Source organism: Mucilaginibacter lappiensis (genome assembly GCF_900155965.1).
GTDB classification, from domain to species: domain Bacteria; phylum Bacteroidota; class Bacteroidia; order Sphingobacteriales; family Sphingobacteriaceae; genus Mucilaginibacter; species Mucilaginibacter lappiensis.
Genome location: NZ_FTMG01000005.1, coordinates 225,849 through 283,519, shown reverse-complemented (window position 1 = coordinate 283,519; position 57,671 = coordinate 225,849). Strand labels below are relative to the sequence as shown.

The 57,671-nt window shown below is 43.6% G+C and carries 44 protein-coding genes (1 of these 44 only partly in view); 33 read left to right on the top strand and 11 right to left on the bottom strand.

Annotation, left to right across the window (positions count from 1 at the left end; all coding sequences use genetic code 11):
- On the top strand, positions 1-598 hold the 3' portion of the coding sequence (locus BW976_RS12600; protein ID WP_076373637.1) for a sugar phosphate isomerase/epimerase family protein. Its footprint begins 395 nt before the window's first position; 598 of the gene's 993 nt are visible here — the last part of the coding sequence; its start codon lies off the left edge, out of view; its stop codon occupies positions 596-598.
- Between the two features lie 182 nt (positions 599-780).
- Entirely contained in the window at positions 781-1,218 is a 438-nt protein-coding gene (locus BW976_RS12595; protein WP_076373636.1) for a DoxX family protein, read from the top strand.
- Positions 1,219-1,276: 58 nt separating this feature from the next.
- On the opposite strand, the gene BW976_RS12590 is transcribed toward BW976_RS12595, so the two are convergent.
- The 3 genes from BW976_RS12590 to BW976_RS12580 are packed head-to-tail and all read right to left on the bottom strand — an operon-like array spanning position 1,277 to position 4,672.
- On the bottom strand, positions 1,277-1,549 hold the full coding sequence (locus BW976_RS12590; protein WP_076373635.1) for a UBP-type zinc finger domain-containing protein: 273 nt from the start codon (positions 1,547-1,549) through the stop codon (positions 1,277-1,279).
- 10 nt (positions 1,550-1,559) lie between these two features.
- Positions 1,560-3,221 carry a response regulator gene (locus tag BW976_RS12585; RefSeq protein ID WP_076373634.1) on the bottom strand — a complete coding sequence of 554 codons (1,662 nt, stop codon included), beginning with the start codon at positions 3,219-3,221 and terminating at the stop codon, positions 1,560-1,562.
- Between the two features lie 50 nt (positions 3,222-3,271).
- The gene (locus tag BW976_RS12580; protein ID WP_076373633.1) at positions 3,272-4,672 is read right to left on the bottom strand and encodes an ATP-binding protein; all 1,401 of its coding nucleotides are present in this window, start codon (positions 4,670-4,672) and stop codon (positions 3,272-3,274) included.
- A 652-nt stretch (positions 4,673-5,324) separates the two neighbouring features.
- On the opposite strand from BW976_RS12580, the gene BW976_RS12570 reads away from it, so the two are divergent.
- The 10 genes from BW976_RS12570 (at position 5,325) to BW976_RS12520 (ending at position 16,332) form a co-directional block, all read left to right on the top strand.
- Positions 5,325-6,197, top strand: coding sequence for an AraC family transcriptional regulator (locus tag BW976_RS12570; RefSeq protein WP_076373631.1), 873 nt, complete (start codon positions 5,325-5,327; stop codon positions 6,195-6,197).
- A gap of 223 nt (positions 6,198-6,420) precedes the next feature.
- Positions 6,421-8,841: an ABC transporter permease gene (locus tag BW976_RS12560; protein WP_076373629.1), complete on the top strand. Its 2,421-nt coding sequence runs from the start codon at positions 6,421-6,423 to the stop codon at positions 8,839-8,841.
- Positions 8,842-8,898: 57 nt separating this feature from the next.
- Positions 8,899-9,423: a GNAT family N-acetyltransferase gene (locus BW976_RS12555; RefSeq protein WP_076373628.1), complete on the top strand. Its 525-nt coding sequence runs from the start codon at positions 8,899-8,901 to the stop codon at positions 9,421-9,423.
- A 258-nt stretch (positions 9,424-9,681) separates the two neighbouring features.
- Positions 9,682-10,014, top strand: coding sequence for an L-rhamnose mutarotase (locus BW976_RS12550; protein ID WP_076373627.1), 333 nt, complete (start codon positions 9,682-9,684; stop codon positions 10,012-10,014).
- Between the two features lie 21 nt (positions 10,015-10,035).
- Positions 10,036-11,385, top strand: coding sequence for an alpha-L-fucosidase (locus tag BW976_RS12545; protein WP_076373626.1), 1,350 nt, complete (start codon positions 10,036-10,038; stop codon positions 11,383-11,385).
- 41 nt (positions 11,386-11,426) lie between these two features.
- On the top strand, positions 11,427-13,088 hold the full coding sequence (locus BW976_RS12540) for a UxaA family hydrolase (protein WP_076373625.1): 1,662 nt from the start codon (positions 11,427-11,429) through the stop codon (positions 13,086-13,088).
- 120 nt (positions 13,089-13,208) lie between these two features.
- Positions 13,209-13,973, top strand: a complete 765-nt coding sequence (locus tag BW976_RS12535; protein WP_076373624.1) for an SDR family NAD(P)-dependent oxidoreductase — start codon at positions 13,209-13,211, stop codon at positions 13,971-13,973.
- 100 nt (positions 13,974-14,073) lie between these two features.
- Positions 14,074-14,919, top strand: a complete 846-nt coding sequence (locus BW976_RS12530; RefSeq protein WP_076373729.1) for a fumarylacetoacetate hydrolase family protein — start codon at positions 14,074-14,076, stop codon at positions 14,917-14,919.
- A complete protein-coding gene (locus tag BW976_RS12525) occupies positions 14,912-15,742 on the top strand; it encodes an amidohydrolase family protein (RefSeq protein WP_076373623.1) in 831 nt (276 codons plus the stop codon). Before BW976_RS12530 ends, BW976_RS12525 begins: the two co-directional genes overlap by 8 nt.
- A 389-nt stretch (positions 15,743-16,131) precedes the next feature.
- Complete coding sequence (locus BW976_RS12520; RefSeq protein ID WP_076373622.1) at positions 16,132-16,332, top strand: hypothetical protein; 201 nt, start codon at positions 16,132-16,134, stop codon at positions 16,330-16,332.
- 75 nt (positions 16,333-16,407) lie between these two features.
- Here the strand turns inward: BW976_RS12520 and BW976_RS12515 are convergent, their stop codons facing one another.
- The gene (locus BW976_RS12515) at positions 16,408-16,893 is read right to left on the bottom strand and encodes a DinB family protein (protein ID WP_076373621.1); all 486 of its coding nucleotides are present in this window, start codon (positions 16,891-16,893) and stop codon (positions 16,408-16,410) included.
- Between the two features lie 277 nt (positions 16,894-17,170).
- On the opposite strand from BW976_RS12515, the gene BW976_RS12510 reads away from it, so the two are divergent.
- Both BW976_RS12510 and BW976_RS12500 read left to right on the top strand, forming a co-directional pair.
- Positions 17,171-19,918, top strand: coding sequence for an alpha-L-rhamnosidase (locus BW976_RS12510; protein WP_076373620.1), 2,748 nt, complete (start codon positions 17,171-17,173; stop codon positions 19,916-19,918).
- Between the two features lie 493 nt (positions 19,919-20,411).
- Entirely contained in the window at positions 20,412-20,633 is a 222-nt protein-coding gene (locus BW976_RS12500) for a YdeI/OmpD-associated family protein (RefSeq protein WP_076373618.1), read from the top strand.
- A gap of 267 nt (positions 20,634-20,900) precedes the next feature.
- Here BW976_RS12500 and BW976_RS12495 read toward each other — a convergent pair whose 3' ends face one another.
- The 3 genes from BW976_RS12495 to BW976_RS12485 form a co-directional block, all read right to left on the bottom strand.
- Positions 20,901-21,524 (bottom strand): class I SAM-dependent methyltransferase, encoded by a 624-nt coding sequence (locus tag BW976_RS12495; RefSeq protein ID WP_076373617.1) that lies wholly within the window; start codon positions 21,522-21,524, stop codon positions 20,901-20,903.
- Positions 21,525-21,714: 190 nt separating this feature from the next.
- The gene (locus BW976_RS12490) at positions 21,715-22,098 is read right to left on the bottom strand and encodes a DUF3037 domain-containing protein (RefSeq protein ID WP_076373616.1); all 384 of its coding nucleotides are present in this window, start codon (positions 22,096-22,098) and stop codon (positions 21,715-21,717) included.
- Entirely contained in the window at positions 22,076-22,873 is a 798-nt protein-coding gene (locus BW976_RS12485) for a HipA family kinase (RefSeq protein WP_076373615.1), read from the bottom strand. Before BW976_RS12485 ends, BW976_RS12490 begins: the two co-directional genes overlap by 23 nt.
- Positions 22,874-23,228: 355 nt before the next feature.
- Here BW976_RS12485 and BW976_RS12480 point away from each other — a divergent pair, with 355 nt between their 5' ends.
- The 15 genes from BW976_RS12480 to BW976_RS12410 all read left to right on the top strand — a co-directional run bounded on the left by BW976_RS12480 (position 23,229) and on the right by BW976_RS12410 (position 48,450).
- Entirely contained in the window at positions 23,229-24,299 is a 1,071-nt protein-coding gene (locus BW976_RS12480) for an AI-2E family transporter (RefSeq protein ID WP_076373614.1), read from the top strand.
- A 372-nt stretch (positions 24,300-24,671) separates the two neighbouring features.
- Positions 24,672-25,457, top strand: a complete 786-nt coding sequence (gene cysQ / locus BW976_RS12475; RefSeq protein ID WP_076373728.1) for a 3'(2'),5'-bisphosphate nucleotidase CysQ — start codon at positions 24,672-24,674, stop codon at positions 25,455-25,457.
- Between the two features lie 160 nt (positions 25,458-25,617).
- Positions 25,618-26,850, top strand: coding sequence for a chromate efflux transporter (gene chrA / locus BW976_RS12470; RefSeq protein ID WP_076373613.1), 1,233 nt, complete (start codon positions 25,618-25,620; stop codon positions 26,848-26,850).
- Positions 26,847-27,863, top strand: coding sequence for a sulfotransferase family protein (locus tag BW976_RS12465; RefSeq protein WP_084192176.1), 1,017 nt, complete (start codon positions 26,847-26,849; stop codon positions 27,861-27,863). The genes chrA and BW976_RS12465 overlap by 4 nt, the downstream gene beginning before the upstream one ends.
- Positions 27,864-27,971: 108 nt before the next feature.
- Entirely contained in the window at positions 27,972-29,921 is a 1,950-nt protein-coding gene (locus tag BW976_RS12460; RefSeq protein ID WP_076373612.1) for a M1 family metallopeptidase, read from the top strand.
- Positions 29,922-29,952: 31 nt separating this feature from the next.
- Positions 29,953-30,498 (top strand): adenylyl-sulfate kinase, encoded by a 546-nt coding sequence (cysC, locus tag BW976_RS12455; RefSeq protein ID WP_076373611.1) that lies wholly within the window; start codon positions 29,953-29,955, stop codon positions 30,496-30,498.
- Positions 30,499-31,092: 594 nt separating this feature from the next.
- On the top strand, positions 31,093-34,173 hold the full coding sequence (locus tag BW976_RS12450; RefSeq protein ID WP_076373610.1) for a SusC/RagA family TonB-linked outer membrane protein: 3,081 nt from the start codon (positions 31,093-31,095) through the stop codon (positions 34,171-34,173).
- Between the two features lie 45 nt (positions 34,174-34,218).
- Positions 34,219-35,748 carry a RagB/SusD family nutrient uptake outer membrane protein gene (locus BW976_RS12445; RefSeq protein ID WP_076373609.1) on the top strand — a complete coding sequence of 510 codons (1,530 nt, stop codon included), beginning with the start codon at positions 34,219-34,221 and terminating at the stop codon, positions 35,746-35,748.
- 68 nt (positions 35,749-35,816) lie between these two features.
- Positions 35,817-37,256, top strand: coding sequence for an aryl-sulfate sulfotransferase (locus BW976_RS12440; RefSeq protein WP_217696247.1), 1,440 nt, complete (start codon positions 35,817-35,819; stop codon positions 37,254-37,256).
- Positions 37,256-38,266 carry a c-type cytochrome gene (locus BW976_RS12435; protein ID WP_084192174.1) on the top strand — a complete coding sequence of 337 codons (1,011 nt, stop codon included), beginning with the start codon at positions 37,256-37,258 and terminating at the stop codon, positions 38,264-38,266. Before BW976_RS12440 ends, BW976_RS12435 begins: the two co-directional genes overlap by 1 nt.
- Before the next feature lie 32 nt (positions 38,267-38,298).
- Positions 38,299-41,280: a glycoside hydrolase domain-containing protein gene (locus tag BW976_RS12430; protein ID WP_076373724.1), complete on the top strand. Its 2,982-nt coding sequence runs from the start codon at positions 38,299-38,301 to the stop codon at positions 41,278-41,280.
- Positions 41,281-41,291: 11 nt separating this feature from the next.
- Positions 41,292-44,405: a DUF5107 domain-containing protein gene (locus tag BW976_RS12425; protein WP_076373723.1), complete on the top strand. Its 3,114-nt coding sequence runs from the start codon at positions 41,292-41,294 to the stop codon at positions 44,403-44,405.
- Between the two features lie 9 nt (positions 44,406-44,414).
- Positions 44,415-45,740: a DUF3472 domain-containing protein gene (locus BW976_RS12420; RefSeq protein ID WP_076373608.1), complete on the top strand. Its 1,326-nt coding sequence runs from the start codon at positions 44,415-44,417 to the stop codon at positions 45,738-45,740.
- Between the two features lie 121 nt (positions 45,741-45,861).
- Positions 45,862-47,661: a glycoside hydrolase family 35 protein gene (locus BW976_RS12415; protein ID WP_076373607.1), complete on the top strand. Its 1,800-nt coding sequence runs from the start codon at positions 45,862-45,864 to the stop codon at positions 47,659-47,661.
- 153 nt (positions 47,662-47,814) lie between these two features.
- A complete protein-coding gene (locus BW976_RS12410) occupies positions 47,815-48,450 on the top strand; it encodes an ankyrin repeat domain-containing protein (RefSeq protein ID WP_076373606.1) in 636 nt (211 codons plus the stop codon).
- A 147-nt stretch (positions 48,451-48,597) separates the two neighbouring features.
- On the opposite strand, the gene BW976_RS12405 is transcribed toward BW976_RS12410, so the two are convergent.
- Entirely contained in the window at positions 48,598-50,001 is a 1,404-nt protein-coding gene (locus BW976_RS12405; RefSeq protein ID WP_076373605.1) for an endonuclease/exonuclease/phosphatase family protein, read from the bottom strand.
- Positions 50,002-50,306: 305 nt separating this feature from the next.
- On the opposite strand from BW976_RS12405, the gene BW976_RS12400 reads away from it, so the two are divergent.
- Positions 50,307-51,248: an NAD-dependent epimerase/dehydratase family protein gene (locus BW976_RS12400; protein ID WP_076373604.1), complete on the top strand. Its 942-nt coding sequence runs from the start codon at positions 50,307-50,309 to the stop codon at positions 51,246-51,248.
- Between the two features lie 317 nt (positions 51,249-51,565).
- On the opposite strand, the gene BW976_RS12395 is transcribed toward BW976_RS12400, so the two are convergent.
- Both BW976_RS12395 and BW976_RS12390 read right to left on the bottom strand, forming a co-directional pair.
- A complete protein-coding gene (locus BW976_RS12395) occupies positions 51,566-52,639 on the bottom strand; it encodes a phosphotransferase enzyme family protein (RefSeq protein WP_076373603.1) in 1,074 nt (357 codons plus the stop codon).
- 157 nt (positions 52,640-52,796) lie between these two features.
- On the bottom strand, positions 52,797-53,834 hold the full coding sequence (locus tag BW976_RS12390; protein ID WP_076373602.1) for a LacI family DNA-binding transcriptional regulator: 1,038 nt from the start codon (positions 53,832-53,834) through the stop codon (positions 52,797-52,799).
- A 216-nt stretch (positions 53,835-54,050) separates the two neighbouring features.
- On the opposite strand from BW976_RS12390, the gene BW976_RS12385 reads away from it, so the two are divergent.
- A complete protein-coding gene (locus BW976_RS12385; protein WP_076373722.1) occupies positions 54,051-54,461 on the top strand; it encodes a DUF4267 domain-containing protein in 411 nt (136 codons plus the stop codon).
- 238 nt (positions 54,462-54,699) lie between these two features.
- Positions 54,700-55,248 (top strand): inclusion body family protein, encoded by a 549-nt coding sequence (locus tag BW976_RS12380; protein ID WP_217696246.1) that lies wholly within the window; start codon positions 54,700-54,702, stop codon positions 55,246-55,248.
- Positions 55,249-55,335: 87 nt separating this feature from the next.
- Here BW976_RS12380 and BW976_RS12375 read toward each other — a convergent pair whose 3' ends face one another.
- A complete protein-coding gene (locus BW976_RS12375) occupies positions 55,336-56,403 on the bottom strand; it encodes a cobalamin-independent methionine synthase II family protein (RefSeq protein WP_217696245.1) in 1,068 nt (355 codons plus the stop codon).
- Between the two features lie 503 nt (positions 56,404-56,906).
- Here BW976_RS12375 and BW976_RS12370 point away from each other — a divergent pair.
- Positions 56,907-57,476, top strand: coding sequence for a dihydrofolate reductase family protein (locus tag BW976_RS12370; protein ID WP_076373600.1), 570 nt, complete (start codon positions 56,907-56,909; stop codon positions 57,474-57,476).
- The last annotated feature ends 195 nt before the right edge of the window (positions 57,477-57,671 follow it).

Below are 57,671 nucleotides of genomic sequence, written 5' to 3'. Positions count from 1 at the left end.
AAAAGCGGCTTCGGCACTGGGTATTAAATATTACCGTACGGCCTGGTTTAATTATGATAAAGCTCTCAGCGTCCCAGTAAACCTGCAGGTAATCAGTAAACAGCTTGCTGGCCTGGCTGCTTTAAATAAACAATACCATATGCACGGCGCTTATCAGAACCATTCGGGCGATCTGTTTGGCGCCTCTGTCTGGGATCTTTGGCTGGCGCTTAAAGATCTTGATCCGGCATCCATTGGTTGCCAGTATGATATCAGGCATGCTACCACCGAAGGTGCCGATACCTGGGCTACTTCGATACAGCCCCTTGTCCCTTTTATTAAAACCACCAACATCAAGGATTTTTACTGGGAGAAAAAGGATGGCAAATGGCAGGTGAAAAGCGTTCCGCTGGGCGAAGGCATGGTTGATTTTAAGAATTACTTTGAAGTTGTTAAACAACAAGGCATAGGCGGGCCCATGAGTTTGCATTGTGAATATGAATTGGGTGGTGCGCAGGATGGTGCCAAACAATTAACTATCAGCAAACAACAGTTTACCACTGCTGTACAAAAAGACTTATCCACATTGCGGGGATGGCTAAAAGATCACGCTTTGTGATCAATTGCCAGATAATTGTTGGGTTGCCCTTACTTTCAACTACTTACATATCCTCCTGTCGAAAAAACAATTTGCATATATAGCACGTTTGTTATTATATTTATTAAAATAAGGTATGCACCTTTAACTCAATAAAGCCGCTGCCTTGTGTACCAATTAACCTTTAAAAAAAGGAGGCTGTCATGAACCTGGTTCATAAAATTGAAAATTGGGGAGATACTCATCACCCTAAGGCCCTTGATCTGATACGTATTGCGCTGGGCGTATTTTTATTATTGAAAGGTATAGCCTTTATGGAAAATACGGCTTACCTTAAAAGTCTTATTGATAGTCAGAATGTGGTTGATCTGACACCTGGTGTATTGATGGCGCTGGTTTATTATGTAACGTTTGCCCACATGGTTGGCGGTGTACTGATAGCGGTAGGCATACTCACCCGTTTGGGTTGTATTATACAAATACCTATTGTTTTGGGCGCGGTATTTTTAACAAGCATATTTCAGGAACCTATCAATGCTCTGGCATGGCCATCTATTGTGGCACTGGTATTACTGGTGCTTTTCATGATCCTGGGGTCTGGGCCTATATCATTAGATAAGTATCTTTCAGAGAAACAGTAAATTCTTCCTGGGAGGAATCGTGGTAACCCTTCAATCGCCCAAATCAAGGTTCAGATGGCTAATATCCTGTAGCTAATTCATCTACATAACACCAAAGCCAGCGTTCGCCGGGCTCGGCTGAGATAACTACCGGGTGCCCGGTTTGTTCAAAATGCCTGGTCATATGCGTGTTGGGCGAACTATCACAGCAAAGCGTAACACCGCAAGTTTGACAGGTACGCAGATGCATCCACGAGGAATGTGTTTTTACACACTCCTCGCAAATGTAATCCTGTGGTTGTTTGATATCTTTAACAGCAGCCAAATGCTGGCATGTTTCCTCTTCTATCATTTTTATTTTATTAAACTTCTGCCAGATATTTATGTACAAAGCTGATAGCCATAGATCCTTCACCCACGGCTGATGCCACGCGGTTCATCGCCCCGGCACGTACATCGCCGGCAGCAAATATGCCCGAGCAACTGGTTTCCAGTAAAAAAGGGTCGCGTTTAAGCTTCCATATCTTGCCAAAACCTTCATAGCTGCGTAACTCACGCCCGGTTTCAATAAAATCTTTATTGTTTTTGATAATATCGAGCTTGATCCAATCTGTATAAGGTTTCGCGCCGATAAAAATATACAGGGCATTAGCTACCTTTTTTTCTGTTTCCTGGGTTTTACAGTTTAACAGGGTTAGCTCTTCCAAACAATTGGTACCATAGGCTTCAGCTATCTCCGTATTAGGCACCACTTGGATGTTGGGTGTATCTGCTATTTGATGGATGAGATATGCCGACATGGTTGCTACCAGATCATCGCGACGGATAATAATATACACGTTTTTAGCAAATTTGGACAAGTGCATAGCTGCCTGGCCTGCGGAATTACCGCCACCAATTACATATACTTCTTTACCTGTACATGCCGTAGCCTCGGTAGTAGCCGCGCCATAATAAATGCCTGCTCCTGTATAGTTTTCAACTCCTTTAACCTCCAGCTTGCGATAATCAACACCTGTGGTAATTACCACGGTACGGCTGATAATTTCCGGGCCATCATCCAAAATAATGGTTTTGTAACCATCTTTTTGTTTGATGTCACTTACAGACTGGGGCGATAAAAACTCGGCTCCTAAACGCATGGCCTGGCTTATGGCACGCCTGGTCAAGTCGGCGCCGCTTAAACCTGCTGGGAAACCGAGGTAGTTTTCAATACGTGAGCTGGTACCAGCCTGACCGCCTGGTGCCTTACGTTCAATCAATAAGGTTTTTAAGCCTTCCGATGCACCATAAACCGCTGCTGCAAGGCCTGCAGGGCCGGCACCTATGATCACAACATCATAAACATCAGTCAATTGCTGCGGACTTTTATCTAATTTTTCGGCAATAGCTCTTATACTTGGTTTGGCTATATGACTACCATCCTCAAAAATTACCAAAGGCAAATCGTCGGTGGTTAAATTATTTAAGGTTAACAAACCAGCTGCATCAATATTTTTTTCGATATCAAACCAGCGGTACGGTATCAGGTTACCTGCCAAAAAATCTTTGATCTGGTGCGATTGCGGTGAAAACTGAAATCCAACCAGTTTAATACCTACAAACTCGGGCACGTAATTATTTTGCCAATCATCAAGCAGATCATTGATTACCGGGTACAGCTTTTCCTCGGGTGGATCCCAGGGTTTCATCAGGTAATAATCAAGCTGTACATCGTTGATGGCTTTTATCGCGGCCTCAGTATCTGAATAGGCGGTAAGCAAAACACGTTTAGCATCAGGGTATATTTTTTTTGCCTTCTCTAAAAATTTTACTCCTTCCATCTCGGGCATGCGCTGGTCGCACAGGAACAAAGCAACCACGTCCGAACTGTTTTTGAGTTCGGTAAGGCTTTCCAGGGCCTCATTTGCTGATGTGGTACTCAAAATTTTGTACTCTTTGCCATACTGCGACCTGATGTCGCGGCTTATGGACCGCAGTACCTGCGGGTCATCATCGATGGAGAATATTATAGGGCGGCTCATAGGGGTGTTTTTCTAAGGGTAAAATTATTAATATTTTGATACTAAAGAGCTCATCCGTCAATCAGGAAACAAACGCTGAATACAGTTTTGCCTGGTTCTGATTTTACTTTGATGGAGCCGCGGTGTTGCTTTACAATTCGTTGCACTACTTCCAGACCCATGCCTGTGCCTTTGCCCATTTCCTTGGTAGTAAAAAAGGGGTCAAATATCAGGCTTTGTATCTCCTGTGGTATACCTGGGCCGTCATCAACAATAAAAACTTCTACAAACTCGCGGTCGCGCCGGGTTTTTACAGTTAATGTGCCCGTACCATTAACGGCCATGGCATCAATGGCATTATCAATCAGGTTGGTCCATACCTGGTTAAGTTCACCTATCAGCGCCCTTACTTCGGGCAGGCTTTCGTCAAAATCTTCAATAACGTTGATATTGCCTTTCCTGATCTTATAACCTAGCATGGTAAGCGTGTTGCGTATGCCAATGTGTATATCGGCATATTGTTTATCCTGGCCACGATCCATGTGGGTAAAGGTTTTAACGGAGCTTACCAGCTCGGCAATGCGCCTGGCAGATTCCTGTATATCACTGATCATTTTCTCGGAGATCAGCACATCACTTATCCAGTTTAATATATCCGACAGGTTTTCGGGTGCAACAAGAGCATTAAATTTTTCAAGGGTATCCGTGCTGAAATTAAAATCAACAAAGCTTTCAACAATATCGTAACCATTTTCAATCTCATGCTCATCAAACCACTCTATTATTTCATCTTCGCGATGGGTACGCTGCTTAAGGCTTAAGCGGGTTGCATTTTGCTGTGAAATTTGTTGGAATAAGAGGTCGGTGACTCCGGTAACCTGTTGAGGTTCAAGTCTCATGGTGAAAATGGCCTTAACGCTTTCTGGTTCCTGTTCCAGGTGTTTTTTTAGTGTAAGCGAGTCGCGCACGATGGCCGATGCCGGGTTGTTAAGCTCATGCGCCAATCCCGCGGATAACTTACCCAGAGCCATCATCTTTTCGTTTTGCTGCTGCATGGCCGTAAAATCACGTACACGGGTGGTCATGATATTAACCAGCGATTGCGTTAGCTCATAATGATTCCTGATCATATCTGGTATCAGGTCGGTATCAAAGCTGCGTATATGTAGCTTTCCAACGGCCTGTGCATACCCTTTAGATATCTTTCCTCTTGAAAAGGGAAGATAGCCGGTGATATTGCCACTATCTACAACTGTAAATTCGCGTCTGGAACCACCTTGCATCATAAAAAAACGCATGCCGCCCTCAACCATAATATGAGGGCCGCTCATGGGTTCGCCGGGTTGCATCAGGAACTCACCATCCTCAAAAAAGTTATCTATACTATTATCCAGCAGCCATTGCAGTTGGTCTTCGGGTACGTTATTAAATGCTTCGAGCGATTTTAGCCAGGATACAGTTACCGTTTGCATGTATTAAAATTAGCTATTATTATTCAACAGTTTAATGAGCACAATATTGCGCTGCACTAAACCCAGCAAAATTGCTTTTGCTAAAATACGCATGATTTTTAAATTGGGTAACTTATGCCCAATGATTTACATTAAGAGGAGAAATCTAATTATAAGATGGTAATATCAGGAGGACTAGGAGGAAATTTTTGTGTTTATAAATGTATATTATTGATAATAAGATTATTGTAATTTTATTTCTAAATAAACTACATTCGTATTTGTTGCCTCTGAATAAAGTTTAAAAAATACAAACAACTTCCCGGTGACGGCCAGAAGCCGCCACCTTGTTGGAGAGATAAAGCATTGAAGGCCTTACCATCCCTGAGAAAGCTGGTAAGAAAGATCAAACATGAGATTGATCTGGATTTAGTTGATGTTATTGATTTAATCAGTAAAGCGCGTTCCGGGGGTGAGATACCGGAACGCTTTTTTTTGTTATTATACGTAAAATCAATGGCATTAGTTTGCGTCTTTTTTAACCTGGTTAAAACTTCATTAATGACGATCTTTATTGAGCAATAAAATTATTTTATATGGCTGACTGTTATAAAATTAAGCTATTTGTACATTTTTTATATACATTTACCCTATCAATTGTAAAATAGCTTGAATGAAACCGCTTTTACTGAAAGTTTCTTCGGGACCCGCACATTCGTTTAGTGTAAGACGCGATGTGTTGCCCGATATCAATAACCGTTGGCACTGTCATCCTGAACTTGAATTGATCTACTTTAAAAAAGGTGGCGGTACCCAATTTGTCGGCGACAGCATTAAGCAATTTAAAGCCGGCGATATGACTTTGGTTGGCTCAAACTTGCCGCATTACTGGCGCTTTGATGATGTGTATTTTGATCATAACGGGCACGAAAAAGTAGAGATAATTGTAGTGCATTTTTGCGAAAATTTTTGGGGCGACCATTTTTTGCAGCTACCCGAAAACAAGCTCATCAAAGTTTTGCTGGAACGATCAAAAAGGGGCTTGCAGATAAGCGGAAGCACCAAAGAAAAACTCAGCAAATTGTTGGAGGATATGCTGGATACCGATGGTGCCGAAAGGATCATCACGTTGCTTAAAGCACTCAATGCTGTGGCTATCAGCAACCCGGGTAACTACCTTACTTCTATTGGTTTCAAGTATGATCATAACGAATCGGAAAACGACAGGCTCAATAATATATATGAATACTCGGTGCGTAATTTCAGAAAAAAGATATACCTTGACGAGATAGCCGAAATAGCGGGAGTAAGCTCCAACTCCTTTTGCCGGTATTTTAAATCAAAAACCCGTAAAACCTATTCGCAATTTATTATTGAAATAAAGGTTGGTTATGCCTGTAAATTATTGATTGAGAATAAGATGAATATCAAGCAACTCTGTTACGATAGCGGATTTAATAATTTTTCGACTTTTCATAAGCACTTTAAACAGGTAACCGGGAAAAGCCCGCTCATGTATCAAAAAGAATTTACTAAAAATCCGTAGGAGGATAGGAACTCATCATAAAGTGGGTTTACATGTAAATTCACTTTATGATGAGTTTTATTACTTAACTTATTGATTATTAATAACATAAATAAATGTAAACCATAAAAAGTGTAAACCATGTAAACCCACTTTAACAAAGGTAATTTCTCCTGAATTGGTGTAGCGGCGGCTTGATAAATAGGCAATTATCCTTATATTTAGCCTCCAACCTTTTCAAATTATGATTCGTAATATTCTATTGGTTACCTACCGCAATCTGGTAAAAAACAAAATATATACTTTTATTAATGTAACCGGTTTGGCGTTGGGTATGGCGGCGTTCATACTCATCACGGCTTTTGTGAATTTTGAAAAAAGCTTTGATCGCCTACATCCCGATGCGCCTCATATCTATCGTGTTGAAAGTCAGTTTTACCGGGGGCATGAGCTTACCGATAGCTGGCCAACCAGTACCAATGGATATGCCCCGGCTATGAAAGCCAATTTCCCCGAGATTGCTTCCTATGCCCGCATTAGCTGGGCCAATTCTGAGCGGGTTGTAAAATATAATAACACCAAATATCGGGAAGAACATGTTTGCTTTGCTGATAGTAACTTCTTTAGTTTTTTTGCCTATCCATTGGTAAAAGGCGACCCATTAACGGCACTTAAAGAAGTAAACACTATAGTTATATCACAATCGGCAGCAAAAAAATATTTTGGCAATGCCGATGCGATGGGTAAATTTCTGGATGTAAGCACGCTTGGCGATAAGTATCATTGCATGGTTACCGGCGTGTTTAAAGATATTCCGGCTAATTCAACTATGCAGTTTAGCTTCCTCATGTCCTGGGCAACTTCATCTAAGTTTGTCCAAAATTTTTGGTACCAGCATGAAAGCTACACTTTTGTAAAATTAAACCCGGGCGCTACCATTCAATCGGTCGAAGCTAAATTTCCTGCCCTGGCTGAGCGATATAAAACAGGTCCATCATTAAAAGAATTGAAGTGGGCCGTAAAACTGATACCACTTACCGATATTCATTTAAACCCGGCCAAGCCTTATGAAATAGAGGTAAAAGGTAACCGTTTCGCGGTTAATTTTTTAAATATAATAGCCTTCATCATCCTGGTGATAGCCTGCATCAACTATATTAACCTGGCAACCACCAAATCGGTTGATCGTGCCCGGGAAGTAGGTATCCGTAAAGTAAGCGGGGCGCATGTTTCACAACTTATCCTACAGTTTTTGATGGAATCATTCATCATTAACATAACAGCCTTGTTGTTGAGCTTTGTAATGGTATTAGGTGCTCGTTACGGATTGTCGCATTACTTGTATGACAGCAACACTTATGGGTTGCTGTTTAACAGCGCCCTGTTAATAAAAGTAAGCGCGGTGTTTTTAGGTAGTATTTTAATATCAGGTATTTACCCGGCTATGGTATTGGCGCGGTTAAAACCTATCGTGGTATTGAAGGGGAGGTTCGCGTTTTCAAAAAGCGGGATATTGCTGCGCCGGGGAATGGTGGCCTTTCAGTTTATGGCATCGGTACTGCTTATTGCCGGTACTTTTGCGGTTTACAGGCAGATTGTTTACATGAGCGGCCAAAATACGGGTGTAAATATTAACCAAACCATCGTAATTAAAACGCCGGTAAATACCAGTAACTACGCTCAAAAGATCAATAGTTTTAAAAATACATTACTGAGTTTCTCTGGTGTAAAGGCGGTTACGCTTTCGGGCGCTGTACCAGGTAGGGAAGTGCGTGAGTTTTTGGCCAACAGGCGTTTCGGTGCGCCAAAATCTGAGGAACGCACCTATGAAATGCTCAAGGTTGATCATGATTTTATGCAGGCGTACGGTATGCAGCTGATTGCAGGCAGGGCATTTGACCGTTCGCGTCCGGCGGATTCCATCGGAGTAGTCCTCAATGAATCGGCAGTAAAACAGTTTGGTTTTAGTTCGCCGGAAGATGCTGTTGGAAAAAAAGTATGGCTTGAAACAGTCGACAAACATCCCAACGAAGTGATCGGTGTCATTAAAGATTATCATCAGCAATCGCTGCAACAAAAGTATACCCCGGTGATATTGTTTATGGACCCAGCCCTGTCATGGATACCTGCCGATTATTTTTCAGTTAAAGTGAGTCAGAACAACATGCTACAAATGGTGAATAACATCAGGAGCACCTGGAATGATAATTTCCCGGAATCGTCATTTGATTTCTTTTTCCTGGATGATTTTTACAATCGTCAGTATAATCAGGAAACCCAGTTTGGTCATGTGTTTACGCTGTTTTCATCATTGGCTATATTTATTGCCTGTATTGGTCTATTTGGCTTAACCGCATACTCGGCTGCGCGTCGTACCAAAGAGATAGGCGTTCGTAAAGTTTTAGGTGCATCGGTACAAAGCATTATTTCGCTGCTTACATGGGATGTGGTGAAATTGATACTGGTATCAAGCCTTTTTGCTTTGCCGGTGGCCTATATTTTTATCAACCAGTGGCTTAATCACTATGCATTTAAAGTGGCACTTACCTGGTGGCAGTTTGCATTGCCCATATTGGCGCTGGTGGTTATAGCCATAGGCACCACTTTTTATCTCACGTTCAGGGCGGCGCTTACTAATCCTACGTCCTCATTGAGGAATGAATAGCCTCACCTAATCCTCTCCAAAGGAGAGAACTTTACCTGGCACGTTAAGCAGAAAGCTATGTCCGAAATAAAAATTAAACCATTAAACAATACGCCTGAAACGCTTACCGCGCTGAGCACCATACTGGTTGAAGTTGTAGCAAATGGCGGTTCAGTTGGTTTTATGCACCCTTTAACTTTAGCCGAAGCCAATAACTTTTGGACAAGCTCTTTAGCCGCCGCTGATCGTGGAGAGCGTATTGTGTTGGGAGCTTTTGATGACGATGAACTGGTAGCCACTGTGACATTATTACTCAGCCTGCCGCCCAACCAACCACACCGTGCCGAAATAGCCAAAATGATGACCCGCATCAGTTACCGGAGTAGGGGAATAGCCAAAGCCCTATTACAAGCCGCCGAACAACTGGCCATAGAACATAATCGCAGCCTGCTAGTGCTTGACACCGCGCAGGAGGAAGGTGCCTCCGGGCTATATGAAAAGCAAAGTTTCAATTTAACCGGCATCATTCCGGATTATGCCTTGAAACCCCATGGAGGGTTAACCGCTACTATGATTTATTGGAAGCGGATAAGAGAGAAGTAGTTTAACGCGCGATTGATTTTCAAAAGCAATGGCCAGTGCGATTCCCTACCTGCTTTTGTGCACATGCCAACCGCACCCCTCCCGTGGGGAGGGAACTAATCAGTCTTACTATCCTTTGTCCTTAATCCTTGCTCCCAAAATCCTTACTCCTATAACCCATGCCAAAAAAGCTTAACACTTTGATGATTTCGGGATAACTATTTAAAGCCAAACCTTATTTCTTTGTATTACCAATGTAACCAGCTTTATAAAATAGCTATGGCCCACAGATATTGCTTAACACTTGATTTGGTTGATGACGATGCCCTGATTGCCGGGTACGAAAAATACCACGAGGCCATCTGGCCCGAGATCCGTAAAAGTATCATTGATTCTGGTATTACCAATATGGAGATCTATCGTTTTGATGTGCGTTTATTTATGATCATGGAAACCGATGATAGCTTCAGTTTTGAAAAGAAAGCAGCCGCAGATGCTGCGAATGTAAAAGTACAGAAATGGGAAACCCTTATGTGGAAATATCAGCAACCGGTAAAGGGAGCAGTGAAGGGCGAAAAGTGGGTTTTGATGGATAAAATATTTGCCTTGTAAACCAATTCAACTCAATAAATTATGTTTAAAAGAACTCAATTGCTATTTGCGCTGGTGCTCCTGACCCTCTCACCGGTATTTGCACAAAAAATGATCGGCACGGAGACCGATGCCCAGAAACAAAAACGTATGGAATGGTGGACGGATGACCGTTTCGGGATGTTTATTCACTGGGGACTGTATTCGGGCGCGGCCAGGCACGAATGGGTAAAGCATAATGAAAAGATTGATAACGCGGGCTACCAAAAATATTTCGATCAGTTTAATCCCGACCTGTTCGATCCTCAAAAATGGGCTAAACAAGCCAAAGCGGCAGGAATGAAATACGCGGTGTTGACTACTAAACATCATGAAGGTTTTTGCTTGTTCGACTCTAAATTTACCGATTACAAAGCGCCCAACACCCAAGCCAAACGCGACCTCGTGCGTGAGTATGTAGATGCCTTCCGCGCGCAAGGCCTTAAAGTAGGTTTTTATTATTCCCTGCTTGATTGGCACCATCCGGATTATACTATTGATGAGATTCACCCACAATCGCCAAAAGATAAAAGCGACGCCTCTTATGCCGCTTTAAACAAGAACCGCGACATGGCCAAATATCGCCAGTACATGCGTAACCAGATCACCGAACTATTAACCAAATATGGTAAAATTGATATCCTTTGGCTTGATTTTTCGTTCCCGCGTAAGGATGGTCACGGAAAAGGTAAAGATGAATGGGGTTCTGTGGAACTGTTAAAACTGATCCGCAAATTACAGCCAGGTATCATTGTAGATAACCGCCTGAACCTGGAAGAATATAAAGACGGCGCCGATTTTGAAACTCCTGAGCAGGTGAGTACTGCCGAACTGGCGAAATACCGTGGTAAAACCTGGGAAACCTGCCAAACTTTTTCAGGCTCATGGGGTTATTACCGCGACGAAAATACCTGGAAAACACACCGCCAGCTGCTTGACCTGTTAATTACTTCAACCAGCAACGGTGGTAACCTGATATTAAATGTAGGCCCAACCGCCCGTGGTGAGTTTGATTACCGCGCAACCAACGCGCTGGATAGCCTGAGCCACTGGATGCACGCCAACAATCAGTCTATTTATAACTGTACTTTTGCACCCGATAGCTATAAGATACCAGAAGGTACCAAACTAACGTATAATAAAGTAAACGGACGTTTATATGTGCATTTGTTTGATTATCCTAAAGATGGTAAATTAACCTTACCAGGCTATAACGGCAAAATTAAATACGCGCAGTTTTTAAATGACCATTCAGAGCTTTTAAGCAAAACCGCAGGTCAGGATGTAGAATTAACCCTGCCTGTTAAAAAACCAAATTACGAAATACCTGTAATTGAATTGACCTTGAATTAGGATCAAAGAATATAGATAAAAGGATTAAGGACTTTTAAATAATGTCAATACAAAAAGAAACATTTTTAAGGATACACCCGCATGATAATGTGCTGGTAGCCCTGCAAAACCTGGAGCAGGGAACAGAGATTAATTTTGAGGGTAATACCTTTACTTTAGCCGATCGTATTGCCGCGAAACATAAATTCGCGATCAATGAATTAAAAACCGGTCAGGAAATTTATATGTATGGCGTACTGGTGGGTAAAACCACCAGCACCATACCCCAAGGTGGCTTGCTGAGCACACAAAATGTGCATCATGCATCAGATGGCTTTCGTCTGGGCGAGCGTAAATTAAACTGGCACCAACCCGATACCCGTAGTTTTGACAGTAAAACTTTTAATGGTTACCACCGGGCCGATGGCTCTGTAGGTACCGCCAACTACTGGATAGTGGTGCCGTTGGTATTTTGCGAAAACCGCAACATCAATGTATTAAAAGAGGCCCTGGTTGATAAACTGGGCTACAAAAAAGCTAAAAGTTATGAGGGTGATGTAGAGCAGCTGATGGAGCTTTACCAGGCGGGTAAATCTGTTGAGGAAATATTGAATGCTGATATCCAGGCATCGGCAGAAAAAGCGGATTCCAAACGACTGTTCAAAAATATCGACGGGATTAAATTTCTGAATCATAGCATGGGCTGCGGAGGTACCAAGGACGATTCGGATGCGCTATGCGGGCTGATAGCCGGATATATTACCCATCCCAATGTGGCCGGCGCAACGGTTTTAAGTCTGGGTTGCCAGCATGCGCAGGTAAGTATTTTGCAGGCCGAGATTGCCAAACGCGATCCCAACTTCAACAAACCTATGGTGGTGCTGGAGCAGCAAAAAGTAGGCACCGAAAGCGAGCTGCTGAAACAAGCGCTCAAGCAAACTTTTGCCGGTTTGGTACAGGCTAATCAAAATCAACGCCAGCCCGCGCCATTATCCAAATTGTGTATTGGTATGGAATGTGGTGGTTCTGATGGGTTTTCGGGTATTTCGGCAAACCCCGCATTGGGTTATGTGTCCGATCTGCTGGTAACCATGGGCGGTTCGGTGATATTAGCCGAGTTCCCGGAACTTTGCGGCGTGGAGCAGGAACTGAGCGACCGTTGTGTGGATGAAGAAACGGCCAACCGTTTTATGCAGCTGATGACCACTTACAACGCCCGTGCCGAGGCAGATGGTTCTGGTTTTTACGCCAACCCATCACCCGGAAACATTCGCGATGGTTTGATCACCGATGCCATTAAATCGGCAGGAGCGGCAAAAAAAGGCGGTACATCACCGGTAGCGGCCGTATTGGATTACCCGGAAAAAGTAACCAAACCCGGTTTAAACCTGTTATGTACTCCGGGCAGCGATGTGGAAAGCACTACTGCCGAGGTAGGTTCGGGCGCCAATATCGTATTGTTTACTACTGGTTTGGGTACGCCTACAGGAAATCCTATTACCCCGGTAGTTAAATTATCAACTAATACGGCTATGTTTGAACGTATGCCGGATATTATCGATATTAACTGCGGAACGATCATCGAGGGTGATGAAACCATTCAGCAGGCAGGTGAACGCATATTAAATTATGTGATCCAATTGGCCAGCGGCGAGGTTGAACCCAAATCGGTAAAACTGGGCCAGGATGATTTTATACCCTGGAAAAGAGGGGTGTCGTTGTAACCCCACCCCAGCCAAACCCTCCCCGGGAGGGAGGGCTTTTAAAAGTATGGAAACTAAACTATTTAAATAACCAATAAAATTAAAAAGTCTCCCCTACCGGGGGAGATTTAGAGGGGGCTTATGTTTAAACTAACCAATAAATCGGTAGTCATTACAGGCGGGGGCAGCGGTATAGGCAAGGCCATGTCGGTATTGTTTGCGCAGCAAGGTGCTAACGTTCATATCATCGAACTAAATGACAAGGCCGCGGCCGAAACCGTAAGCGAAATTGAAGCAGCTAACGGAAAAGCTACCGGCTATGCCTGCGATGTAAGCAGTCAGCAGCAGGTGGTGGATACTTTTAATAAAATAGGCAAAATTGATATTTTAATAAACAACGCAGGTATTGCCCACATCGGCAAGGCCGATAACACCAGTACCGAAGATTTTGAACGTGTATTTAATGTGAATGTAAAAGGCGCTTACAATTGCCTTTTCGCGGTGATCCCGGTGTTAAAAGCCAATGGAGGTGGTGTGATATTAAATACCGCATCTATAGCAGCCAGCGTGGGTATTACCGATCGGTTTGCCTACTCCATGAGTAAAGGCGCCATACACGCCATGACACTTTCGGTAGCGCGCGATTATCTGCATGACAATATCAGGTGCAACTGTATTTCGCCGGCACGCATCCATACACCGTTTGTAGATGGCTTTATCGCCAAAAATTACGCCGGTAAAGAGGATGAGATATTTGAAAAATTATCCAAAAGTCAGCCTATTGGCAGGATGGGCCGGTCGGAAGAAGTAGCAGCGCTAGCTTTATACCTTTGCTCGGACGAAGCAGGTTTTATAACCGGTACCGATTATCCTATTGATGGCGGATTTATCACCCTGAATAACTAAGGAGGTTGTACGTTTTACGTTGGACGTTATAAGTCAACTGCGTAAAATAAGAAACGTAAAACGTACGACGTATAACGTAAAACATAAAAAAACAATCAATATGAAGTTGATACGATTTGGAGCAATTGGGCAAGAAAAGCCAGGAGTGATCCTTAACGATAAAAAATATGATGTATCTGCCTTTGGCGAAGATTACACCGAACAGTTTTTTGAAACCGACGGTGTGGCCCGTCTGGCTGCATTTATAAAAGATAAACAACTGCCCGAAGTTGCGGATAGTGTACGTTTGGGTAGCCCGATAGTGCGCCCGTCAAAAATTGTATGTATCGGTTTAAATTATGCCGATCATGCTAAGGAAACCAACGCGCCGCTACCACCAGAGCCGGTGATATTTATGAAAGCCACCACCGCTATTGTGGGCCCGAATGATAATATCGTGATCCCGAAAAATTCGGTAAAAACCGATTGGGAAGTAGAGCTGGCGGTAGTGATTGGTAAAAAAGCATCCTATGTTGATGAAGCTGATGCCATGAATTATGTAGCCGGTTATGTGTTGCACAACGACGTATCTGAACGCGAGTTCCAGTTAGAACGCAACGGTACCTGGGACAAAGGGAAAGGTTGCGATACCTTTGCGCCGCTTGGTCCGTTTTTGGCTACGCCCGATGAAATTGCCGATCCGCATAACCTGCGTTTATGGCTTAAAGTGAATGGTAAAATACTACAGGATGGTACGACCTCTAACTTTATTTTTAATCTGCCCCATTTAATTTCCTATACCAGCCAGTTCATGACACTGTTGCCCGGCGATATTATTTCGACAGGTACACCTGCCGGTGTTGGCCTGGGGATGAAACCTCCGTTTTATTTAAAACCAGGCGACGTCGTTGAATTGGGCATCGATGGCCTAGGCGAATCAAAACAAAACGTGGTAGCTTATGCCTAAAATTGATGCGCACCAGCATTTCTGGATATTTGACCCGGTTCGTGATAGCTGGATCAACGATGAAATGCTGGTGATCAAACGTGACTTTTTACCAGCCGACCTGCTGTCAGTGCTACAACAAAACGGCATCGACGGTTGTGTCGCCGTTCAGGCCGATCAATCCGAAAAGGAAACCCAATTTCTGCTGGAGATGGCCGCCGCTAACCCTTTTGTAAAAGGCGTAGTAGGTTGGGTTGATCTGAAAGCAGATAATCTGGAGGAACGGCTGGAATATTTTAAACAGTTTGATCAGCTAAAAGGCTTTCGTCATATTTTACAATCGGAGCCCGACAAGCAGTATATGCTGCAACCCCGTTTCCAAAAGGGGATTGCCAGTCTGCAGAAGTACGGCTATACTTATGACATACTGATATACCCCGAACATCTGCCTTATGCCGAATTACTGGCCGGAGGTTTCCCTGACCAAAAATTTGTACTTGATCATTTGGCCAAACCGCCTATTAAAGATCAAAATATGCATAGCTGGCAAAAAGATATCCTCGCTTTAGCCAAACACCCTAATGTACATTGCAAAGTATCGGGCATGCTGACCGAAGCCGACTGGAAATCATGGAAACCCGAAGATTTTACACCTTACCTGGATGTCGTGTTCAACGCTTTTGGCATCAACCGGGTCATGTTTGGCTCCGACTGGCCCGTTTGCCTGCTGGCTGGCGGTTATGAAGGTACCATGCAGGTGATAAATAATTATTGCTCAGGGCTCTCTGCAACGGAGCAGGAATTATTCTGGGGCAAAAATGCCACACTGTTTTACAATTTATAAACTTGAATTTCAAAATGATACACCTTTATCATTTTGAAATTTTTGTTGCTAAATAAAATAAAAGTAAGTATCTATGTACCGTGGTAGCAGCACGGTAATCTTCTGTTGAGAATGGCTGATTGATACAGATATACATCTATTTTACTGTTAACGCACCTTAATAGTTAATGCGTTATTAACCAATGCCCCTGTGGTTAACAACAAGCTTTTACCAAGTATTTATAACCCAGATCATAATAAAAGTGCAATATTTTATTTTAGTGAAAATTATGGCACATAATTAGCTGTATGATTATCAGACGGAGGCCAAACCAGGAAACAGGATAAAACTATTGCTTTGTTTGTTGTTGATAACCAATGTCTTCAAGCAAATTTTTTAAGAAAAAGTCATGTATATTATTTTATTAGAAGTTACCGCCCTGCTTGCCGTAATCATTCTTCCGTTATTGGTTGTGCGGAAAAAGTTCAGGAAAAGATCAAAGCCCGTGTATAAGATTGATACCAATACCGAGTATGCCCGCTATGCCATCAACGAAGATGGTTTCCTGGAAGAAATTAACGTAAGCAATTTATCAAAACACAGGCATTAGTATTAATTATACCTCATGCAAAAAGCCATTGTTATTAAACAATGGCTTTTTTGTTTTTCATAGGTTCGTTTTTAGTTAAAAAGCATCTTCGTCGTAGCTGTCTGGTAAAGGTATATCTAGCATGCGCAGGTAGGCACCCAATTGAGACCGGTGATGAACGATCTCCGAATAGGCCATCCTGATCACATCACCCTTGGTCGATTCGTTCAGAATTTGGTCACCATTGCGCAAAGTCCACTTTTTATTTAGGTCGGCTTCTTTTGCATGAACCAGGTGAGTTTTACCGCTTTTTAATGATTCCTCAAAATAATCTAGCAGGTCATGAGTGTTATTATTCGGTATGGGTTTGTAAGGTTTGGCGGCAAAGTCTAACCCGTCGGAGGTTAAAGTCATGGTTACCCATGCAGGTAGTTCGGCAATGTGATTAGCCAATTGCTGTATGTTCAAACTTTTTTCGTGCGGCTGCCATTTAAATTTATCATTTGGGATACGTTCCAGCATTTTACGGGTCGTTTGCGCTTCCTGGTCCATTTCTTTTAATAATAGGGTGATGGCTGACATGGCTTTATTGTTTTATCGTTATTGTTTGATGATTCAAAGTAACAACCCAATGGTGACAACCCTATGTCAGCAGGTTTTTATAAATGAAAAAATAAAACAACATGAAGAAATGTGTTAAAAGAGAGGTGCCCTGCTGAGCTCAGTTGAAGGGCTGAGCGCAGAGGCTTGCCTACCATGCTTCGACGGAGCTCAGCAGGGCATCCTTTTTCACAGATAAGACAGAAGGGGTTGCCATCATAAAATGCAATTGATATAATTGATTTACCAATTATCATCAATGAAACCTATATTCTTTTATCTCTTATTGCTTTTACCGGTAATGTGCGTGGCACAAACCCCGGTAGCCGATGGTTTAACCTGCGAATACCTTAGCAATCCTGTAGGTATCGATATTGTAACCCCCCGCCTTAGCTGGAAGATCAATACTCCCCAGCGAAATACGATGCAGCAGGCCTACAATATCAGGGTGGCAACCGATGTCTCTTTTTCCTCATCTAAAATTGTTTGGAACACGGGCAAGGTAAATGTCGATTCTTCTATCCTGATCACTTACGGGGGAACTTCCTTAAAACCGGCCACCCGCTATTACTGGCAGGTGAGGATCTGGGATAACCACAACCACGCATCTGCCTGGAGCAAACCGGCTTATTTTGAAACAGGTATGTTTTCGCCTGCCGACTGGACGGCCAGCTGGATACAGCCTAAACAGGATTCGACAGCGCGCAAAATACCGGCAGTCATGCTGCGCAAACAGTTCGGCGTATCCAAAAAGATAGTATCTGCCCGTGCATATGCTACGGCGCATGGTTTATATGAACTGTATCTGAATGGCAAAAAAGTAGGAGACCAGGTGCTCACTCCCGGCTGGACCTCCTATAAAAAACGCCTGCAATACCAGGTTTATGATATTACCGCCATGCTGCAACAAGGCGATAATGTAATAGGAGCCATGGTAGGCGATGGCTGGTTCCGCGGAACAACAGGTTATACTAACCAATGGGGATTTTGGGGTAAAAAACTGGCCCTGTTATGTCAGCTACAGATTACTTACGCCGATGGTACGGTCCAAAATATCAATACCGATAGTTCATGGAAGGGTACAAATGAAGGCCCCATACGGCTAGATGGTATTTATGATGGTGAAAACTATGATGCCCGCAAAGAGATATCCGGCTGGGCCAGTAAAGGTTTTGACGATGCCGGCTGGGAACTCGTAGATGTGGCCTCTTTTAATAATAAAATACTGGTAGGGGTACAAAGTGTACCCGTGCACAAAATACAAGAGATTAAACCCATTGCTATATTTAAAAGCCCCAAAGGCACGCAGATTGTTGATTTTGGGCAAAACCTTACTGGTTGGGTACGCTTAAAAGTAAGCGGCAGCGCCGGCCAAACCATAAAGATCCGCCATGCCGAAGTGCTGGATAAATTTGGTGAATTTTATACCGCCAACCTGCGCTCGGCAACGGCAACTATTAATTATACGCTTAAAGGTAACGGGACTGAGGTATTTGAGCCACACTTTACATTTATGGGTTTCCGCTATATAGCGGTAGAAGGTTTTCCGGGTGAACTGAAACCGGAGAGTTTTACGGCCGTAGTAGTACACTCCGATATGCCGGTTACCGGACAGTTTACCTGTTCCGATACCATGATCAACAAGTTGCAGCATAATATCCAATGGGGACAAAAAGGTAATTTCCTGGATATCCCCACCGATTGTCCGCAGCGTGATGAGCGCCTGGGTTGGACAGGCGACGCCCAGGTGTTTTCGCGCACTGCGGCCTTCAATATGCAGGTGGCTACCTTTTTTGCCAAATGGACAAAAGATGTGGCTGCCGATCAGTCGGCGGATGGGAGGGTGCCCTTTGTGGTACCCAATGTTTTTGATACCAATCATGCTACCTCAGCCGGCTGGGGCGATGTGTCAGTTATTGTGCCCTGGACTATGTACCAGGTTTATGCCGATAAACGCATCCTTCAAAATCAATATGCCAGTATGAAGGGCTATGTTGATTATATCATTAAGCAATCCGGTGATAAATATATATGGCATAACGGCAGCGTTTTTGGCGATTGGCTGTTTTATCGACCAGGAATTTATGATTTTTCGGAGCCCAATGGCTATACCAACCCCGACCTGATCGCTACCGCTTTTTATGCTTATTCCTCCAAACTGTTGAGCCAGGCGGCCGGAGTGTTAGGTAATACCGCTGATGAAACATACTACAACGGAATATATGAGCAGGTTAAAAAAGCCTTTGTGCGCAACTATATGACCGCAACGGGACGCATTTTTGCCGACTCGCAAACAGGTTATGTGTTGGGACTGAAATTTGGTTTGATACCAGACAGTCTGAAAGCCAAAGCCGCTGCTTACCTGGTTGAAGATGTGCGTAGCCGTAATAATCACCTGTCTACCGGCTTTTTAGGTACACCTTATTTATGCCAGGTACTGTCGCAAAATGGTTATAGTAATGTGGCTTATGATCTGCTGTTGCAAAAAACATATCCTTCCTGGCTGTACCCGGTAAAAATGGGTGCTACCACTATTTGGGAACGTTGGGACGGCATCAAAACCGACAGTACTTTTCAAGACAAAAGCATGAACTCCTTTAACCATTACTCGTACGGTGCTGTTGGCGATTGGATGTACCAGCAAATGGCCGGGTTACAATTGGGTAAGGCCGGTTATAAGCATATCATTATTAAACCCGAACCTCATCAGAAATTCAGTTTTGTTAAAGCTACCTTCCAGAGTATGTATGGCCAGGTATTGTCGGGATGGGAGGTAAATAATGGTACCATGCAGATCCATGTGAACATACCAGCTAACACCACGGCCGATATAACCTTACCGAAGGCCCACGCCGAGGAGGTAAAATTGGACGGGAAACCCCTAGCCCCGGATACGGCACATATGGATGATAACGGCGCTACCATCAGCGTTGGTTCCGGCGATTATACCTTCAGTTACCCATGGATAGAGGTAAAGGAGAAAAAGGCGGTCACGGCAAAGATGTAGTTATGGTGAACTTCGTCGAATAATGGTGGGTAGGCCTATGCGCCCGAGTATTCGACGAGTTCAGACTGACATGCCGTTTTTGCCTATATTAAAAATGATTTTCAAAAGCAATGGGCAAGTGCGATTCCTTCCCTCGGGAAGGGTCAATGTCATTAAGTTAAGCACATGGAGCCCCACCTAAATCCTCCCCGGTAGGGAGGACTTTAAAAAATTGAAGCTAAGTCTCCCCTTCCGGGGGAGATTATTACATGAGGGCTTCGCCGTTTAGAGGGGGCTTTTGCGGAATTGCTTTTGCGTTTCCCCTTAACTTAATGACATTGCGGGAAGGGGAGGAAGGGGTTTCTGAAATTTGCAATTTATGCAGGGCGTATGAACCCCTCCCTGCCAAGCACCGTCAACCAAACCCCTCCCATGGGGTGAGAACTTGGAACAATGCTCTAAAGCTGCATCTGGAGCTGCAAAATTTATTTATATTAGCTCGAAACAGATAAACATGCTCAAAAAAGGCGAACATATTGAAGGCACCCCTGCCGAGCTGCAGGCCCTGCTTGACCAGAACGCAGAAGCCAATGAATTTTTTGAAAGCCTTTCCAAATCTTACAAACAAGGGTATTGTGATTGGGTAGGATCGGCCAAACAGGAAGATACCCGTAAGGTTCGGGCCGATAAAGCACTCATCATGCTGCTTAATAAGCAAAAGACCCTGAAAACCTGAGATGCTATCCACTCAATGAAATTTTTAAAAAACGGAGGCCCGTGCGATTCCTTCCCTCGGGAAGGGGAGGAAGGGGTTTCTGATGTTTGCAAATTTATACCAGGTGCGTAAACCCCTCCCTGCCTTTGCGCTCATGCCAGCCACACCCCTCCCGTGGGGATGGAACTAAAACAGATTTTTTTAATATCTAACACTGAACACCCAATACCGAATGATGAAATTCGATATTGGAAATTCAAAATTCATTATTCGATATTACCTGCTCGTTTATCTTCTCCTGAAACTACAGAAAGTAAAATTTTGCGTGGTATTAAAAGGCGTTTGATGATCCTCGGTGATGCATCTTAATTTTTCAAAGGAATCGGCAAACCTGGTAGCCATCGAGGCTTCAGAATATTGCTTGATCTCCAGGCCGCTGCATTTGGTAGGCCCATTTTCTGAAAACGTACCCAATACCAGATATCCCCCTGAATGAATGGCTTTTTCCGCTATAGACACATAACCGGCTATTTTATCTTCGGTGGTTAAAAAATGAAAAGCAGCCCGGTCATGCCAAACGTGATACTTTACAGGCGGTACAAATTCGGTAACGTCTGATACTATCCAATGCACGTTGGCTACTTTAGCACCTAGTCTTTTTTGCGTCTTTTCGATAGATGCTGCGGAAATATCCAGTACCCATATATTTTGATAACCTTTATCCAGTAAAGCATCCACCAAACGACTATCACCGCCACCGATATCAATGATATTGGCCGACAGGTCCACCTGCAGCGATTCCACAAAATCCATCGAAGTTTTAGGATAGCTTTGAAACCAGCTTACATCATCTTCGGCTTTGGTGCCGTATACATTTTCCCAATGTTGTTTTTCAGGGGTGCTCATGGTCATGGGGGGGGTAATTAGGTATAAAAACTAAACTTGTTATGCTGAACGGAGTGAAGCATCTATTGTTGAACTTTTCAATTGTAAAATAGATACTTCGCTTTGCTCAGGATGACAAAAATAAGAGAAATCCCCTCTTTTCGGCAAGGCCAAAGTGAGGGTGGACAAGCGCAGCGACGACCAAAGGTGAGTCAATCTACGATACTAATTGCTCAAATAATTTATTCAATGTAGCCTCAGCATCCAGCAATAAACCCGGATGCACTTTTGATGATTGTACCACCGTGCTGCGGGTAGCCGTAAGCCAGCGAAAACGGGAGGCGAGATCCAGTTTGGCAATAGGGCCGGCGTGTTTATCGCCATGGCATATCCTTTCAAAGGAGTTGATATTATCTTTCAGGCAATCCATATCCAGTCCCGGGGCCAGCGCACTTACGCGGGCCTCGTTCCACACAAAGCGAACCTTTAGGAACTGCTGTTTTGGGCAGTAAATGATCACACCCACGTTGATGAATTCCTCGCGCTCTACCCTCGGCACAACGCGTACTACGGCGTACTCAAATAAGTATGGCTCTTGCATATTGTGCTTCTTTTAAAAAATTTTCAGACGCCTCTACGCGTGTGGTTAAAAAACGATAATAAACATCGCGGCGTTCGGCAGGTGTGCCGTTTTCCGAATCGTCGGTGAGCCATTCATCCGGTATCAGGTTAACAATGGCCAGAATGCGCTCATCAGTCAGGATCGAACAAAATTCGGTGTCAACCTCATCAAGCATCGAAGCCTGGGGCAGCAGCACATGGTCCTTTACGGGCATAAAAGGGCGTATAGCCTGCTCGTCCCAGTTATACCAGGAGTGGTGAAAATACAGCGAAGCACCATGGTCGATCAGCCAAAGCTCCTTATGCCACACCAGCATATTGGTATTGCGCGGGGTACGGTCAACATTGGTGAGCAGGCAATCCAGCCATACGATCTGCGAGGCCGTTTTGGCATCAAGCGTGGTCACCACCGGATCATACGTAATAGCGCCCTGCAGGTAATGCAGCGCCAGGTTAAGGCCCACACTAAATTTAAGCAGGTCCTGTATCTCCTCATCAGCTTCGGAGCGACCAAAGGCCGGGTCGAGGGTAGCGAATACCAGCTCGGGCACACGCAAACCCAGCAAACGGGCAATTTCGCCGCCTATAAGCTCAGCGATCAGCGCTTTTACACCCTGGCCTGCACCCCGGAATTTAAGTACATATAAAAACTCGTCGTCACCTTCGGCAATGGCTGGCAGAGAGCCGCCCTCGCGCAGCGGGGTAACATAGCGTATCACATTAATGGTTCTGAGTTGTGGTTCAGTGTAATTCATTGCAGCTATTCAAATGAAGCAAGCAAATATAACTAAAAACATAGCCGTGGCTCATGCACTATTGCGTTATCATATATTAATCTTATAATAACAACAATGTCATTTCGAACGAGCCAGGGGGATTTGTGTATTGGGGGCGAGGAGAAACCTTTTACGCCCTGCTTTAACTAGAGTAAGCATGAAGCAGAAGATTTCTCTGCCTTGCCCTGCTATTCCCTGTCTTCCAAGGCCTCGAAATGACATTTATTTTATTTGAAAGGGGGTATACCGTATACCCTTATAGCCATGATGCCGATCAACAAAACTTTTATGTTTAATTATTGTAATGTAAGTGTGAATTAACCTTTAAGAAACTATGACCCAACAGCACAAACAACCTGCAAAAGAAACTGTAGAAAAGGAACTGACTTATATACAGAAAGTATGGCACACGGTGGCTATTGTGGCCCTGCTGGTAGTGGTGATACTGATAGCGCGTGTTGCTTTTAACGTACTGTTGATGGTGCTGGCGGGGGTGCTGGTATCGGTTTATTTTCATGGCCTGGGCGATATGATACAGCGCAAAACCAAATGGAGCAGGCGGCTCTCTATGAGCATTTCTGTAGCAGGCACTTTTATCATCCTCACGGTTTTGTTTTGGTTTATGGGTGCCAAGATCTCTAAGCAGATCACCGTGCTGAGCGATTCGCTGCCCCAAACAGTAAATACCGTTAAGGCAAAACTGTCTGAATATCCTTTGGGCGATAAGGTATTATCTTACCTGTCTGATGATAATTCCGACAAATTGTTTGCCACCGCCAAACAATTCTTCAATACCAGTTTTGGCGTTTTGGGCAATATCTATATCATTATGTTCCTGGCTATATTTTTTACTGCCAACCCCAATTTATATAAAGATGGCATCATTAAACTGATACCGGCAGACCGCAAGGAGATGGGACGATGCGTGATCGACCGGATCAGTACGGCGCTGAAAGGCTGGCTAAAGGGGATGATGCTATCCATGGTTCTAGTGTTTATTTTGATAGGTGTAGGTTTAAGCATCATGAGCATCCCGGTGGCGCTGGTGCTGGCCTTGCTCACGGGCCTGCTGAAACTGATCCCCAACTTTGGCTCGCTGGCAGCCATGATCCCCGGTGTACTGCTGGCGCTCACCATTGGTACCAATACAGCCATTATTGTAGCGTTGATTTATATTGTTTCGCAAACCATTGTGAGTAATATAGTAACCCCGCTTATCCAGAAAAAGATGATCGATCTGCCGCCTGCCCTCACCATATTGTCGCAGGTATTGATGGGGACGCTATCAGGTGTGCTGGGTATTATACTGGCGGTTCCGCTGCTGGCTATTGTGATGATACTGGTGGATGAGCTGTACGTGAAAAAGATTGAGACGGAGTCGGAAGCTTTGGATGTAGAGTCTTGAGAGCCTCGCCGTTTTAGGTGAGGCTTGTTTATCCACCCGATTTTCCGTATATTTGAATAAATACCAGCCCGGTTCTCCTTTACCAGAGAAACCGGGCTGTTTTGTTAAAGGGAAAAGGAGAACAAAAATCGACCGTTTGATATGTAATTATTTGATAATCAAAATATTAATACTTTTTAAAGTTTTAAAAACCACTCAAAATTGTGTTGAAATTTGTTAAAAAGTGTTAAAATCGATGGTTTTGAATCAATTTTCAAGTGTTTTTAGCCCGTTTTTGCTCAGAAAAATGTTAAAATTTAAGGTTTAAAAAGTTTTTAGAGCCGTAATTTGTTAAAATATTTACCCGATCATAAAAACAACATATCCATCAAAATGATTTTTACTTACCAGGATCTGGAGCCCATCGATCTAACCCAAATTAACCAGATAGCCAAAAAGGCTGGGGCTGCCATACTCAGCATTTATAACTTGTCGCCAGAAAATATTGGACTGACCCTAAAAGACGATCAATCGCCGCTTACTGCTGCTGATAAGCTATCCCACGAGGTGATATTCAAGGCCCTGACCGCATTAACGCCGCATATTCCTATTATCTCCGAGGAGGGAAAAAATATTCCATACGAAATCCGCAAAAACTGGCCATATTTCTGGTGTGTGGATCCATTGGATGGTACCAAGGAGTTCATTAAGCATAATGGTGAGTTTACCGTGAACATCGCACTCATCCATCAAAATACCCCGGTTTTGGGCATTATCTACATTCCCGTTACCGGCGAGCTATATTACGGCGGCCAAAACATCGGCAGTTGGAAAGAAACCCAGGGTGGAGCAACCACCCGTCTGCATGCCGATGTGAATAGCAGCAGCTGGATAGCGGCCGGCAGCCGCTCACATGCCTCACCCGAAGAAACTGCCGTACTGAGCCAATACCCTATAAAAGAGACTATCTCGGCAGGTAGTTCGCTTAAGTTTTGCCTGATAGCCGAAGGGAAGGCCCATATTTATTACCGTCATGGCCCTACCATGGAATGGGATACCGCCGCGGGCCAAGCCATAGCTACTTTTAGCGGCGCAAAAATGACTATGCCTAATGGCGGACCTTTTCTGTATAACAAGGTTTCGCTGCTTAATTCGGGCTTTTTGTGTAAGGTAAAATAGAGGTTTAAATACCGCCTTCAGGCCGCAAAATATCGGTATTGAAAATTAACTGATCTTAAAGTAATTAGGATTATAACAAACGTTTGTGTGGAGTTAGTTATTAAGGCAGCGTGAGTTAATCATTAACTTCATAGGTGTAATTCAAATCGGCGGCATATTAATGGATGGGGCAGTTATCAATATAACACAAGAGCAAAAGGTTAAGGCCAACTTAAAATACCTGTTTTTTACTTTCCTGAAAATAGGTTGTGTAAGTTTTGGCGGCTATATGGCCCTGGTTGCCCTGGTTCAAAAAGTAATGGTCGATCAGGATAAAGTGTTGGATAATGATACCATCCTGGATAGTGTTACCGTAGCCAGCCTGCTGCCCGGCCCTTTGGCAGTAAATATTGTGGCCTATATAGGTTATCACTTAAAGGGCAAAGCCGGCGCTGCTATCAGCATGCTGGCTATTTTACTACCTGCCTGCACTTTGATACTGTTATTATCATGGCTATACTTTACCTATTCATACAAAATTGAATGGGCGCAGATCATGCAATACGTAGCCGCCGCGGTAAGCGCCATTATTCTGTCGGCAGGAATGCAATTGTTTAAAAAAGAGATCGCTAAAAACTACGCGAAAGCGCTGTTGTGCCTGTTTACTATAGTAATTATTTCCTGGTTCAATAGCTATCTGGTTACCATCGCGCTTATTTTAACCGGGGCAGTAGCCGGGCTTTTTATGAGTGGGAATAAGTATAAGAATATAGCTGTACTTACCGCTTTCAAAAGCAGGTTTAAGATCAATCTTGCTTCGGGGGTGATTGGTTTGCTGCTAGTTAACGAAGGTGTATTTATCAGCGGTATCTATAAAAATATCAACAGTATACTGCTAAAAATAGGCGTGGTGTTTTCGGGCATAAGCCTCTCCCTTTTTGGTGGCGGTTATGTGATGATCCCCATTATGCAATCCTTATTTGTAAAAGATCTGCATTGGGTTACTGCCCAGCAATTTGTGGATACCATAGCCTTTAGCCAGGCAACACCAGGGCCAATCCTGGTAAGCGCCACTTTTATCGGATACAAGCTAACAGGTATTGCCGGGGCTATATTGGCAACAGTGGCTATGTTTGGCCCCTCGGCAGTATTAATGATTGTGGTGAGCAAGTTGTTCAAAAAAAATAAAGATCACAGCCTGGTGAAAGATATGGTATCTGGCATTAAGGTAGTGGTTATCGGTTTGATCATTTCATCGGCATTTAAAATATTCTTTCAGCAGCACTTATCTGTACTTTTTGTAGCCGTGGGATTGGTGTCCCTGTTGCTGAGTTTCAAGTATAAAATGAACCCGGTTTATTTAATTATAGGCTCCATAGCACTTGGAGTAGTAGCAAAGTTTTATAGCATATGAGTAAATTTTACCAACCTCAAGGCATCCAGATGATAGGCACGCAACGGTCTGGCTCCAATTTACTAAGGGTGATATTAGATCAGTCGGAAGCTATCGCATCCCCGCATCCGCCACATATACTGGTTACGTTTGTGCCTTTATTACAGTTTTACGGTCCGCTGGATGAAAACGCCTATAAGATACTCATTAACGATGTGGTTGATTATGTAGAGGCCAATCCTGTCCCTTGGGAAGGTATCAGCCTCAGCAGGGATTGGATCTTTGAAAACTCAACCGTATACAGCCTGTTTGAAATCAACAGATTGATTTATGAGCAGGCAACTATGGCCAAAAACGCCAGGTATTGGTGCTGCAAAAGCATGGCCAATGTGCATTATGCCGATGAGCTGGAAAAACATAACCCGGGCCTGAAATACATTTACCTTTATCGCGATGGCCGGGATGTAGCTGTATCGTTTAAGAAAGCAATTGTCGGCGAAAAACATATTTATCACCTGGCCCAGCAGTGGGTGTACGACCAGCAAGCTTGTATCGATCTGGCTGAACGTATTGGCGACGATCGCTTCTTCGCCCTAAATTACGAAACGCTCATCACCCAACCCGAAATGCTTATCCGGAAATTATGTGGTTTCCTGGAGATAGATTACAGCGATAACATGCTGAGTTTTTACAATTCCAACGAGTCAAAAGCCACTGCAGCCGCTGGTGAAATGTGGCAGAATCTCGAGAAGCCCATCATGACTAATAATAAGGGCAAGTTTCATAAGGAATTGACACCGCAGGAAATCGAAATATTTGAATTGCTGAGCCACCAGGTTTTAACCCGATTGGATTACCCTTTATTTACAGTATTAAACAATACAGAACTCCTAACGCCGGAGGCTATCGAAGCTTATAATGCCGAAAATGGGCTACTAAAAAAAGAGATACTGAGCAACGCCCGGCAATCAGATTTGGACCGTCGCGAATTGCAGTTACAGATCTTGGCGGATATTAAAAATAAGGTTGCTTAAATGGCTGAACCATCAAACGTTTGCGTTAAACAATATCATGTAAAGGTTGTTTTGGCGCCCTATCTTTCATTTTCGCTAGAGCAAACCAACTAATACATCCAATACAATATGAAGTTTAAACAGATCAACTTATGGCTTTTTTGTGTGGCCATGATGCCATTCTGGGCCATGGCCCAAACCAAATCGGCTTATAACGAACTCCAGGTTTTCGACCATTCGTTTTTTACTTATAATGGAAACGAATTCCGCAGTGCTAATGGCGCCTCAGGACCCAAATACTGGCAAAATAAAGCCGACTACGTAATCAATGCCGAATTGGTAGAAAAAGACACCCTAATCAAAGGCAACGTAAGTATCAACTATACCAATAACAGTCAGGATACGCTCAATTACCTATGGCTGCAGCTCGATCAGAACCTGTTTAAACCCGATTCGCGCGGCGCTGCCTCAACCCCGGTTAGCGGCGACCGTTTCGATGCCAAAGGCTATACCAAGGGTGGTTATGATATTGGCGTAGTTTCAGTTACCTATATGGGTAAAAACTATGTAATCAAACCTACGATTACCGATACCCGTATGCAATTGCGCCTGCCCTTTGTGGTAAAGCCACACGGCGACCTGATCAACATAAAAGTTAACTATTCCTTTTATGTACCCCACTATGGTGCCGATCGTATGGGTAGGTTAGGGGTTAAACAAGGTGTGATCTACCAGTTGGCCCAATGGTACCCGCGCATGTGTGTGTACGATGACGTGAATGGCTGGGATACCTTACCTTATATAGGCACAGGCGAGTTTTACTGCGAATATGGCAATTATGATTACTTTATCACTGCACCCGCAGATATGATCGTAGCCGGTTCCGGCGATCTGCAAAACCCGCAACAGGTATTAACCGCTGAGCAAAACAGGCGTTTAGCAACAGCCGCAAAAAGCGACAGTTCGATACATATTATTACCGAGGCTGAGGTAGGAACAGCTGCAATCAGGCCAAAACATGAGGGTACGCTTACCTGGCATTATAAAATGCACAATACGCGCGATGTTTCCTGGTCGGCATCAAAGGCCTTTATCTGGGATGCGGCAAAGGTTAATCTGCCTGGCGGTAAAAAAGGGTTGGCCAATGCAGTTTACCCGGTTGAGAGCCGTGGCTATGATCGCTATGGTCGTGCCGCGCAATACTTAAAAAACAGTATCGAATTTTATTCCAAAAACTATTTCGAGTATCCATGGCATTCGGCATTTGTGGTGGCTGGTGTGGCGCTCGGCATGGAATATCCGGGCATTGTGTTTTGCAGTTACCAAATTAAACAGGACGATCTGTGGCATGATATCACGCACGAGATGGGCCACAACTGGTTCCCGATGATCGTGGGCAGCAACGAGCGCCGCTTTATGTGGATGGACGAGGGGATGAACACCTTTATTAATGGTTACGCCTCTAACTGGTTCAACCACGGTGAATACGGCGACACCAGCAGCATGGCTGTACGCATGACCCGCAGCCTGATGCACGAGAAAGACCCGCTGATGACCGCGCCCGAAGTAATGCACGATGGTGGTCAGTATTACTACAAAACAGCCTTGGCCCTGAATATTTTACGTAATGTGGTTTTAGGAGCCGATAGGTTTGATTATGCCTTCAACATGTACATCAAACGCTGGGCTTATAAACACCCGCTACCGCAGGATTTCTTCCGTACCATGAATGATGCGGCTGGCGAAGACCTGAACTGGTTTTGGAAAGAATGGTTTTATACCACCTGGAAACTTGATCAGGCGGTTACCGATGTAAAATATAACAAAAACGATCCGGCCTCCGGCGCCATTATCACCATTGAAAATTTAGGGGAAATGGCCCTGCCCATAACCTTAAAGGTAACAGAGCAAAACAGTAAAACGCAATTGATCAATCTCCCGGTTGAAGTTTGGCAAAAAGGAGCTAAGTGGAAATTAAAATGTAACACCACATCAAAAATAACTTCGGTTATAGCCGATCCCGACAGGCAATTGCCCGATATTGACCGTAGCAATAATAGTTTTAAATTGCCTGAGTAAAATTCATATAGAATGAACTAAAAGGCAAAAAATGAGCAGGATATCTGATCAAAAGGGAATGGTTGTTTGGTTGTACGGATTATCCGGCGCTGGTAAAACAACCATTTCCTTGTTATTAAAGCAGAGACTGGAGAAAGAGGGCTTTTTTGCGGTTTGTTTGGATGGCGATGAATTGCGATCGGGTATCAATAAAGACCTGAGTTTTACTGAGAACGACCGGGAAGAGAATATCCGCAGGGCTGCCGAAATTGCCCGGTTGATGCTGAAAAATAATATTATTACCATCTGCTCTTTTATTACACCACTTCAAAAACACCGGAACCTGGCAGCCGGTATTATAGGTGAACTCTTTACTGAGGTGTTTATAGAATGTTCATTGGATGTTTGCCAGGCTCGCGATGTTAAAGGCCTATATAAAAAAGCCCGGGCAAACCAAATAACACATTTTACCGGGATTAGTTCAGGGTTTGAAACCCCAACCAACCCCAAATTGATTATTCACACTGCCGCAGAGAGCCCAGCGGAAAGCATGGAGAAGGTATATCGTTATATAGTGCCCTTATTAAAAGGTATCTAAAACTTCCGTGTTAGTCAGTCACAGCTACTCCGTAAGAATAAAAGCTTTGCAGCAAACATACATTAAGAATTCAGCATATTGTAGGTATGCAACCTGAGCACAGTAGCTACGGCACTGATGCTGAAACTGATTTTTTCTACAAAGCTTCAATCCCGAAGGGGTTTGTAAAATCTCTTAATAATCCCTTTTTTTCTTTGTATAAATATGTTATAACAATTAGAGCTATCGCCTTAAAAATGTGTTTATTACATCGCCAAAAATCAAATATTTTCCTGTTTTGCCCAAAACAGGAAGCTTTTGAACTATAAGCCCCAAATTATCAATCTGTAAAACCGTAAAGCCCAGTGTTTAATAAGGCTTTTCTTTCGAATATCTATGAATTTTCGTCGTTTATCAAACGTTTGCGTTGTTTAAGTTTTTGTAAAACAAACGTTTGCGTTGTGTTTAAGGGGCTTCAATTTTGCTTTGTTAGGGCCTTATATCTAATTTCCAATATCCAAAAAACATAAAAAAAGAACTAAAAACTTATTGATTAATTAATACTAACACCAACAATGTATGATTAAAATTTACTCACAACTTAGCTCGGATTTCATGCAAGGTATTTTTTCAAAGGGACGCTCCTATGTCAGTCCTTTTTTAAAACTGGTTTGCTGTTATCTGTTTGTATTGTTACCAACCTGGGCCAATGCCCAAACGGTAATTAATGGTACCGTAAAAGATACCAAGGGTTTAGCCGCAATTGGCGCTACAGTATCCGAAAAAGGAGCCAAAAATTCTACAGTAACCGATATCAATGGCAAATTCAAATTAACCCTTAAAGGAAAATCCAGCGTTTTAACGGTAACTTATATAGGTTATAAAGCGCAGGAAGTAACGGTAGGCTCATCTAACGAGGTATCCGTTGTTCTGGAAGAAGACCTGAATAAGCTGAATGAAGTAGTGGTAGTAGGTTACGGTTCCGTAAAAAAGAGCGACCTCACCGGTTCGGTAAGTTCGGTAAAGAGCGATGACCTGATTTTAGGCGGTACAACCTCAAATTTGGGGCAGGCTATACAAGGCAAAGCCGCTGGTGTACAAGTACAGCAATCAAGCTTTGCTCCGGGAGGCGCCATTTCTATCACGGTGCGTGGTGGTAACTCAATCAGTACAAGTAATGCACCATTATATGTAGTTGATGGGTTTATTACCGATAACGGTAACTTGATAAACCCAAATGATATTGATGACATCCAGATATTAAAAGATGCTTCGGCAACAGCTATTTATGGCTCACGTGGTGGTAATGGTGTAATTTTGATCACTACCAAGAAAGGTAAAAATGGTAAAGTATCTATTGATGCAGATGTGTCTAACGGCACACAATACCTAACGTATAAACCGGCTTTATTAACAGGACAGCAATATACAGATATCCAGAATGCTACCGCTATTGAGGACGGAAATCCTCCGCTTTTTCCAGCTGGGTTTCCTGTAGCTAATACTAATTGGCTAAAGGCTGCCACCCGTAACGCTACCGTTCAAAACAGGACTGTAAGCATAAGCAGTGGCGATAAAAATTCAAAAATTTATGTATCAGGTAACTATATTAAACAGGTTGGTGTATTGAAAAATACCGATCTGGAAAGATACAGCGCCAGAATAGGTTCTGAAAAAACACTTAATGAGAACATTAAATTAAGTGCTAACTTTTATGGCGCAAGCACCAACCAGGATCAACAATCCTATTCAGGCGATATTACAGCGCCGTTATTTGGCCTTTTAACAGCGCAACCCAATATCCCGGTTTATAATCCTGATGGTACCTACTATGTTTACCAGGGAAAAAACAATGCGTTGGCCAGCCTTTTAGAGCCAACCAATACCAGCGGTAACAAACTCATTAACGGAAATATCGCTTTAGACTATCAGATCATCAAAAATCTTACCTATCACCTTGGTGCCGGTAGTGAATATAGCCAGACAACTGCAGGTCAGTACACTCCAACAACGTTGGTAGCAGGGGCTAAAAACGGAGGTTTGGCTAGTGAGCAAACATATAGCTCTTTTAGATGGTTGGTGGAGAACTATTTTACTTATAAGTATAGTTTTAAAAATAACGACTTTACTTTATTAATAGGTAACTCTAATCAAAAAGATGTTAATCAGTCGTTAAATGCAGGGGCAAGAGGATTCTCAACAGATGCTTTCCTGTTTTATAATTTGAGCGCAGGTGCAGCTGCCTATGCAAGTAATGGTTACAGTGCTTATAATAGCTTTAGAGAAGACGCAAGTCTTACCGATTATTACGGAAGGCTTAATTATGCATATAAAGATAAAATTTTAGCAACATTTACTCTAAGGGATGATGCTTCATCTAAGTTCGGACCTAACTTTCGCCATGGTATTTTCCCATCAGGAGCTATAGCTTATAAATTTACCGAAGAGGATTTTATCAAGAATTTAAATACGTTTTCTAACTTAAAACTTAGGGTAAGTTATGGTATTACCGGTAATGATCGTATCCCCAACTACAGGTATTTAACCACATTTGGTAATTACAGTACTACGCTTGATGGTTCTGCCTTACAGGTGGGTATTGAACCATCTTTGTTGCCAAACCCTAACTTGAAATGGGAAAGTACCGCGCAGTTTGATGCCGGTTTAGATATGGGATTTGCTGATGGCAGAATCAATGCCACCATTGACGTTTACCGGAAAAGAACCAGCGATTTACTCCTTAACGTTCCTGTTGGCCAATATTTTGGGTTTAGTACCCAGTTGATCAATGCAGGCTCTGTTGAAAATAAGGGTATAGAGTTATCTATAAGTTCAAATAATATCAGAACAAAAGATTTTTCATGGAATACCAGCTTCAATATCGCTTATAACAAACAAAAAGCTTTAAAACTGGCAGAAAATGTTCCGCAGATCCTGACCAATACGGCTAATCCAAGTGGTACCGTTTCTGGTCAGCCATTTACTAAACTGGTGCCTGGAGTTGAGTTAGGAGAGCTTTATGGCTATGTTTACGAAGGTGTAATAAAAACCGGGGAACATTACGCGCCTCAACCAAATTCAAAACCTGGTGATCCTAAATATAAAGACGTTAATGGCGATGGTAAAATTACGCCTGATGATCAAACTTATTTAGGTAATTCAAATCCGCACTATACCGCAGGTTTAGGTAATGATTTTCACTATAAAGGATTTGACCTGAATATTTTTATTCAGGGAGCTTTCGGCTATTCGTTGTTTGATATGAACAGGTTAGTATTGGAGTCAACAACGGGTGCTGATGCTTTAAACCGCTTTGTAGCCGGTAAAAATGAAAACACGCAAGTACCACGAGAAGGTTACTTTTTAAGTACTTATGGAGGTTACGTGAACTCCAGGTTTGTTGAGAACGCTTCTTTTGCCCGTTTAAAATCAGTTTCATTAGGTTATAGCTTCCCATCATCATTATTCCAGAATATGAAAATTCTTCAGGGGATAAGAATATATGCCGAAGCTCAGAATTTGTTCACCATAACTGGTTATAAGGGTACAGATCCGGAAGCTAATGTTCACGCCGCCGCCGTTTCTCCAAGCACTCAAAACTTAGGTACAATCAATAACCTGGCTGGCGGGTTAGATTTTGGCTCATTCCCTGCGTTCAGAACTATAACTTTTGGTATAAAAGCTTCTATTCACTAATTACTAATAAACCTTTTATTAAGGTTCAACATAAAATTAAAAAAGATGAAAAAATACAGTATTCTTCTTATGGTGATGATGGTTTTTGTACAGTTTTCCTGTAATAAGAATCTCGATCCTAAGGTATATAGCAGTTTAACCACCACCAATGCATTCCGTACAAAATCCGACGCTATTGCTGCAGTAAACGCGGTTTATGCGCGCTTAAAAGGTCCGTCGGTAGGTGATAATTTTGATTATTGGACAGTAAGGCACTTTGCTCTTACAGATTTGACTACCGATGTTGGGCACTGTACTTATGGTGGCGATCCGGGGCAGTTGTCATTAGTACAATGGAATTCGGCTAACGGTTTAATAGCCGAAGACTGGAGGCAGATATACAAGCTGATAGCCAATGCCAATAGCGCGATATATAATATCAGCCAGATGACTGTTCTTACCGATGCGCAAAAAAAGCAGTTTTTAGCAGAGGCTAAATTCTTGCGTGCACTGGCCTATATGGATTTAATTGATGCCTGGGGTCCTGTTGTATTGCTTACTGAAAAAGATGTGGAGAAACAGCAAACTAATCCAAATTATACAGCTCCAATACCAGTAACATCTGTTGATCAGATCGATGCGCTATTGATAAGCGATCTTACGGATGCGGGTAATACATTGCCTGTTGATTATACAAAAAGCGATATCTACACAACCAATGATGTGGGCCGCGCTACCAAAGGTTCAGCGCTTACTTTGCTAGCTAAACTTTACCTCCGTGAAAAGCAATGGCAAAAAGTAGTTGATTTAACTAAACAGGTTATGGATATGAATGTTTATCAGCTATATCCTACTTACTCTGGCCTATTTGCCGAAGCAAATAAATGGTGTTCAGAAAATATCTTTTCGGTATTGAGCGATGCCAATGTAAACGGTACTGAACTTTTGAACCACTTTGGCCCATTGCAGCACCCCGTATTGACTGATAGATGGCAATATTATGCTGTAACCTGGGATTTTTACAATAGCTATGGTGACGAGGATGACCGTAAAAAAATGTTTTTCCCATCATATCTTGGTGTTGATAAATTGGTGCATCAGCAAGCGCCATCAATAGGCGCTACCCCGCCGAAGGGCGCTTTTTATATGCCTGATGTAGCTACCATGAAATATGCCGACCCCAATGGTGCCAATACTTATTATGACGGTCACAGTGTAGATATTTTACGCTACGCCGATGTATTATTGAGCAGGGCCGAGGCTATAAATCAACTAAGCGGTCCAACAGCTGAGGCTATCTCTCTGATCAATCAGGTAAAAGCACGTTCTCATGCTAAATTACTGGTTGCCGGAAGCTATACACAAGCAAGCCTGAACGATGCCCTTTTACAAGAACGTGGCTGGGAACTTTACTATGAAGGTAAACGCCGGGCAGATCTGATACGCTTTGGTAAATATGCCGATGTGGTAAATGCCTATTTGAAACGTACGGGTCAAACCCCAACCGTTCAAATGCCGCGCGATCAGTATTTCCCGTATCCTTTAAACCAGGTTACTATTAACCCTAACTTAAATAATTCCGGAAGGCAGCAGTAATTAGTATACCTTTCTGAAAAAAGAATATACAGCCCAAAAAGGCTGTATATTCTTTATATTTAAAACAGATGGTACAAAACCTGTTTAGCATTGTAAATGGTATGATGAAGTATTTCTTTAAAGGTATAGCCCTACTGACTTTTTTGGCGGTTTTTGCAGGCTGCAATAATGGCACTGCTATCAAAGAAATAAAGGTAGGTCTACACAACAATAACGAGTTAAAGATCCAAATAGATGTGCTCACCGGTTCGCCGGTAGATGCCTATGCCGAGTATTGGGTTGATAAGGGTGCAGATACCACCAAACAGGTTTCGCCCGTATCAAAAAATACGGCTCAACATAGGTTGGTACTATGTAACATCGTCCCAAAAACCAATTACGCCTATCATATTGTCACGGTAGTTAATGGGGCTAAAACGGTAAGCAAAACCTATACTTTCAGCTCGCATGAGTTGCCTTTGTTTTTACAGGAGCAGTTCACGGCTAAAAGCGCGTCTGAAAATCATATTCCTGCTGAATTTAAAGATGGCTTAATGCTCATCAATAAACGGTATGCTCCCGGCGTAGCTTATCTGGTTGACTACAAAGGCCAGATCAAATGGTACCACATGATCGATAACCTGGGTTTTAAGGTGATCCATTTTACCAAAGACCATACCTTGCTTTCTATCCTCGGTCGTAACGACGAGCCTACCAGCTACGGCAGCGAGATACTGGAGATAAACCTGGAAGGTGATACCTTGCTGCACCTGAAAAAAGGCCAGGGCGATTTTAAACAAACCATCCACCACGAAATTTTAAAGAATACCAGTAACCAGATTGTAACTCTGTTTGTTGATCAAAAGATCATGGACCTGAGCACCGTTGGCGGGGGTAAAAAAGATACCGTGAACGGCGATGGCATCATGGTGATGGATAAAGCCGGCAAGCAACTCTGGAAATGGAGCGTGTTTGATGTGATGGACCCGTTTAAAGATCCCAAGCTACTTAAAACCAAAAAGGACTGGATGCATGCCAACAGCCTGAATTACGACAAGGATGGTAATTATTTGATCTCTTTCTACAACAACGGTCAGATCTGGAAGGTTGACGCCCATACTGGTAAGGTGATCTGGAAATTTGGCAAGGGCGGTACTATAGCCATGCCTGCCGAATGTAACTTTACTCAAGCCCACGCTGCACACATCAACAGTGAGGGTAATTTGATGTTTTTTGATAATGGCGTCGAAAAGCACCAGTCGGGTGTATTTGCCATGAAACTGGATCAACAGCAAAAAACATCAACAATCGATCTGCATATCCAATTGCCCAAAGAAGTATTTAACGGGCGTATGGGCAGTGCTTATATGATCAATGATACCAGTGTGCTCTGTTGCTGCTCCAAAAGGCATATCGTTGTGCTTAGCGACCGTAAAGGGGTATTATTATGGACGATGGAGACGGCAGTACCTACTTACAGGGCTATTTTTGTAAAGAGCAGCGAGCTTAGTCCCTATTTAAAACCGTGATGAACAAAAGGTATCCATATTTGATCATTTGGCTGGTAACGGTATTTGTGCTGTGGAACCTGGCGCAGGTCAGTTCCTGTAACGAAGACCACGCGGCGACTTTAAAAAGTCCTGCTGCCAATGATAACCTGGTGACCATTGATACGCTCAAAATACCGCATGATAAATTTGGCGAGGCAGTAAGATATGGCCGCGCATTGATGCTGCGTACCGCTTATTACATTGGCCCCGATGGTGTAAACGGGCATTATACCGGCAACAAAATGAACTGTACCAATTGCCATCGTGATGCAGGTACAAGGCCTTATGCGTTTAACCTGGTTAATTCATTTAAGGAATATCCACAGTACCGGGCAAGGGAAGGCAGGATTCTGTCGCTGGCCGAGCGGATCAATAACTGTGTGATGCGCCCAAATTTGGGCCGGCCTTTGCCGCTGGATGGGCGGGAAATGATCTCGATCATGTCATACCTTAAATGGCTCAGTGACTCAGCCAGCGTAAATAACCATACCAAAGGATTGAAAAATATGGAGGTCAGCTTTCCCGACAGGGCAGCATCTTCAGATCAGGGCGAAAAACTATATGCACAGCACTGCACCCGCTGCCACGGCACAACCGGCGAAGGACAAATGCAGTTTGACCAGGTAACCTACGCCTACCCGCCGTTGTGGGGGGCAAAAGCATACCGTCAGGGATCAAGTATGCACCGGGTGGTAAAACTGGCGCAATGGCTGGTGGCCAATATGCCTTTTGATAAGGTAACGCATAACAAACCATTCCTCACTGATGCCGAAGCGCTTGACCTAGCTGCTTTTATAAACGATGATGAAAAACATCCGCGGCCATCAAAAGGGGTAACCGAGGTGCAATATCCTCATGCCGATGAAAAAGCTATTGATTACGACAAAGGGCCTTTTAACGATCCTTTTTCAGAAACACAACATAAATACGGGCCATACAAACCAATTGCCGATTACTGGAAAAGTAAAAGATTAAAGCCCACTTACTAAATTTTGAATACTACTGATATTGACCAATGAACATGAAAAAACAACTCTTTGCGCTCCTCCTCCTGCTACCTGCTTTTGCGGCACAAGCCCAAAAAATACCTTATACAAATTGTAAAAACTGCTGGGTGCCCGATTCCTTAGGGAACCACCGGGTGGTTTTAACTTTTAACGGTACCGGTAAGGCAGCCAAAGTAATTATCCCCTGGAGAAGGAGGGATAATGATCCGGAAAACAAACGGGTGATTATAGAAGATGCCAAAACCAGGCAAAAAGTTACCAATGTTAAATTGAGCGCTATTACCCGCGAAAGCGGCGAGGTAGTTTTTGAACCCACATCGGGCAAGGGGACCTACTTTGTGTATTACATGCCTTATAAAAATGAGGGCCGGTCCAACTATCCAAGGGGTATATATCTGAAACCGGAAAATACCGCTTCACCTGCATGGTTAAATAGCCTAAACGCTAATATCCCTGCGGCTACGGTAAAAGAATTCCAGTCGATAGATGCTTTTAATAGCTTTTATCCGATGGAAGTGATCGCCACCAAAAATGAAACGGATGCGCTGATCGCCAAACATAAGAGTGAATCGTTTCTGGTTTTCCCAGAGGATAGGTTAAACTCTATCCGCATGACTAAAGATTTGCCACAGCGTTGGATAGAACTTGGTCCACAAAGTAAATATACCGCTGCTGCACTGCGTGGCGAAAACTTCTCGTTCCAGTTGGGTGTATACGCCCTGCAAAACCTGGATGATGTGAAAGTTACCTTTAGTGATCTGAAAACGGCTACGGGTAAAAAAATTCCGGCTTCGGCCTTGTTCTGTATCAATACGGGTGGTACGGCTTATGACGGTTCATCGCTAACTAAAACGGTAAGCGTAGCAGCCGGCACTATCCAGGCTTTATGGTGCGGCATTGATGTGCCTGCAAGCGCTACAGCCGCCGTGTATGCCGGCAAAGCTTCCATCAGCATCAACGGTAAAACTTCCAAAGAAATTCAATTATCTTTAAATGTGAGTCCAACATTGGCCAAAAACGGTGGTGTTGATGAACCCTGGAAAATGACCCGCCTGGGTTGGTTGAACTCTACCATGGCACAAAAGAATACCGTGATAGCGCCATATAAGCCACTGGTAGTAAAAAATAACACGGTGGAATTGCTGGGCAGAAAAGTGGAGGTGAACAGCGATGGTTTCCCAAAACAGATCCAAACGTTCTTCACGCCCGAAATGACCGAATATGCCGATGCACCTAATAACCTGCTAACCGAAGCTATTCATTTTCATTTCCTGAATACTGCCGGTAAAAATATCAAACTAAAAAGCCAGGGCCTGCAGTTTACCAAACAGGAGCCAGGCACCGTACAGTGGACGGCCACGAGCTCCAACGACAGCCTGCAGATGGAAGTAACCGCCTCTATGGAGTTCGATGGTTTTATAGCTTATACCGTCAAAGTAAAAGCCTTGCAGGATGTGAGTTTTAAAGACATTACCATGCACATTCCTTTTAAAAGAGATGTGGCTAAATATATGATGGGCCTGGGCCAGAAAGGCGGCTATCGTCCTGAAAACTTTGAATGGAAATGGGATGTAAGCCATAAAAACCAGGATGGTGCCTGGATAGGTAATGTAAATGCCGGTTTGCAATACTCTTTGCGCGACGAGAAATATGTTCGTCCGCTGAATACCAATTTCTACCTGCAAAAACCACTCATCCTGCCATCATCATGGGGTAATGGCGACAAGGGAGGTCTCAACGTAAAAGACGATGGCAAAGCCGTATTAGCCAACAACTACAGCGGCGAGCGCAAGCTGAGCAAAGGCGATGTATTGTACTATAACTTCAACCTGCTTATCACACCTTTCCATACCATCAATACCGATTTTCAGTGGGCTACCCGTTTTTATCATGCCTACAAACCTATCGATACCATAAAACAAGCTGGCGCTACGGTAATCAACATTCACCATGCCACGGCTATCAATCCTAATATCAATTATCCTTTTATCGCCTGGAAGGCCATGAAGGCTTATGACGATTCGGCGCATGCCGCGGGTTTAAAGGTGAAGATCTACAATACCATCCGCGAGCTGTCTAACCACGCTTATGAAACATTTGCTTTGCGCAGTTTGGGTCATGAGATCTATTCGCCGGGTAAAGGCGGTGGTTTCAGCTGGTTACAGGAACACATAGGCGACGATTACATAGCCGCCTGGTTTGTACCCGAAATTAAGGATGCTGCCATCATCAACAGCGGTATGAACCGCTGGCACAACTACTATGTGGAAGGTATGAACTGGTTGACCCAAAATGTAGGTATCGACGGTATTTACCTGGACGATGTAGCCTTTGACCGCGTAACCATGAAACGGGTTAAAAGAGTATTGACCAAGGATGGTCACCCGGGTATTATCGACCTGCACTCGGCCAACCAGTACAACAAAAGCGATGGTTTTAACAACAGCGCCAACCTGTACATGGAGCATTTTCCATACCTCAACCGCCTGTGGTTCGGAGAGTATTTTGATTACGAAAAAAATAACCCCGATTTCTTCCTGACCGAAGTAAGCGGTATCCCATTCGGTTTGATGGGCGAAATGCTGCAAGGCGGCGGTAACAAGTGGCGCGGTATGGTTTATGGTATGACCAACCGCATGCCATGGAGCGATGGCGCCGACCCTCGCCCGATATGGAAAGTTTGGGACGATTTTGGCATCAAAGGCACCAAAATGATAGGCTATTGGGTTGATGATAATCCGGTAAAAACCGACCATGATAAAGTATTGGCCACCATTTACAAAAAAGATGGCGCCGTACTGATTTCGATAGCCAGCTGGGAGGATACGGATACCGAGATCCAGTTAAAAATAGACTGGAAAAAATTAGGTATCGACCCGGTAAAAGCCACGATCACCGCACCGGAGATCAGGACATTCCAGCATGCCAAAACATTTGGCTTGAACGATAAAATCCCGGTTGAAAAAGCCAAAGGCTGGTTGCTGATCATTAAATAATGCCTATAGCTATGCGAAAAACAGGACTGCTTGCTTTAGCGATATGTTTATCGGCCAGCTGGGTTAAGGCCCAGGAGAAGGCGGGTTACCGGGAGTATAACAAAGTGATCACAACCTACCCGTTCTCGGATCCTAACCCGATACCGGCGTTCACCAATATTTATCCCTACTTCAGGTACGATGGCTTTACCGATAAGCCCGTGCAGAAGGAGTGGAAGGTGGTGGAACTGCAAAACAAGTATATCACCTTAACCGTGCTGCCGCAGATAGGCGGTAAGATCTGGTCGGCTGTGGAACGGTCGACCGGCAAAGGGTTCATTTATGAGAACCACGTAGTAAAGTTCAGGGACATTGCCATGCGCGGCCCCTGGACAAGCGGCGGCATCGAACCCAATTATGGCATTATAGGCCATACCCCCAATTCAGTTACTCCAGTTGATTACATAGTACACAATAATGATGATGGCAGCGTAAGCTGCATCATCAGCGTGCTTGACCTGCTCACCAGCACTACCTGGGCCATGGAGATCAACCTGCCTAAAGATAAAGCCTATTTCACCACCAAATCTACCTGGTATAATTCCAATACGCTGGATGAGCCGTATTACCACTGGATGAACATCGGCATCAAAACCAAAGGCAACCTGCAGTATATGTACCCAGGCACCGGTTTCCTGGGGCACCAGGGTGAGCATGGCGACTGGCCCATCAACAAGCAAAACGGCAAGGACGTTTCCTTTTATAATAACAACGATTTTGGCGGCTATAAATCATACCACGTATTTGGCAAGTACACCGATTTTTTTGGAGCCTACTGGCATGACGATGAACTGGGTATGGCCCGATATTCGGGTCGTGATGATAAGGCTGGCAAAAAGATCTGGATCTGGGGGCTGTCTGATCAGGGCATGATCTGGGAAAAATTGCTGACCGATAACGACGGACAATACTCCGAAATTCAATCGGGCAGGTTGTTTAATCAAACATCACCAGAGAGTACCTTCACCCCGTTTAAACACAAAGGCTTTGCACCCGGCGAAGCTTCGGTATGGACAGAATATTGGTACCCTGTACTTAAAACCAAGGGCTTTGTAGAGGCCAACAACTACGGGGCGCTCAACGTAAAGACCGGAAACGGCTGGCTGAAACTGGCGCTGAGCCCGGTACAAAAAATTGCCGATAGTTTGATTGTTAAACAGGGTGAAATCATCATCTATAATAAGAAACTGGAATTAGATCCGCTTCAAACTTTTGCTGATTCTGTTCAAATGGATGCGGCTAAAGGCGATGTGTTGGTTACGCTGGGGCGCGATAAGATCATCTACAATTCAAAACCTGACGAAGGTGATTTGAGCAGGCCACTTAACTCGCCCAAAGATTTTAACTGGAATACTGCTTACGGCCTGTATATACAGGGCAAGGAGCTGATGGACGAAAAAGCCTATCCACAGGCCGGGGAAAAACTACAAGCGGCTTTAAATCTCGATCATAACTATGTACCGGCCCTGGTAAAAATGGCCCAGTTGCATTACCGCAACCTGCAATACGCCGAGGCCATGGAATTGGCCAAAGATGCCTTAAGCATCGACACTTATGACGGTGGCGCGAATTATTATTTTGGTATCATCAATACCAAACTAAATCATATAGCCGATGCCAAAGATGGTTTTGATATAGCTGCTTTATCCATGGAATATCGCACAGCGGCATATAACGGACTGGCTGGTTTATATCTGCGGGAAAAAAGCTATGACAAAGCCCTGGAATATGCTGCCAAGGCGCTCGACTTTAATCGCTATGATCTGTCGGCTTTGCAAGTGGAGGCTATTGCTTACCGCTACCTGCATCAACAGCAAAATGCAGAGCAGGTATTGACCCAGATCCTGGCCTTTAATCCACTTGATCATTTTGCCGGGTTCGAAAAATATTTGTGGGATGCCTCTACCAAAACCCAATTCACCGCTTCTATCCGGAACGAACAGCCGATAGAAAGCTATCTGGAACTGGCCAACGTTTATTATCAGTATGGATACTTGGAGGAATGCCGCAAAGTGCTAGAACTTTCGCCAGCCAATGCTTTGACCAACTATTGGCTGGCCTTTTTACAACATAAAGCAGGAAAGCCGTTTACGCAGCAATTGGATAAGGCCAATAACAGTTCGCCCGCTTTTGTGTTCCCCTTCAGGGCTGATGACGAAGAAGTGCTGACCTGGGCCATGCAGCAAAGCAACAGCTGGAAACCAAAATACTACCTGGCCCTATTGTACAAAGACCGCAACCGCATAACCGAAAGCAAAAACCTATTTACCCAATGCAGTAACCAGCCTGATTTTGCGCCGTTTTATGCGGCCCGGGCGGCCATGCTGATGGGAACCTCTGATCTGACCGATTTGCAAAAAGCCCTGAAATTGGAACCTAATGAATGGCGTTATTATAAATTATTGGGCGAATACTATGTAGCTCATAACCAGTATTCCGAGGCCTTAGCTGCGGTGGAACCTTTTTACCGTAAACATTCCGAAAATTATATCGTCGGGATGCTGTATGCTAAAACGCTGCTGCTGAATAAACGCTATGCAGAATGTGCCAAACTATTATCAGTCATCAATATATTACCTTTTGAAGGCGCTACCATTGGTCGCGATTTGTATCGCGAAGCCAAACTGATGCTGGCTATAGAAAAAATAAGAAGTAATAACTATGCAGCTGCGCTTACCTTAACAGCCGATGCCAAACTATGGCCGCTTAACCTGGGTGCCGGCAAACCTTATGCGGAAAACATTGACGAAAGGGCAGAAGACTGGTTGACCTACCTCTGCTATACCAAACAGGGCAAGGATGCCGAAGCGCGAAAGTACCTGCAAAAGATCATTGCCTTTACACCTAAGACCGACAATACCGTTAAGAACTTTTTACCGGCCAACAGCCTGGTAACGGCCTGGGCTATGGAAAAACTGGATAGTAAAGCTGCTGCCACCACGTGGCTGGATGCGCAGGTTAAACAATGCCCCGATAACGATATCATACAATGGTGCCAGCAGGTTTTTGAAAATGGATCGGCCGAAAAAGCAGATACCAGCGATACCATCGTACGCATCCTGCAACAAATAATGACTCTGAAATAATTACCTGATATGACAAAATACCAAATAATCACCACCACTAAAACTGCTTGGTTATTATCCTTCTTTGCATTGCTGCAATTGAGCAGCCATGCCACCACACTCCCGGCAGATACAGCGCTTAAAGTACCGTTGGGCGGCAACGCCTGGGTAAATAAAAATGCACAGGCTATTATTGACAGCGCTGGCCTGGGCAACTGGAGCTCCAATGCTGATGTAGTAAGCGTATACGTACGCCTGGAAGCTCCCGGCGACTTGAAAATTGCGCTCCGGCTACAGGTGCAGGAGGGCAGCAGTACCATCAAAGTATCGGCAGGGCAAAGTGTTTTAACCAAAACGGTATCTAACCAGCAAAACGCGGTTGTTGATTTCGGTACCGCTCATATTAAAGCCCCGGGCTATGTACAGATAAAATTGCAGGGTCTGAAAAAGAGCGGTAGGGTCTTCGCTCACGTAAGCGATCTGTTGCTGAGCGGTCCGGCTACGGCCAATGGGGCTGAGTATACCAAAGACAACCATGGTAGTTATTTTTACTGGGGCAGGAGAGGCCCGTCGGTGCATCTGAATTATCCTTTGCCCGATGAAGCCAAAACTACCGCCGAATGGTTTTACAATGAAGTGACCGTACCTGTAGGTAACGATGTGCTGGGGTCCTATTTTATGGCCGATGGCTTTACGGGTGGCTACTTCGGTATGCAAGTAAACTCACCAACCGAGCGTCATGTACTGTTCTCCATTTGGAGCCCCTACAATACAGATGATCCAAAAAGTATCCCGGACAGTTTAAAAATCCACCTGTTAAAGAAAGGTGCAGGCGTACATGGCGGTGAGTTTGGCGGCGAAGGTTCGGGAGGACAAAGTTATATGAACTATCCCTGGGTAGCGGGTAAAACCTATGCCTTTTTGATACATGCCCAAGCGGATGCCTCGGCTAAAACCACCATATTTACAGCATACTTTAAACCCGCCGATCAAACTACCTGGCAGCTGGTGGCCAGCTTTAAACGCCCCATGTCGGGCTTTTATTTGAAAGGTTTGTATTCGTTTCTGGAGAATTTTGATCCCGAAATGGGTACTACCGAGCGTAGGGTGAACTTTGGCAATGGCTGGCTGGTAGATACTAATGGCAAATGGTATCCATTGACCAAAGCTGTTTTTACCGGCGATGCAACCGCAAACATCAAATACCGAAAGGATTACGGTGGTGGTATACAGGGCGATCATTTTTACCTCAGAAATTGTGGATTTTTTAATGATTTTTCGACACTAAGAACCGATCTTAGCCGCCAGCAATCAAGCGCAGCTCATCCAACCATTGATTTTAATAAATTACCGTAAATGGTATCAAGTAGCTAGTATCAAGTAACGAGATTATCTTTTCCAGTGGCAGCAAAATCGATGATGCCAAATGTCGTGATACTTGATACTATCTACTTGATACTAACATAAAACAGCAACCGTGAAAAAATACCTTTTACCCTTACTCTTTTTATTACCCGTATTTTGTTTTGGGCAGGATAAACATGTTTTCAGTCTGAGTAAAAACGAATTTCTGCTGGATGGCAAACCTTTCCAGATCATCAGCGGCGAAATGCACCCGGCCCGTATCCCCCGTGAATACTGGCGCGATCGTATCCGCATGACCAAGGCCATGGGCTGTAATACCATCGCAGCGTACATATTCTGGAACTACCATGAAGCTACCCCGGGTGTTTTCGACTTTAAAACAGGGAATCATGATATCGCCGAATTTATCCGTATTTGTAAGGAAGAAGGAATGTGGGTGCTGCTACGCCCCGGACCGTACGTTTGTGCCGAGTGGGATTTTGGCGGATTGCCATCGTGGCTGTTAAAAATCCCCGATATAAAAGTGCGCTGCATGGATCCTCGTTATATGAGCGCGGTAAGCCGTTACGTGACTCATCTGGCAGCCGAAGTTAAATCCCTGCAATGTACTAATGGCGGCCCGATCATCATGTCGCAGATCGAGAATGAGTATGGCAGCTACGCTAACGATAAAACCTACCTGGAAACCCTGCGTAAACTATGGGTACAAAACGGAATTAACGTACCTTTTTATACTGCCGATGGCGCGACACCTTACATGCTGGAAGCCGGTAACATTGATGGAGCGGCCATTGGTCTGGACAGTGGCAGCAGTGATGAGGATTTTGCCCAGGCGACCAAACGCAACCCCAACGTACCATCTTTTAGCAGCGAAACCTATCCCGGCTGGTTAACGCATTGGAAAGAGAAATTCGCCAAACCAGATACCAATAGTCTGAAAAAAGAAATTACCTACTTACTGGAGAACCATAAATCATTTAACCTGTACGTAATCCACGGTGGTACCAACTTTGGTTTTACCGCTGGTGCCAACGCGTTTTCGACTACTCAGTACCAACCCGATCTCACCAGTTATGATTACGATGCGCCCATTAGCGAGCAGGGCCAGGCAACGCCTAAATATTATATGTTGCGTAACCTCATCAGCAAATATGTAAAATATAAGATTCCGGCCGTACCGCAGGCTCCTAAAGCTATCAGCATACCGGCTATTACTTTAGCGCCGTTTACCAGTATCTGGCAGCAGCTACCCAAACCTTTCCTTTCGCCGCAGCCGCAGCCAATGGAATATTACGACCAAAACCAGGGTTTGATGCTTTACCGCACCAAGCTCATCGGTCATAAGAAAGGCACACTCACCATTACCGAACCCCATGATTATGCCATGGTATTTGTGGATGATAAACTGATTGATACCGTTTACCGCGATGGCGGCAAGTGGAACATCAAAATCCCCGAAAGCAGCAGTAAAGACCCGGTACTGGATATTTTGGTAGAAGGCATGGGCCACATCAACTTTGCCCAGTACATCATAGACCGTAAAGGTATTACCGACCGGGTTACCCTCAACGGCATGACTTTGATGGATTGGCAGATCTATCCTTTACCCATGACTGAAGCCTTTATCAAGACACTAAAACCGGCAAAGGCCGAAGCTGATGCCAAAGGTATGTTCTTTAAAGGCACGTTTGATCTGCAGGAAACCGGCGACACTTATTTCGACCTGAGCAATTACGCCAAGGGCATTATTTATGTGAACGGTCATAACCTGGGCAGGTATTGGAACACAGGCCCGCAGCAAAGGTTGTACTGCCCGGCGTCATGGCTCAAAAAAGGAAATAATGAAATTATAGTATTTGATTTCCACCTAAACGAAGCTAAAACCATCAGCGGTAAAACTACTTTGGAGTAAAGAGAGATACAGAAAATAAATTTGTCATGCTGAACGCAGTGAAGTATCTATTGTACATCTGAGCATAGCGAAGAAGATCTTTCGCTATGCTCAGGATGACCTATTTATAAACAAATAGTTATATTCAATGTATATAAATGTGGGAGGACAAAAATGAAAGAACTTATTGACCATAAAGATTATCAGGGTATAGAGCAGGCACTATCCAATAATCCGGCTTTGGCTAATGAAGGCATTCCATATGATAGTGTGAACATTACCAAGGCGCACCCGTTGCACCGGATTTGTGACGGCGTGTTTTCCGGAACATATACCGATGCCGAAGCTGTACAAATGGCCAGGATTTTTTTAGCACATGGAGCAAATGTTAATGGCAATGAGCTGATAGAAAAACAGGACTCCCCGCTTGTTGCCGCTGCAAGCCTGTATGCCGACCAGGTGGCTATTTTGTATATAGAAAATGGCGCCATTTTAAATCATGCTGGGTGCCATGGTGGTACTGCACTACATTGGGCCGCGTACTGCGGAAGAGATAAAGTGGTTAAAAAGCTGGTGCAGAATGGCGCAAAAATTAATAAGCTATGTATCGATTTTAAATCCACCCCGCTCTTCTGGGCCATTCATGGTTTAAAGAATTGCGGTACAATCAGTTCGTCCGATACCTTAGAATGCGTAAAGATCTTGCTTCAAGCCGGTGCCGATAAAAATATACCCAATGCCGATGGAAATATAGCTTTTGAATTATTAGATGACGGGGATTTGGAATTGAAGGAATTATTGAAAAATTAACCTCGACCACACTCTCCGCTCCCGCGAGATTAGCGATAGGTATCTCGTGGGTGGCATGGTCAAAGCCTTCGGCTTTCTTGTTCAGCAGAAATCACGTTTCCCGCGAGCTGAAAGCTCGCGGGAGCGAAGGTCTTGCAGGTGCAGGACTTAGTTGCCATAAGTAAATGAAAACCTGGGACTTATTTCAGTATAGACATTGTCGGCAAAATAGGCAACATAATAAGAACCTGAAGGTTTGTCGGAAGGTAATGTTAAAGTTAAGCTCCCTGATACAACTCCATTGGTATATTTCCAGGCACCGGCATACGTATTACTTGCGCCGGGTACGTTGCCGGTTTCATAGATCCCGATCCACGCTTTAGGGTCGGCAGAGCCATTGGCAAAATTCACGGTAATGGTTTCTCCGACCGAAAATTTTGTTTTATTTAAAATGATGTTTGCCTGAGTTGGGCTTGTCTTTATTGAAAAAGTAGTTATAACACCTTTATGATCAGAAGGCCATGTTCCCGTTGGCTTAAGAAAAGGATTGGTATAAATGGCATCTTCATATCCCTGGCCTTTTACAATTGAACCTGATGGCCCAAACACGATAGATTCGTTTACGTTTACCCTATTATAATTGTCGGCATAATAAATATAATCAATACGGTCGCGCTCATCGGCATCCGGTGCCCATACCAGCGAAGATAGCTTGGCACTTGTGTTAAAAGCCGCCCAGGTAAATCCCGGATATTTTACCGGATCGGGATTTTTAACCCGGTACGAGTCCTGATAGCCTGCCCCATATAACTTAACGCTGCCTTGCCAGGGTACAATGGTGCCGTGATGATCAAACAGGTCTTTTTGTGCTTTAACCCAATCTAAGTGCGAAGGCTCATTAAAATCTCCGCCTAATATAACAATCCGTCCATTGTCTCTTTCCTGTTTGGCATCGTTTACAAAGGCACTTAGCTCTTCATCCCGGGTTGATTTGAGGTTGGCGGCCAGAACGCTGTCAACATTGGTAACCGGCGCGGCTATTTTTTTAAAGGTTACACCATCATAGCCCCTTGGCAGGTAACAGGCATAGTTGGTATAGTCTAAATGGGCCGAGTATAGGGTAACTTGCGTGGTAGCGCTCAGATTAACAGTGGCTTTATCAAAAGCATTGCCATAAATATTGGTTTTAAATGAAGCAATAGGGTATTTTGATACGATGCCAACATTGTAGTCATAAAACGAATAAAAAGTATAACCTTTTGCTTTTAAAGCCGCTACAATGCGTTCATCAAACTTGGTGCTGTTATAATTTCGAACCTCACTTAAGGTGATGAGATCGGCGCCTGATTGAATAATGGCATCAACTATACCATCAAAACCGCCGCTCACTGATGTGCCTTCCTGCCAGATGTTTAGTTGCAAAACTTTCAGTGTAATGGAGTCTGCCCCGGCTGCCAGGGTTGTTTGGACTTTAACCGGCTTTATACTGTCTGATGAAAAAGATGATGATGCTTTTTTGCAGTTTAAAAGCACGAGTGCCGAAAGCAATGGGATTAGGTAGCTTTTTTTCATTTGATTATTCTGATTTAGAATGCAAAATAATATGCTCCTTATTTGGATAGTATTATTTCGATATTATATAATGTATCAATGTTTATCTTGGTTTTTGCCGGTTTCATCAAAGTACTCATCCTTTTAGGATACCTTGAGTGTACGAAAACTGCTGAAGCCACGGTTTTTTACAAGCTTCCGGCTATGTTAAAATTACTGATCATTACTTATTAAAACATTTGTTTATCAAACGTTTGTGTAGAAATTGAAGCTTCCGCGAGCTTCTTTTTCGACCAATGATGTCTAATTTCGGTTTTTAAACCGACATGGATAGTATTTTAGTAATAGGCTCAAACGGGCAGATTGGCACCGAATTGATTGACGCGTTAAAGGTAACCTGGCCTGCTTATCAGGTCATTAGCTGCGATATAAGACCACGTGAACAGCTGAAAGGCGACGTATTTGTACAAGCCGATGTGAATGACCTGGAGAGGTTGAAAACCATTTTTGAGCAGTATCGGATCAAACAGGTGTACCTGCTGGCTGCCTTGTTATCTGCCACCGGTGAAACCAAACCCCGTTATGCATGGGATCTCAACATCAATGGGCTGCTCAATGTGTTGGATCTGTCGGTCGCGTACCGGGTCGAAAAAGTTTTCTGGCCTAGCTCTATCGCGGTGTTCGGTCCGGGTTCGCCCAAAGATGATACCCCGCAATTTGGCGAAAAAGACCCGCAAACGGTTTATGGCTTCAGCAAGCTGGCCGGCGAACATTGGTGCAACTATTACCGCGAAAAATACGGCCTGGATGTACGCAGCATCCGCTATCCTGGCCTCATCAGCTGGAAAGCCGCGCCGGGTGGTGGCACTACCGATTATGCGGTACAGATATTTCACGATGCTATAGCTACCGAAAGCTACCAATGTTTCCTTTCGGCCAATACGCGCCTGCCCATGATGTATATGGACGATGCTATCCGCGGTACCATCGAGCTGATGCAAACCCCTTTGGAAAAACTAAAAGTATTCCGCTTGTATAACCTGGCTGGTTTTAGCTGTACACCCGGCGGACTGGCCATCGAGATCAGCGAACACATTCCGGGTTTTACCATCAATTATCTCGAAAACGATCCGCGCCAACAAATAGCCGACAGCTGGCCACGGTCAATTGACGATAGCGAAGCCCAAAAAGACTGGGGCTGGCAGGCCCGGTTTGACCAGAAAACCATGACCAGCGATATGATCAAACACCTGTCGCTGGTGGTATAACAGAAGACCTAAACCTTATCATAATCCCGCAAAATTTTCGTATATTTACGATAATTGAAACAGCCCGCTTCTCTTTTATCAGAGAAGCGGGCTGTTTGATTAAGAGCAAAACGGGAACAAAAACCGACCGTTTGGTATGTAGTTATTTGATAGTCAATAAATTAATACTTTTTAAAGTTTTCAAAACGTATAAAAATCGTATTAAAATTTGTTAAAAAGTGTTAAAATGAGAGGTTTTGAACAAATTTTGAGCTGTTTTTACCCCGTTTTTGAGCCGAAAAGTGTTAAAATTTAAGGTTTAAAAAGTTTTTTCAGCATCATTTAGGCTGACTTTGGGTTGCGGATACCATCTGCATAAATTTATCTTCGGAGGCTATGTATTTTTCCAGTAAGGTGAACTGGTTACGTGCCCTCACCAGGTTGTGCCCGGGATAGCTGGATCCGTAGTAGATATCATTGTTCAGATAATCGGTCAGGAAACGGATGGCTTGCATATAGATCATAAATTTACCCGAGTATACAAACAGCTCGCGCTCGCCCTCGGTGAGGTTGCTGTTCATTTCCGAGAGGTAGCCCTCCACAATGGCTGCAAAAAAGTCTTCGCGTACCTCAATAAGGGAAAAATCCTGCTCTTCCTCGTTGGCGGGGGACAGATAGGTCCGCATCATATCACCCACATCGCTGATGTAGTAACCCGGCATAACAGTATCCAGATCAATGACGCAGAGGCCTTTATGGTCGGTATCAAATAAAATATTACTGATCTTGGTATCATGGTGAACAACGCGCAGAGGTATCAGCTGGTCGTGCATGATGGATTGATGCACATCTGCAATATCCCGGTGCCCAAAAGCCTGATCGATGGTGTCACGGGCTTCAGTCAATCGCTCGGCACCGGCATTTTTTACCACGCGCTTAAATGTTTCAAACCTGCCAGACAGGTCATGAAAACCACTCAAGGTGTATTGCAGGTTACTTACGTTAAAGCCCGCCAGCAAATTGGTGAATTTGGCAAACTGGCGGGCCGCCTCAAATGCCTCATCACGGGTTTGTACTGTATTTAAGGTGATGGAGTTTTTGATAAATGGAAACAGCCGGTAATACTCGTTGTCGGTATACTTTACCATGTAATCGCCTGTTACGGTTGGCAGCGATGCTACAAACAAATAATCGGGATAGCGCTTTGATAAATAGTTATCTATTTTGTTGGTATTTTGGGCTATATGTTCAGGTGTTTTAAAAACGTTTTTATTGATCTGCTGTAATATAAATTCGTTATCGTTTTTAAAACCAGTTATTTTCCAGGTTCGGTTGATCAACCCTTCGCCAAATTTTTCAATATGATAATCGTGTGCAATAAGGTCAAAGGATTTTAGAATAACATCAAACATTTACTAAGTTTTTTAAGGTTTTTTGAATGCTTAAACCAAACCTAATTAATAAACTGCTAAACTTTTCACGCAAACGTTTGCCTGTTTTTTTTATTGACAATCCTTTAAGATAAGTTCAAAACAGGTGACTGATTTGAATGGTGTGATATCCACAATTTCAATAACTGTTTTTGGTTTTGTTTTCTATCAGCTGCGACTCCACCATTACGTTGTAATAAGCCTGCACTCCGTCTGGCGATTGCTCTTTGCGCGACAGGAGATCTAATAAAATATCGGCAGCTTTTTGCCCCTGGAGGTATGGGAACTGCTCAACCGATGCCACCGGGGCATAGTCCATATAATTGATGATAGGTAAATTGGCGTAGCTCACAAATTGCAGGTCTTTATCCAGATCGATACCCAGGTTGCGGGCATGTTTTATGGCATATAAAGACACATAGTCATTAAAGGTAACAATGGCTGTTGGCCGGCGTTTGTGGGCCAGCAGGCCATCCAGAGCGGCCCTGGTGCCTTCTTCAGTTAAGTTGCAGCTTACTATTAACGAAGGGTCGAACTTTAGCCTGTTCTTTGTCATGGCCTTAATGTAGCCTTCCTTGCGTTCGCCGCTGGCTGCAAGGGTAGCCGGGCCATTGATGAGGCCTATGCTACGGTGCCCCTTTTGTAATAGGTAGTTTACAGCCTCAATGCTGCCGGTTTCCATATTACAGGCCACATAATGTATGTTTTTAAGCGGAGGGATGCGATCAAAAAATACCACGGGAATGTTAAAACGCTTCAGCATATCGAAATGAGCAAATGACGATGTGGTTTTGGCTACAGATATCAGCAAACCATCTACACGGGAATTTTTCATTTTTTCAACTAGCTGTATCTCCTTTTCTTCGTTGTCATGTGATTGGGCTATCAAAACGGTATAATTTCTTTTGTAGGCCGTATCCTCAATAGCGCTGATAGCTGCCGAAAAAAAGGCTTCAGACAATTCGGGGATAATAACACCAATAGTATAGGTTTTTCCTTTTTGAAAAGATATGGCGTTCTGATTAGGCTCATAACCCAGTTTTTCGGCCAATGCCTGCACCTTTAATTGGGTAGTAATACCAATAGTAGGATGTTTGTGCAAAGCCCTGGAAACTGTTGATACAGAAACATTAAGAATTTTGGCTATTTCTTTTATGGTGGCTGGTTTTCCGGTCATTATCAGTTTTAGTAATCATTAAAATTAGTAAAATGCTTTTAAACTGGCAATTTAAGCATTGGTTTATTGAAAAAGATAGGGCTTCTAAGAACTTAAAAAGCCGTTTATCTTCACGCAAACGTTTGTTTCTGGATCCTGCCAAAATTTATTTGTTAACTCAGGTGCATGAACAGGAATTTTGAGCGACCGAAATTTGTGACATTAATTAAAATAAAAATGAAAACACAAATTAACATTACGCCCTGGGGGCTGCGCTCTGTATCCTGGTGGATCACTTTATTACTAGCTGCGGGTATTATTTTTATAGGCATCCGTTTTATGATAATTCCACAAGTGGGTGCCACAGGTTTTGGTATCTCTTTTTCAAACACCGGGGATGCCGTTTATGGAAAGATCAAAGGTATTCGTGATGCCTTCTCTGGCCTGGTACTGTTACCTTTTTTATGGATGCGTATGCGTAGAGTAACGGCTTGGGTATTTACCACTGCGATTATTGTGCCCACAACCGATGCGCTCATTGTTTTAACAACCAACGGAATACATGATACAGCACACTTGATGATACACGGCGGCACAGCCTTGGTAATGATCATCACCAGTATTCTTCTTTTTTGGCGGAAGGACTGAACGTGTAAATTTTAATAAGAAAACCCGGCATGAAAAGTGCTGGGTTTCAAAGGTAAATCAAAAGTTGTTGAACGTATAAATACTCATTTTTTGCATACCGTATTTATACGCTAAGCAGGCTGGATAATTAATGCCAGGTTTGTATAATAACGGGAAATGAGCAAGGTTGACTTTGACATTGTGGTCTTTTCCCTGTTAAGCTTAAAACACACCGGCGTATATCTTCAACTTTATCATTGTGGCAATTTATAATGAGCTTCATTCTTCCTCGCAGGAAATAATTAACATCCAGATAGTTATTGATACCGATGCAATCACTACAGATTATCCGAAGCCAAGTAAAGATCCCGCGAAACCAACCGGTTTACCGCACAATTATATGTACATGGTGGCTACCAGGAGTGATGTTATTACCGGATCTGGGACAGCAAACATAAGTATAAAGGCAAATGTTGGTGATATTATCCGTTGGCATGCTGTATCTGAATACAGCAATTTCGATTCGGCAGTAGTCATTTACAACCTGGCCCAGTTTGGGGGAACCACAGTATTTAATAACTTAACTTTTAGTGTTTATACCAGGCAAGGTATTTTACCTGTTGACCGTGATGCACTCCCAGTTGGATTTTCTACACAGAATTTTTGGTTCAACCAGGCCAATGTGATCAATACCGGAACAGAATATTACAATGTTCAGTTTGCGCTGTATGTTCGCCATAGAGATTTTGTCGATCCGATATTGTTTGGCTACTACTATTGGGATCCAACGGTTACTGTACAGAATTAGTCATATTATCCCAAAAACAATAAAAGCCCGGATCTATCCGGACTCTTATTGTTTCAATAATCAATTTTTTGCTCTTGACAATTAATCTTAATTGGAAAGTATTTTCTCTGCTAACTTGGTTCCATCTACACGGGCACGGATTTTTGAAAAAGCGATTTCCCTGGCTGTAGAAGTATCATCTCCAAAAGGAGAAAAACCACAATCATCTGTAGTACCTAATTGTTGAACGGGAATAATTTGCGCGGCTTCAAGAATCAGGTCACTTATTTGCTCGGCTGTTTCTACCCGTGGATCAAGCACATTGGTAACGCCCAGAAACACATGTTGGTTGGGTTTCAGGTTTGCTTTGATCGACTCAAGAACGGTCTTCTTATCCTTTTCTGCAGCATATTCCAGATAAAAATTACCCGCGTGTAATTTAAATAACAGAGGGAGTAGCTCTGTGTACGGAATATCAGCACTGTGTGTAGAGTCATGATCACCACCGGGACAAGTATGAATACCTATTCTCTTTTGCTCCTCGGCCGTAAATTTGTCCAATACCTGGTTATTTAAATCAATAAATGCAGAAAGTAACTGCTTGCTTGGGTCTAATTTTATAGCTAAGCGGGCTTCTGTAAAATCAATCTGCACATTGTATGCGCCATTGTTTAAACACGTTCTGATATCATAGGCCGCATCATTAACCAGATCTGTTAAAAATTGTTCACGTGAATAGCCATCAATACCTTCCTGCGGATAAAGTAAACTCATTGCCGAGCAGGAAATAACTGCCTGTTTTATAGGGAGTGACGAAAATTGTTTAGCTTTTTGCAGATATGAATTAGCAAAAGTAGTATAGCGAAAAGGGCCTGCGGTAAGTTTTGGCAATTGCCTGGTATGCCCGTCGGCAAAAGGAATGATCACTCCGTCAGGGGCAAAGCTTTTAAAGCCTTGCAAAGGATAGGTAACAAAGCTTGGTTTGGATTGCTCGCCATCAGAAATTACCGGCGAACCTGTAGTTTCCAATTCTTTGATAGTTTCCTGGGTAGCTTGATCAAATAATCTGTTTAATTCTTCGGCTTTAATTTGTCCGGCTCCAAAGGCGCTCATCGCCTGTTGTAAATAAGCCGGACGGGGAATGCTCCCAATTGGTTCAGTTAATATTTTCATCATTTGGTTTAAGATTGCTCATAAAGTTAAATTATTTAGGTATTGCCTCACAGAGAATTAGATAATAAATTAATGTAAAGCCAATTTGCCCGAGATGCTTAGATACGAGGGAATATAATGAATTTTGAATTTCTCGCAGAGGACCCTGTTAAATAATGGGTTTACATGTAAACCCATTATTTAACAGAAATATTTACTTAATATATTGATTATCAATTAAATAATTTGATGTTAACCATAAAATGTGTAAACCATGTAAACCCACTTGTAAAACTTTGTATGCAACAGCATTCAATTGGCTATAAGAGTGTTTCAAAACTGCGTATCATTCTTACTGGTGCCCCTGATTTTGTAGGCTAAGGGGTATTGCTGGAAGCTTTGATCCGTCTGGCTCATACAACAAATGCAAGTGGTCGTGAATCCCCCCTCTAATTGTCACGATTGACCCTTGTGCGCGTACCTCATCCGTTCTACCTTAGCATAAACATAAACTAATAGTAAACAAAATGAGAAAGATCAGGATTGTTGAACATATCTCGCTGGATGGCGTGATCGAACATGCTGGAAACTACACTTATGGCGATTGGTCGGGGCCGTTTAGAAGCCCGGCCGGGCTACAGATGCTCCTTGATGAGTACGGTACAAACTTTGACCTAGTACTTGGTCGCCGAACTTACGATGCCTGGGTAGATTTTTGGCCTAAGGCCGGAAGTCATCCGATGGCGAACGGTATGAACTCTGCGACCAAACACGTAGCGACCCACAGACCTGACAGCCTCGAATGGGGGCCAGTAAAGGACTTGGGGACAGACATCGTAGCCGGTGTTCGCAGTCTCAAGTCAACAGACGGCCCCGATTTGCTCATCTTGGGAAGTTCGACACTGACATCAGTGTTGCTCGACCAGGGACTAGTGGACGAGGTTATACTGCTCGTATACCCGGTTTTGCTGGGCCAGGGCAAGCGCCTGTTTTCGGACAGCTTTGACGCACGCGAACTCGCTTTTGTTGACTCGAAGGCCACCCCTACAGGCGTACTCATCAATACATATAAACACGTTGGATCGCTGAAAAAATAATTTTTCGCCAATGTGGACGACTGAGCAGACTACAAATCTATGGATCATCGGTTTATCCTGTCTATGGCCAGTATTATCACCACACCATCAAAAATAAAAGCCCTGATACGGGCATGTATCAGGGCTTTGTACTCAGAGCGGGAATCGAACCCGCACTCCGTTTACGGGAACAGGATTTTAAGTCCTGCGTGTCTA

Bases quoted from the DNA above. Each gene is read 5' to 3' on its own strand.
- BW976_RS12595 (WP_076373636.1), top strand. From the start codon at position 781: ATGAACCTGGTTCATAAAATTGAAAATTGGGGAGATACTCATCACCCT.
- BW976_RS12590 (WP_076373635.1), bottom strand. From the start codon at position 1,549: ATGATAGAAGAGGAAACATGCCAGCATTTGGCTGCTGTTAAAGATATC.
- BW976_RS12585 (WP_076373634.1), bottom strand. From the start codon at position 3,221: ATGAGCCGCCCTATAATATTCTCCATCGATGATGACCCGCAGGTACTG.
- BW976_RS12580 (WP_076373633.1), bottom strand. From the start codon at position 4,672: ATGCAAACGGTAACTGTATCCTGGCTAAAATCGCTCGAAGCATTTAAT.
- BW976_RS12570 (WP_076373631.1), top strand. From the start codon at position 5,325: ATGAAACCGCTTTTACTGAAAGTTTCTTCGGGACCCGCACATTCGTTT.
- BW976_RS12560 (WP_076373629.1), top strand. From the start codon at position 6,421: ATGATTCGTAATATTCTATTGGTTACCTACCGCAATCTGGTAAAAAAC.
- BW976_RS12555 (WP_076373628.1), top strand. From the start codon at position 8,899: ATGTCCGAAATAAAAATTAAACCATTAAACAATACGCCTGAAACGCTT.
- BW976_RS12550 (WP_076373627.1), top strand. From the start codon at position 9,682: ATGGCCCACAGATATTGCTTAACACTTGATTTGGTTGATGACGATGCC.
- BW976_RS12545 (WP_076373626.1), top strand. From the start codon at position 10,036: ATGTTTAAAAGAACTCAATTGCTATTTGCGCTGGTGCTCCTGACCCTC.
- BW976_RS12540 (WP_076373625.1), top strand. From the start codon at position 11,427: ATGTCAATACAAAAAGAAACATTTTTAAGGATACACCCGCATGATAAT.
- BW976_RS12535 (WP_076373624.1), top strand. From the start codon at position 13,209: ATGTTTAAACTAACCAATAAATCGGTAGTCATTACAGGCGGGGGCAGC.
- BW976_RS12530 (WP_076373729.1), top strand. From the start codon at position 14,074: ATGAAGTTGATACGATTTGGAGCAATTGGGCAAGAAAAGCCAGGAGTG.
- BW976_RS12525 (WP_076373623.1), top strand. From the start codon at position 14,912: ATGCCTAAAATTGATGCGCACCAGCATTTCTGGATATTTGACCCGGTT.
- BW976_RS12520 (WP_076373622.1), top strand. From the start codon at position 16,132: ATGTATATTATTTTATTAGAAGTTACCGCCCTGCTTGCCGTAATCATT.
- BW976_RS12515 (WP_076373621.1), bottom strand. From the start codon at position 16,893: ATGTCAGCCATCACCCTATTATTAAAAGAAATGGACCAGGAAGCGCAA.
- BW976_RS12510 (WP_076373620.1), top strand. From the start codon at position 17,171: ATGAAACCTATATTCTTTTATCTCTTATTGCTTTTACCGGTAATGTGC.
- BW976_RS12500 (WP_076373618.1), top strand. From the start codon at position 20,412: ATGCTCAAAAAAGGCGAACATATTGAAGGCACCCCTGCCGAGCTGCAG.
- BW976_RS12495 (WP_076373617.1), bottom strand. From the start codon at position 21,524: ATGACCATGAGCACCCCTGAAAAACAACATTGGGAAAATGTATACGGC.
- BW976_RS12490 (WP_076373616.1), bottom strand. From the start codon at position 22,098: ATGCAAGAGCCATACTTATTTGAGTACGCCGTAGTACGCGTTGTGCCG.
- BW976_RS12485 (WP_076373615.1), bottom strand. From the start codon at position 22,873: ATGAATTACACTGAACCACAACTCAGAACCATTAATGTGATACGCTAT.
- BW976_RS12480 (WP_076373614.1), top strand. From the start codon at position 23,229: ATGACCCAACAGCACAAACAACCTGCAAAAGAAACTGTAGAAAAGGAA.
- cysQ (WP_076373728.1), top strand. From the start codon at position 24,672: ATGATTTTTACTTACCAGGATCTGGAGCCCATCGATCTAACCCAAATT.
- chrA (WP_076373613.1), top strand. From the start codon at position 25,618: ATGGATGGGGCAGTTATCAATATAACACAAGAGCAAAAGGTTAAGGCC.
- BW976_RS12465 (WP_084192176.1), top strand. From the start codon at position 26,847: ATGAGTAAATTTTACCAACCTCAAGGCATCCAGATGATAGGCACGCAA.
- BW976_RS12460 (WP_076373612.1), top strand. From the start codon at position 27,972: ATGAAGTTTAAACAGATCAACTTATGGCTTTTTTGTGTGGCCATGATG.
- cysC (WP_076373611.1), top strand. From the start codon at position 29,953: ATGAGCAGGATATCTGATCAAAAGGGAATGGTTGTTTGGTTGTACGGA.
- BW976_RS12450 (WP_076373610.1), top strand. From the start codon at position 31,093: ATGCAAGGTATTTTTTCAAAGGGACGCTCCTATGTCAGTCCTTTTTTA.
- BW976_RS12445 (WP_076373609.1), top strand. From the start codon at position 34,219: ATGAAAAAATACAGTATTCTTCTTATGGTGATGATGGTTTTTGTACAG.
- BW976_RS12440 (WP_217696247.1), top strand. From the start codon at position 35,817: ATGGTACAAAACCTGTTTAGCATTGTAAATGGTATGATGAAGTATTTC.
- BW976_RS12435 (WP_084192174.1), top strand. From the start codon at position 37,256: ATGAACAAAAGGTATCCATATTTGATCATTTGGCTGGTAACGGTATTT.
- BW976_RS12430 (WP_076373724.1), top strand. From the start codon at position 38,299: ATGAAAAAACAACTCTTTGCGCTCCTCCTCCTGCTACCTGCTTTTGCG.
- BW976_RS12425 (WP_076373723.1), top strand. From the start codon at position 41,292: ATGCGAAAAACAGGACTGCTTGCTTTAGCGATATGTTTATCGGCCAGC.
- BW976_RS12420 (WP_076373608.1), top strand. From the start codon at position 44,415: ATGACAAAATACCAAATAATCACCACCACTAAAACTGCTTGGTTATTA.
- BW976_RS12410 (WP_076373606.1), top strand. From the start codon at position 47,815: ATGAAAGAACTTATTGACCATAAAGATTATCAGGGTATAGAGCAGGCA.
- BW976_RS12405 (WP_076373605.1), bottom strand. From the start codon at position 50,001: ATGAAAAAAAGCTACCTAATCCCATTGCTTTCGGCACTCGTGCTTTTA.
- BW976_RS12400 (WP_076373604.1), top strand. From the start codon at position 50,307: ATGGATAGTATTTTAGTAATAGGCTCAAACGGGCAGATTGGCACCGAA.
- BW976_RS12395 (WP_076373603.1), bottom strand. From the start codon at position 52,639: ATGTTTGATGTTATTCTAAAATCCTTTGACCTTATTGCACACGATTAT.
- BW976_RS12390 (WP_076373602.1), bottom strand. From the start codon at position 53,834: ATGACCGGAAAACCAGCCACCATAAAAGAAATAGCCAAAATTCTTAAT.
- BW976_RS12385 (WP_076373722.1), top strand. From the start codon at position 54,051: ATGAAAACACAAATTAACATTACGCCCTGGGGGCTGCGCTCTGTATCC.
- BW976_RS12375 (WP_217696245.1), bottom strand. From the start codon at position 56,403: ATGATGAAAATATTAACTGAACCAATTGGGAGCATTCCCCGTCCGGCT.
- BW976_RS12370 (WP_076373600.1), top strand. From the start codon at position 56,907: ATGAGAAAGATCAGGATTGTTGAACATATCTCGCTGGATGGCGTGATC.